The organism is Bacillus sp. LLTC93, assembly GCF_002993125.1.
GTDB lineage: Bacteria > Bacillota > Bacilli > Bacillales > Bacillaceae > Bacillus > Bacillus zhangzhouensis.
Map to the genome: position 1 here is coordinate 230,686 of NZ_PVME01000001.1, position 56,205 is coordinate 286,890.

Genomic DNA, 56,205 nt, shown 5'->3' on the forward strand with positions numbered 1-56,205 from the left:
GGGCAATCGCCATTGAAGTGGGCATGCAAAACTCTGGACTCGGTGCAGCTCTTGCAACCGCACACTTTTCGCCACTCGCAGCCGTACCAAGTGCAATTTTTAGTGTGTGGCATAATTTATCTGGATCTTGGCTTGCGACATATTGGTCAAAACGAGGAAATCAGGAAAATGAAAAGAAAAAAAGCTAGCACCTTAACGGGTGCCAGCTTTTTATGTCGATCATTATCCTTCAAGCAATAGCTGCTCAGGATCTTCAAGCAAGTTTTTAATCGTGACGAGGAATCCAACTGCTTCTTTTCCATCGACAATACGGTGATCGTAAGAAAGAGCTAAATACATCATTGGACGGTTTTCAAAACGTTCCTCATCAATCGCAACAGGACGAAGCTGAATTTTGTGCATTCCTAAAATTCCAACTTGAGGGCTGTTTAAAATTGGTGTCGAAAGCAGAGAACCGAATGTTCCGCCGTTTGTGATCGTGAATGATCCACCTTGTAACTCACTAAGAGACAATTTGTTGTCTCTTGCTTTTTTCGCAAGATGACCAATTTCTTTTTCAATCCCCGCAAATGACAATCTGTCTGCATCACGGACAACTGGTACGACAAGCCCTTCCTTTGCAGCGACAGCGATACCGATGTCGTAGAATTTCTTCAAGACAAGTTCATCACCTTGAATTTCTGCATTAAGAAGCGGATATTTCTTCAGTGCTGCTACAACTGCTTTTGTGAAGAAGGACATAAAGCCAAGTTTCACATCATTTTGTTCAAGGAAGGCATCTTTACGACGCTTTCTTAAATCCATCACAGCTGTCATATCGACTTCATTAAATGTTGTCAGCATTGCAGCCGTTTGTTGAACTTCAACTAAGCGTTTTGCAATCGTTTGTCTGCGGCGTGACATTCTTTCACGCTCGACTGGTTTGCCTGCCTGATCATTTTGCACCGCAGCATTTGCTTGTGGCGCGGCTTTTGGTGCACTTGCAGGTGCTTCATTCTTTTGATAAGAAGCTACATCCTGCTTTCGTACCCTGCCCAGCGGATCTACGGTTGGAATCTCAGATAAGTCTAGCCCCTTCTCTCTTGCTAGTTTTCTAGCTGCAGGAGAAGCGATGGTTCTGCCATTACCAGTTTTCGGCTCTTCTTTTGTTGCTTCTTCTTTTTGTTCAGCTGCCGGTTCTTCTTTCGAAGCTGGTGCAGAATCTTGCTTAGGTGCTGGAGCTGCGGACTCGCTTCCGCCAGCTTCACCTGCTGCAATGGTTCCGATGACTTCTCCAACTTGTACAGTGTCACCAGAATCTTTCAGCACTTCTTTGAGTACGCCAGATTCTTCGGCTGTCAGTTCGACATTGACTTTATCTGTTTCAAGTTCTAACAGGTATTCTCCCTGCTCCACATAATCGCCCGGCTGCTTTAGCCATTGAGCAATCGTTCCTTCCGAGATCGATTCCGCTAATTCAGGTACTTTAATTTCCGCCATTTTTCATTTCCCCCTTAGTTTTTGCGAGTCAAGCTATCAGATACAATTCGTTCTTGTTCTTTTTTATGCACAGTTGGATCACCCTCAGCCGTACTTGAACGTCTTCTTCGGCCGATGTAACGTACTTTTACTTTTTCAGGCGCAATTTCACGTAAATATGGCTCAATGTATCCCCAAGCTCCCATATTTTGTGGCTCTTCTTGCACCCATACGATTTCTTCTAAGTTTGTTAGTTTCGTTAAAATTGCTTTAATATCTTTGGCTGGGAATGGATATAGTTGTTCCACTCTTGCAATATGAAGCCAATCTTTTGGATCTTCCATTTGAGTAAAACGATCACTAATATCGATCGATACCTTCCCGCTAGATAGAACGAGTCGTGATACTTTTTCATGATCATGCACAAGACCTGGCTGTTCAAGAACTGGACGGAACTGTCCATCCGTTAATTCTTGGACTTCAGACAATGTGTTCGGGTTACGAAGCAGACTCTTCGGTGTCATGATGACAAGCGGACGAATCTCTTCACGAAGCAGCATTTTTGCCTGTCTTCTAAGAATGTGGAAGTATTGCGCTGCACTTGTCAGGTTCGCAACTGTCCAGTTATTCTCAGCAGCTGATTGCAGGAAGCGCTCTGTTCTCCCACTTGAATGTTCAGGACCTTGTCCTTCATATCCGTGCGGCAAGAGCATGACTAGACCTGATTTTTGTCCCCATTTTGCGCGGCCTGCTGAAATAAATTGATCGAAATACACTTGAGCCGCATTTGCGAAGTCTCCAAATTGAGCTTCCCAAATCACTAATGTTTCAGGAGAATAGACATTATAACCATATTCAAATCCGATGACAGAGCCTTCCGACAGTGGACTGTTATGGACTGTAAATGATGCATTCGCATCACTCAGTTCATGAAGAGCAATAAATTCATCTCCCGTTTGACTGTCGTGAAGAACAAGGTTTCTTTGAGCAAATGTGCCTCGCTCTGAATCCTGTCCGGTCATTCGAATTGGCGTACCGTCTTTTAATATAGATGCAAATGCTAGTGCTTCACCAAGTGACCATTCCACTTTACGGTCATCTGTAAACACCTTTGCACGTTTTTCAAGGATCCGTTTTAGCTTACCGAATACTTGGAAATCTTTCGGCCAGCTAATTAATTCTTCATTCAGCTTTCTTAATACATCAAATTCTACTGATGTATCAACTGCTGGGAAGCCATTAGATACAGGCTCTGGCAGTTCGATTTCTTGAATCGTATGTTCTTTCTTTGAAGGCACTTTTTTATAGGCTTCTTCTATCTTCGTCGTCACAGCCTGCTCGATTTCTTCTCGTTGTTCTTTTGTCAGAAGACCTTCTGTGACAAGTTTATCTGCAAAGATATTCTTGACCGTTTTATGCTTTCTGACTGCATCATATAGCATTGGCTGAGTTGTAGAAGGCTCATCCATTTCGTTATGACCATATCTGCGGTAACCGATCAAGTCAATTAAGAAATCCTTCTTGAAGCGTTTGCGATATTCTACAGCTAGCTGAACAGCCGCTAAACATGCTTCCGGATCATCTGCATTGACGTGAACAATTGGAATCTCAAAACCTTTTGCAAGGTCACTTGCATATTTCGTCGAACGAGATTCATTGCTTTCCGTTGTGAACCCGATCATGTTGTTTGCAATGATATGGATGGTTCCGCCAACTTGATAGCCTACAAGTTGACTTAAATTTAATGTTTCTGCCACAATTCCTTCTCCAGGAAATGCCGCATCACCATGAATTAAGATGGCTAACGCTTTTTCAACGTCTAGTACTGGATAGCCTTTTTGAGTACGTAATTCCTGAGCGGCACGTGTGCTCCCTTCAATAATTGGGTCAATAAACTCCAAGTGACTTGGGTTATTAGCAAGCGTGACTCTCGCACTCTTTGTATCTTCGTCTTTAATTTGGCGATCAGCTCCAAGATGGTACTTGACATCCCCTGTCCATCCATAGCTAATGCCAATAGAGCCTTCTGATGGAACAAGCTCTTTATTTGGCGCATGCTGAAATTCTGAGAAAATGATCTCATATGGTTTTCCTAAAACATGTGCTAATACATTTAAACGGCCTCTGTGTGCCATTCCAATGTTAATATTTGAAGTCCCTTGTGTAACAGACTCTGATATAATTTCATCAAGTACTGGGACAAGTGCATCTAATCCTTCTATAGAAAAGCGCTTTTGCCCAACAAATGTTTTATGCAGGAACTGCTCAAAATACTCGACTTCTGTTAATCTTTTGAACACAGAAACTAGTTTATCCGCTGGTTTCTTCTTAAATAGTTCACCAGATTCGATAGAGTTTGAGAGCCAGTTTCGTTCTTCGAAGTCATGCACGTGATCAAATTCAAATGAAATGGTACGCTTATACGTATTTCTCAAATGGTTAATGGCTTCTATGCCGTTTGAAATGTGTCTTGGTGCGCTTGCACTAATAATCGATATTGGAATATTCCTGACATCTTCTTCTGTTAAGCCGTATTCCTTTAAAGGAAACAGCTCTTGTAATTCCTTTTCTTTGCGAAGAGGATTGACGGAAGCATTTAAATGGCCATACGTTCTGATGTCTTCTGCCAGTTTAACGACTGATGCTATCTTTTGGATTTGTTCAGAAGTAACTACGTTATTTTCTTTTTTCCCAATTTCCTCCTTCATTTCACTCGGTGGTGCACCAAGTTCATCAAATATGCCTCTTAGATCTTCATCAACACTATTAGGATCTTGGACATATTGATCGTAGAGCTCGAGCACATAGCCGAGGTTCGGACCATGAAATTCTTCCCAACTCAACGGTTGTTTCACATCATTTTGAAACATTTTGAACACTACCCCCAACTTTGATCATCAAGTGATTGAACACTATTTCGATATAACTTCCAGAACACAATGACCAAATTTATGTAATAAAACGCTTCCAATAATATTCTACCACTGTTTTGGATTACTTTCTACATTCTTTGTTCAATTAAAGATAAAAAATTCACAGAAAAACAAAAAATTTAAATCATTCCGAAAAATATTTTGATGAAAGGGGCAAAACCTTATGCCCCAATGCTTTTATGCAGCAGTTTCTTCAGTAATGGATATAAAACATCTGGCAATGTATCGACATCTGGTACAAAAATGCTGAACTTGCCATACATATCTTGAATGGTTTTCATCTGTGCTTCTTCAATCGGCGAATTGGATAAAAACACATTGATCACCTCAATTCCCTTTTTCCTTGCTTCAAGAACCGCTTCATGTGTATCCACAATCCCATTTTGTTCGTAGCTGAACGCAGCTGGCTCTCCGTCTGAGAACACAATGAGAAACTTTTGCTCTTCTCTTCGTTTTAAAATCATTTTCGTCATTTGGCGAATCGCATAGCCGTCCCTGTTATCCTCTTCTGGCTCAAGTGACATAATGGAAGGTCCTGCATCAAATAAAGAATCTTTGAAAGACACGACTGTGTTGAAATAGTTCGGCTGACTTGTTTCTGTTGCATCGTTTGTATCTTCCCAAAACCCAACAATTTGATGTGGTACTTGAACGGATTTTAAGGCTTCATGAAATAGAACAATCCCCTTTTTCGTCTCATCCATCTTGTCAAACATGCTCGCAGAACAGTCAACTAACAAGGTGAAAACAGCATCAATTTGAGAAGACGGTGCCTGTTTTTTATAGAAAAGACGCGGGTTAGACTCTGTAAAATAGCGAATGAGCTTTTTACTCAGACGGCCTGCATGAAGATCCGTTTTTGGCCATGATTTTTTATGTTCAAGAGTTTTTTGAATCATCTGCTTTAAGCGTTTCTGGTAAGGCTCGATCGCCTTTGCATGCTGCTTGTACACATCTATTTGCTCTAGCTCAGGCGGCTCTGGTGATATCATGACTGGAAACGCATATTTGTTCTCTTTTCCATTTTCTTGAGCACCTGCTCCGCTTTCTTCGCCTTCAGCCTCTTCTAATGCTTCAAGCTTTGAATAATCTTTTCGATGTGTTTGTTTTGCAGAGCCTTGAACAGTTCCAAGCGCCTGGTCTCCATCGTCACCTTCTCTTGCTGCATCCTTGCCGAGATCACTCTTACCTCCGTGTTCTAAGTCAAATTGAAGGAAGCTTTTTGATGGCGCTTCAGTTTCTCTATGCCATACTTCCATATATTCTTGGTGGATGTCTTCATCGCCCTCTTTTTCTCGGTCGACTTTGATGTCCTCACTTAATTTAGGTTTTCTTTTTAAGTCATGGAACAGCGGTTCTTTTGCCGCTTTTTCATAGTCCAATTCCGGGAAGAAAAAGTACGTATTCAGCATATCTTTTTCAAGAAGCTCATCAAAACCTTCTGTCAATTCTTTTACAATGGTTGCGATGTCAGATGTTGAACCTGCTTCATATACACGTTCAAGACTTGACTCAATAAACGGAATCATCGGATTGATCCGCTCGTGAAGCGCTGGAATCTCTTCCAGCGGTGAATCAGCTGTCAGCTTTACATACATTGCACAAAAGAGTGCATCCGTTAAAATGGTTCGTTCTTTGTTAATCGTTAATTGCGTCTTAAAGTGACGCCTGTAAAGCTCTCTTCTCCGTTTAAACACCTTTTTTGTTCCTGGGCGGTCGCGTTTAATTTGCTCTTCAATCCGGATATCTTCAAACAGCATAAACAATTGTTTACATACATCAGGAATGGATAATGTGTGGGCGTAGCGGATCATGTCCTCAAATACAGTGAGATCACTATAGACTGTCCCTACTGCACGCAGGAAAACATCACTTTTTAGCCCTGCTGTCATGTCTTCTTGATTACGATCATCCCAAAAATGGCTGATGAAAATTTTCTTTTCAAAAGGTTCATAGTAGGACTGCACACCGTATTCAAGCTCGACATCATCGCTTTTCGCTAACGTTTTAGCTAAATCTGTTAATTCCATAAATAGAAATGAATCGATTCTGCTGTCATTAAATTTGATGAATTTCAAAAGTCAGAACCTCACTCGAATAATGTTTGGGCGATATTTCTTACCGCTGCTTTTTCCCGGTCATCTTCTAGCTTTTCAACAATCCCTCGTTCAATGGCACGAAGCGGCGGGATATATTGCGCAAGATCACATGTATCTAAGAGGGCACGAATGGATGCTGCTTCTTCACTAACCTGTCCATTGTGCGCTTGTGTAATCAAGTCTGATGAGAGCTGTACGAATTGGTCGATTAACCGCTCATCCTTTAAAACAGATTGAGATTGCAGGACCTCTTTCAGGATGCCGCCGCCGATGTAAGGGACATCAATGACAACAAAACGATTTTTCAGTGCTTCATTTAGAGGCACTGTGCCAACATACCCTTCGTTAATTGCCGCAATCACGCCAAAGCCCTCTTCTGCTCTGACTACCTCACCTGTAAATGGGTTTGTCATCATTTTTCGGTAGTCGAGTACACCGTTTAAAATAGGTAGGGTTTCCGGTTTCGCCATGTTGATTTCATCAATATATAAAAGGTGGCCTTTTTTCATCGCTTTTGTAACGGGTCCTTCAACGAATTCAATAGAAGCGATCTGACCATCATTGTGGATGGTTTTATAGCCAATTAAGCTTTCTGCATCAAGATCAACCGAGCAGTTCACGCTGTGCATCGGCTGCTGAAAGAAAGCAGATAAAGTTTCTGCTAGTTTTGTTTTACCTGAGCCAGTTGGCCCTTTTAATAGAACATTTTTTCCTAGTGTTAGTGCAATCATGGCATCTTGAATGATAGAAGTATCCTGTGATTCATAGCCGCCTGTTCCAATGAGCGGACGGAATTCTTCTTCTAGCACTTTTGCTTTTGCTTCGATCATTGCTTGAATTTCTTCTGGGAGTGATTGTTGGTTGAACATATATGATTAATTCCTCTCTTCGATCATTTTCCTCACCAAGTATACTAAAAAAACCTTTATGCACTCAATACATAAAGGTTCGTCTTCTGTTATTTTACCATTTCTTTTGTGATCGCTCCGCAAGCGATGCGCTTTCCAGAGTTTCCAGAAGGGTTACTTAAGTAATCATCTGCTTCTGCATGAATGATAAAGCTTCGCCCATTTTGAGCGATTAATTGATTCGGGCCTCCCTTTAACGTCACATCTAGTACATTGACGACGACATCAATTTGGCCATCTGCTCCTACCTCTAAATTAGGCATGTCTCCAGCATGATGCCCCTTTGGGTTGTCAAACCCATGCTCCCTATGCGTTGGATTAAAATGAGCACCTGCCGTTTCAAAATCTGGCGCTTCACATACACCTGTCTCGTGAATATGGAAGCCATGAGGACCTGGCGGTAACCCTTTCGCTTTCACGTGTAGATCCAGGCCATTTGCTGAAGATTCTCTTACTTCGATGCTTCCTATTTTTTGCCCACTTTCATTAATGAGTGAAGTGGTAATCGGCGCTTGTTTAGGTGCTGCAACTTCATGACTTTCTTCTGTCATTTCTTTTTTTGGCGGTGCATGACATGCTGATACGAGAAAGACTAAACACATCATGAGCGTCCACACTGACTTTTTCATATGACTGCCCCCTTTTGCTATCAGTATGGACAATCTCATGAGAGGGCAAACAAAAAAAGCCGAAAATCGGCTTTTTTAGAAGAAACGTTTTGCACCTAAATAGGCTTTTTTCCAATATGAGTTACTTAAGTTAGAAATACCCACTCCACTGTCACTTGCATGAAGGAAATCTCCTCCACCCAGGTATATTCCCATGTGAGAAGGGCCTGCTTTGTATGTTGTAAAATAAACAAAATCTCCAACTTGAGGTGTGCTGACAGGCGTCATCATATTCCAGTAGCCCGCTGTGCTTAATCTAGATACAGATGAAACCTTGTTAATGAGATAGTAAACAAAGCCGCTGCAATCAAACCCAGCTGGTGTATTACCGCCCCATCTGTAAGGAATTCCTGTTAGCTTTTTACCTTCTTGGATCATCGTCGTGATTTTTGCATTCATTGGAACATCAGGTTTGTTATTGTTGGCCGGAGTTGTTGAACCGTTAGACGTAGAACCATTAGATCCAGTCGAGCCGGAAGCCGTACCATTAATTTTTAACACTTGTCCAATTCTAAGCACATCACTTTTCAAGCTGTTTGCCGTGCGAATGGATTGAACCTGCACCTTAAACTGATTCGCAATTTTCCATAATGAATCACCTGATTTTACGGTATAAGATGTTGTTTTCCCGCTTGAAGACTGGTTACCACTTGAAGGCGGGTTACTTGGTTTAGCAGGGGCTGTTGGCTGACTTGGTTTTGATGCAGCCGTCCCTTTTACTTTCAATACTTGATTCGGATAAATCATATCAGATTTTAACGCATTTAATGTTTTGATTTCACCTATCGTCATATTTAACGAATTCGCAATTTTCCAAAGAGAATCGCCTAATTTGACCTTGTATGTACTAGATGATGATGAACTATTTGGATTCGTCGTCTTATTGCTTGAGTTTGAATTTGTTGACTGACTGCCGCTCGTCTTCGTGCTTCCAGATACTTTCAGTTTTTGACCAGGTCGAATCAGATCACTGTTTAAGCTGTTTAGGCTTTTCAAGCTTACGACTGACATTTTATGATTTTTTGCAATCAGCCATAGTGAATCTCCAAGCTTTACAGTATAGCTCGATGTCGTTGAAGCACTTGAATTCGTTGCTTTTGAGCCTGTTGATGAGCTGGATTTTTTACTTTTTGCACCAGGAATTTTTAAGCTTTGTCCTGCAAAAATCATCGTCGTTTTTAATTGATTAAGAGATTGAAGCTCCGAAATACTTGTATTGTACTGTTCGGCAATCTTCCAAAGTGAGTCACCGTTTTTCACCTTGATCGTCTGCGCTTCTGCCGGTGCAGCAATAACAGCTGAGCCTGCGATCGCTGATACTGTGAGGCCGGTTACTACTTTTTTCTTCATAGATGAATCTCCGCCTTTCATGATTTCGTTCAATAAGACTTATGTACTAGTTTTGAGTTTAGCATTTAATGATTTTGCTTCTCTTGCACTATTTTATCTTTATTTCTATTATATTACTCGACATGAAGACGTTGGGCAATAACAAATAGGTTAGAGCAGCAAACTCAAAATGCTGAAACAACGCCATATCGTTTCTATCGGCTGTTTGCTGTATTTATAAACATTTTTTAAGGAATTTTTAAGTTGACGTTTAGAAATTTGTCAAAACAAGCACTTTGCTAGTTTCATAGTTCTATTCTACATGACAAATTTTTCTGTATCAAATGACTTTTTACTTAATTGGCTGTTTTTTCTCCTCAAATGAAAAAAGCATCCTTCCAGATGAAGAATGCAGCGATTTGTTTTTATTTTCTTATTTCTGGATCTTTCACGGTGAGCGGATAAAGCACGCCTTCTTTAGCAAACGACATCTTTCCCGTTTCTTCTGATACAACGAGAACCAGTGCGTCGGTCATCCCAGAAAGACCGATGGCTGCCCTGTGCCTTGTGCCAAGAGATGGACTGACTTTTTTTGAGGTGAGCGGCAGCACATTTGCAGCGGAAACGAGCGTATTTTCTTTCACTAAAAGAGCACCGTCATGAAGTGGATTTCCTGGATAGAAAATGCTTTCTATTAATGATGCACTAATTTTCGCATGGAGGTTTGTCCCTCTTTGGATAAAATCCTCGACTTCATCCCTCCTTTGAATCACAATAAGCGCGCCGTGCTTTTGTTTAGATAAATGCTCAATCGCTAACGAAAATTGAGCAAATCCCGGCGTGAATTCCTCCATATATGATTGCAAATAAAACGAGGAAGCTTCTGCATGCATTTCATTAAACTGCTCATGCAATGATTCGAGGTCACAAAGAAGGCATTGTTCCGTCTCATCCAGAGAATCGACGATTTTCCTTGCATCCATCATGATTTGCATCAAATGTGATTTCATTTCTAATTTAAACATCGCTTCTTCGTTTGTGCGATTTAACATCTTGACCATTTCCCTCCTTCTTTGGCTTGTGTCATAAAATAACAAATTGTGTACATTCTATTTGTATGGAGGTGAACTCAATATGACCATTCAGAAAATCATTCAATATGCTTGCAGCATTTTAGGTGTTGTCAGTCTTTCTTTTATTTATGCCCAAATGTTTAAAAAAACGAAGCCATCAAAGAAAAATAATCCGACGGAGAATTGATTTTTTTACATAGCATGATATAATTCCTCTCGTTATTTCTGTTCAGAGAGGAACTTATGATGAGAGAAACGAATAGCATTCAAACAAAGTTGGCACAATTTTTAACCATTCTGATCCCGATTTTAATCACACAAGCGGGTCTTTCGCTGATAACGTTTTTAGACACGGTGATGTCTGGAAAGGTGAGCGCAGAAGACCTTGCGGGTGTCGCGATCGGTTCTAGCATTTGGACACCTGTTTATACAGGGCTTGCCGGTATATTAATGGCCGTTACTCCGATTGTGGCCCAGCTGATGGGTGCAGGCCACAAACAAGACGTTCCTCGGGCTGTCTTTCAGGCCATCTATTTATCCTTTCTTTTAAGTGTCGTGGTGATCGTCGTTGGAATGATTAGCGTCCCTTTCATATTAGGTGGACTTGGTCTTGACCCATCCGTTGAAGATATTGCCCGGCATTTTCTCAGCTTTCTTGCTTTTGGGATCATCCCGCTGTTTGGTTATTCAGTGCTGAGGTCATTTATTGATGCATTAGGGAAAACACGTGTGACGATGTTTATTACGTTAACAGCACTTCCTATTAACTTTGTTTTAAATTATTTATTGATTTTTGGGAATTTTGGCTTTCCAAAGCTAGGTGGTGCGGGGGCTGGCCTTGCATCTGCGATAACGTATTGGGCCATTTTCATCATGAGCATTTGTATTGTCATCAAGGCAGAACCATTTGCCTCATTTCGTTTGTTTCAAAAACTGCCTCGGTTCAACATCTCCCGTATGGGGCAAATACTGAAAATCGGTATCCCTATTGGGTTTGCGATCTTTTTTGAAACGAGCATTTTCGCAGCTGTCACGCTTTTAATGGGTCACTTTGATACCGTGACGATCGCCAGTCACCAAGCAGCAATGAACTTTGCTTCTATCTTATACATTTTACCGCTTAGTATATCAATGGCTTTAACGATCGTCGTTGGCTTTGAAGCCGGTGCCATGAGGTATAAAGACGCGCAAAGTTACAGCTATATTGGAATTGGAACTGCTGTTTTGTTCTCATTATGTACGGCAGCACTCATTTTGTTATTTAGACCAGAGATCGCAGGTTTATATACAACTGACTCGGCTGTTTTACAGCTGACACAGCACTTTTTGATTTACGCACTCTTTTTCCAGCTGTCAGATGCGATCGCTGCACCGATTCAAGGGGCTCTTCGCGGGTATAAAGATGTGAACTATACACTCATCGCAGCTTTTGTCTCTTACTGGGTCATCGGGCTTCCTGCCGGCTACCTGATTGGCACATATACCTCATTTGGGGCGTTCGGCTATTGGATCGGTCTCATTACCGGTCTTGCCGCTGGTGCAATCGTCCTCTTTATCCGTCTCAGATTGATTGAAAAACGGCTGATTCAACTTCAACATGCACCCAATCATTAAATACGACACAAAAAAGCAGCTGATCCTTGTCAGCTGCCTTTTTCATTAGTCATTCCATTGATACGTCCAGAAAATTTCTTCGTCCAACCATTTTTGGACGACTGGTTCTTTGTTTTTCAGTTTCTGTTCAATTTCTCTCAGTATGCCTTCTGTTTGCGTTCTGTGCGCTCTCAGTGCATTTAATTTGATATCTGCTACATCTGTAATATTGATCACAATATCTGCATTTCCTAGCACTTCTTCTCTATTTCTCGTAATGGCCATGCAGTATGTGACAGGACGGTCTTCTTTTTTCTTTCGGTAAAGAGCACGGATGACGGCTTCTCCTGTCGCATCATGATCAGGGTGTACACCGTGTCCTGGGTAAAACGTGACAATAAGTGTTGGTTTGACTTCATCGATGATGTTTTCCATCACATCCGCCAAATACTCATCATCTTCAAATTCGAGCGTCTTATCACGTAGTCCAAGCATACGTAAATCCGTAATATCCATTTCTTTGCATGCATTGATTAATTCCTGTTTTCTTAGTTCAGGAAGTGTCTCACGGTTGGCATATGGTGGGCTGCCCATAATTCTGCCCATTTCCCCAAGTGTCCCGCATGCATACGTGACTGGAATTCCGCGTTTTCTGCTTTGTGCGATGAGACCTGCGACCCCATAGGATTCATCATCGGGGTGAGGCAGCATCACTAATACATGTTCGTTCATTACTTGTCACCCTTTCTCCTACACCTGAAATGGTGTTTCACTAATTTGTAATGAGATCGCTAGTTTCCCGTCTGGCAAGTGCCCTGCTAATAGCAGGCGGCCTTGGTCATCAAATACATAGTCGGTCAAGCCTTCTGCGTAAATCCAGCCATCTTCTGTTTTCATTCCAACACGGTACGGACCTTGTCCTTTTATTTTCGCCTGTGAATAGACAACTTTCGCATTGCGGATATACGCCACGACCGTCATATTTTGTTCATTTACATGAGCTGAATAAGAACCAGTTGTCGTTTCAAGATGAACGAAGACTGGACGATTTAAAAACGATTCAAGATGTGCTGTGACATCTTCCGTTTGAATTGGTTTCATGAGTGGTTCCTTCCTTCATTTTGAATTAATTCTCGCAGCTTTTTCGTATGTAAGCTGATCAGCTGCAATTGATGATCATGCCTAACAGCACTTTCTAATATTCTCTCCACAGCGAGCAAATACTTTTGGTGTAATGATTTTCTCGCCCGCGGATGAGTGCGAGCATCCAGTAAATCATCACGTATTGCCTCGTGTAAAGAAGACATATCATCGACATCAAGCTGACGATTTTTCCATAAAGCTCGATAAGCGGCTGCTAGCTCATTGACTGATGTCATGTGATCACCTCTACAGTTTTGGTAACAACTTATTATGACATGATCTGCCTTTTAAGAAAAGCAAACTGCTTGTTCTCTTTAATGAGAATTCGCTGTTTTTTTCATGCGTAATTGTGAGGTGGTAAACAGTAAAATGGCCACCCAAATACAGAGAAACGTCACAATTTTTGCTGCAGATAAGTGTTCATGATACACAAATAGCCCTAAAAACAGTGTAATCGTCGGTGCAATGTATTGCAAAATGCCGACTTGATAAAGAGGAATTCTTTTGGCGCCTTCAGAAAATAAAAGGAGTGGCACAGCTGTAAAAACCCCTGCAAAAAATAAGAGGCCCAGCGATCCGAAACTGTTAGGATTCATGGTCACCACAGGTTCTTTTAAGAAGAATAATAAGTAAACAAGTGCAGCCGGTGCAAGAAGCAGCGTTTCAATCGTTAACCCAATCGCGCTCGTAAACCTCATCCTTTTTTTAATCAGTCCATAGAAACCAAAGCTAAAGGCTAATAAGAAAGCAACGACAGGAAATGAACCGTACTGAACCGTTGAAATGATCACGCCAGCGGCGGCAATGAGGATCGCGATTGTTTGCATTTTATTAAGTCGTTCTTTCAAGAAAAGGATCCCTAATAGAACGGATACAAGCGGATTAATATAGTACCCTAAACTTGCTTCTAGCATGAGATGATGGTTGACTGCCCAAATGTACACATACCAGTTGACCGAGATTAAAATAGCAGATAAAAGTAACGAGAAAAGTGCTTTTCCATCCATCATCAGCCCCTTCACAGTCTGCATTGCTGGTCGGACTTGTTTTAAATAAAGGAGAATACCGCACATAAAAACAAATGACCATAAGATTCTGTGCGCTAAAATTTCGCCTGACGAAATATGTTCCATCAGTTTCCAATATAATGGGAATAGCCCCCATAATGTAAAAGATGCTGCAGTATACAGTACACCTTTTGATTGCTGCTGTTCGTTCAATCTAACCATTCCTTTCTAAACCTATCGTATATTATAGCACGCACTCAGGTGAATGGGCATATACTAATTCAGGGCATTTAGAAAGGATGATTAGCATGTTTGACTGGAACCGATTATTCCCTTTTCAAAAGCAATTTTCAAAAGAAGCTTTAAAGAATTCAGACCCTAAAGACGTTGAGCAGTATGTCAATCAAGTGATGGAAAGTGTATTCGGCTCCAATTATAATGCTCAGTTCCCCTTTCAGGATCCACTGTCTCAACAACAAAAACCGCGAGATACAGACGTCAAAAAAGAAAAAGAGCCGAATGTTGAAGTGTTTGAAACGACTGATCATGTGTTTGTCAAAATTGAACTTGATCGTCCAAACACAGAAAAAGTAAAAATCAAACATACAGCCAATCTGTTGTTTATTGATCATTTTCCTGAAGAAGGCACGCAGAAGAAAATCGTCCTCCCTGCTGCTGTGAAAAGAAAAGGAACAAAGGCTTCATATCAAGATGGTATTTTGGAAATTATGTTTTTAAAGCATGATGATCCTGGGATCTCTGAAATTGATATTCCATTATAAAAAGCCTGCTTTGAAATGGAAGCAGGCTTACTCTTTTTTCTTAATAATATGGTGGATATCCGCCGCCATAAGGTGGTGGAACAGGCGGTGGTGGTGGCGGTGGGTAATATGGACGGGGATAATTAAAAATCGCACTTCCTAGAAATCCGCCAAGCAGTCCGCCGACTAAAGGAGCGCCAAAACCAAAAAACAAAGGGACTCTGGATTCATATGGCGGAATGCCAGGGGCGCCGCCTCGAAAATACGGAGTATGAGGGTACATGCATTTCTCCTCCTTTGTCATGTGCCTAACATCAGCATATTCATCAGGAGTCAAAACGTTTGGGCAAACCTAAAACTAGGCTTGCTCCTTTTTTTCATGAGATCCAGCATATTCCCCTGCCCAGCGCGATACTTCTCCAAACACATCGTTTAATGCATTCCCTTTTTCGGTTAGACAATAGATGACTTTGACAGGTGTCTCAGGAAGTACAGTTCGCTCTATAATTCCTTCTTGCTCGAGCTCTTTTAAACGTTCTGCGAGCATTTTTTGACTGATGGATGGGATAATGTCCGTCAGGTCTTTAAACCGTTTTGGACCATCAAGCAATACATGAATAATGAGACCATTCCACCTTTTGCCAAGAAGTAAAAAAGCTTGAGAAATGTGTGGGCATAATTGGAATTCCATTATTTTCAACCTTTCTTTTCATGATTGTTTGACAAACTAACGGTATACAATTTAAAATATCACTAGTTACAATAAGTAAGTTTCTCACTTTTTTAGTTATTGTACCATACTATTTGCAAAAACGGGAGGAAATATCCATATGGCGACTGATCAAAAAACGATTGACATTTTAAAACAAAGAGCTTCAGTAAAAGAGTATGATACAACTCATGAAATGACAAAAGAAGAGCTAACAGAGCTTCTTGATATTACAACAAAAGCACCATCTGCATGGAACCTTCAGCATTGGCATTTCACTGTTTTCCATAGTGCTGAATCAAAAGCAAAGTTACTTCCAATCGCTTACAACCAAAAGCAAATCTCACAAGCATCTGCTATAATTGCTGTGTTAGGTGATCTTGAAGCCAATAAAAATGGCGAAAAAATCTACAGTGAGCTAGCAGAACAAGGCTTCATTACAGAGGATATTAAAGAAACACTTATGACTCAAATCAATGGCGCTTACCAAAGCGAGCAGTATGCACGTGAAGCAGCGTATTCAAATGCTTCATTAGCTGCTATGCAATTAATGATTGCTGCTAAAGCAATGGGATATGATACATGCGCAATGGGTGGTTTTAGTAAAGAAGCATACATCAAAGAATTCAATGTGAGCGGCCGCTACGAACCAGTCATGCTAATTTCAGTTGGTAAAGCAGCGAAAGAAGCTCATAAAAGCAATCGTTTTGACATCAAAGAAGTATCTGATTTCCTATAAAAAATGGCAGAGCCTCAGCTTCATGCTGGGGCTTTTTTATTTGCTTTAAATATTATTCCTCCATACTTTTTTCAAATCCCCCTCTTTCTGCCTTCACTCTTCTCTCTTTTTTGAGAATGAAAGCGTTATATTAGTATGATATTCTCAAAAATGATTGTTTTTTCTGAAAATGGTCTTGTGATCTAATCTGACAACTGCTATTATTATGAAATTACAAAATATCAGGAGGAAATCATGAATAAAAAATTGATGCTAGTACTACTTATATCGATTCCTTTCATCGGACAGCTTGCACTGCTTCCCTTTGCGAATCGTATTCATCCATTTGTGATTGGGCTGCCCTTTTTCCACTTCTGGCTCTTACTGTGGATTGTTCTCACACCAGTTTGTACATTTATCATTTACCGGATGCAACATTCAAATGGAGGAACTGACTAATGCAAGGAAATTTAACAGCTTTATTGATTACTGCAAGTATTATTTTCATCGTCGTGGTCATCGGATTTGCCGCTGGTCGTGACAAATCGTCAAGACAGTCGGTAGAAGAATGGTCTGTCGGCGGGAGAAAATTCGGCGGGCTACTCGTCTGGTTCCTCGTTGGCGCAGACTTATATACAGCTTATACCTTTTTAGGGCTCACAAGTACAGCTTATACAGCTGGAAGTGTCGCTTTTTTCGCCATCCCTTATTCGGTTCTTGCTTATTTTATTGCTTATTTTTTCTTACCGAAACTTTGGACGGTTGCAAAAAACCACAAGCTTACAACCCTTGCTGATTATGCACGTGAACGATTTGACAGCAAGCTGTTATCCAGTATGATTGCCATTGTTGGTGTACTTATGCTGATTCCTTATATTTGTCTTCAGCTGAGCGGGATTCAAGATACGTTAACTGTCGCTGGAACTAGTTATATTAATGTGAATGCAGTTGTTATTATTTCATTTATTTTAGTCGCACTTTATACATTTTTCAGCGGTATTAAAGGCCCTACATATACAGCCATTATTAAGGATATTCTTGTTTGGGTGATCATGCTCTTTATGGTGGTTTCTCTGCCAATCATTCATTTTAACGGGTGGACACCTATGATGAATACGTTAGCCAAGGAAGCGCCACAGCTTCTGACGATACCTGAAGGCGGTCCTAAAGGCATTTTGTGGTTCATTACTGCTTCAGGCGTTTCTGCCCTTGCTCTTTTTATGTGGGCACACGCGGCAACTGGGGTTTTTACAGCCAAAAGCGCTGATGCCATCCGTAAAAACAGCATATTTTTGCCTCTTTATAACATTGTATTGATTTTGGTCATCTTCCTTGGGTTTATTGCATTTTTAGTCTTACCAGAAGATACAAATCCAAGATTTGCTCTTCTTCATTTAATTCAAACGTCATATGGCGGGGTGATGCAGGGGCTAGCTTATTCAACGATTGCACTGGCTTCTCTCATTCCATGTTCCATCATGGCCATTGGCGCGTCGAATTTATTTGCGAATAATTTATACCGTGATTTAATTCATCCAAATGTGTCACCGAAAAGATTAACGATCATTACACGTTCGATGGTGTTTATTGTCATCGGGCTGGCACTATTATTCGGTATGCTGTTCCCAACTGCACTTGTCACACTCCAGCTGATCGGCGTTTCAGGAATGGTTCAAATTTTCCCAGCGATTGCGATCAGCTTGTTCTGGAAAAAACAATCGAGAGAAGCAACCATTGCTGGGCTGATCATTGGGATCATCGTCACCTTTACAGCCAATATTTCACAAGTGACGTTCGGTCTTTATGAAGGCTTTCTCGGTTTACTAGCAAACGTTGTGGTCATCTTGATATTGAATCCATTCTTCCAAAAGAATGTCACATCCAATTCAGTTACAAATGATCTGTTTGAAAAGGACAACGAAAAAGCAGCAACGATGGCAAACGAAGCGTAAGGATAAGAAAAAGCAGTCCCCTGATGAGGACTGCTTTTTCTTTATTTCATTTCTTTTTTCAAGACTTCAATGGCTTTTTTCATTTGCGTATCATTTTTCTTTAGCTTATCTTGGATGTTTGTCATGAGTACCGTCGTTGTATCCCCTGTGAGAATACCGTCTGCCTTCAGATCATGATCTGTTTGGAAGCTTTTGACGATAGACTGGAATGCTTGATCATACTCACCATTTGCTTTTGCTTTATAGCCAAGTGCTTGGAACATCTTTTGAGCCGCTTTGACTTCATCACCATTATCATGCAGCTGATACGTCTTTTTCGGGCTTAAATATGGCAGCTTCGCATAACTTGGCAGAGATGCTTTTACCTGTGGTTCAATTCCTTTTTTGTGAATCCAAGAACCGTTCGGTGTCAGCCACTTCGCAATGGTTAACTTGACACTAGAACCATCATTATAGCTTTGCGCATTCTGAACAGTTCCTTTACCGAACGTCTTTTCACCCACAATTTGAATGCCTGATGATTGGTGCAGAGCAGCCGCCATGATTTCAGCAGCGCTGGCTGAGCCGCCGTTTACAAGGACAACTGCCGGCTGATGAACTTTACGTTCTTTTTCAGCCTTGTACTCTTCTTTCTTCCCTTTTTCTTCAACTTGCATGATGACTTTCCCTTTATCGATAAAGTCATTACTCATTTCAATCGCTTCTGTCATAATGCCGCCTGGATTATCTCTCAGGTCGATGACAAAGCCTTTTGCCCCTTTTTTCTCGAGGTCATCAATGGCTTTATCTAGCTCTTTCGATGTTGTTTCAGCAAAGGACGTAATTTGGATTTCTCCTATTTTGTCTTTTGTGAGTTTTGCATACACCGTTTCAAGCGGAATGGTGTCTCTTGTGATCGTCACATCAACATTGCCCACTCCTTGGCGGTTAAGGTGCAGCTTGACATCCGTTCCTTTTTTCCCTCTAATAAGAGAAACTGCTTTATTGACCGACATGCCTTTTGTGCTTTTCCCATCCACCTTTAAAATACGATCATGAGGTTTCAACCCGGCTTTTTCAGCAGGAGAGCCTTTAATCGGTGCGACAATTAAAATTTGTCCATCCTTTTCTTCTACTTGTGCACCGATTCCTTCAAATGAGGAAGAAATGGTATTGTTAAATCCTTCGGCTTCCTCCTGATCCATATATGTAGAGTATGGATCATCAAGAGATGCAATCATCCCTTGAATCGCACCATCTACTAGTTTTTGATCATCCGTTTTTTCGTAATACTCATCTTTTACTTTCGTATAAGCAGCCATGAGTTTACTAAACTTCTCATCTTCTGAGACACTGACGACACCTTGTTTTGTGATCACAAATGTAATCGCTGAGGAAAGTGCAGCTGTCACCAGAATGGCTATTACGAACTTGAATTGTTTTTTCAAAAAAACACCACCTTTATCTCCTTTCATTATTATCAAGGACGATTCTCCATCCGTCAACCAAAGGATCAAACTTCTATTTGAAAAGATAAGCCATTTGACCCTGCATTGCATAATCTTTAGAGAGGAACATGATAAGGAAAGAAGGGATTTCATGAGTGATTATGTAGAAATGCTTGCCTATTTTGGCGTATCAAGTGCTCATCCTGGTGGAATTGAGTTAACGAAAACGATGATTGAGCATATAAAACTAACGCCTGATGCGCGTATACTGGATGCCGGATGCGGTACAGGACAAACGGCTGCGTATTTAGGAAATTTAGGTTATCAGGTGGAGGCGATTGATACGCACCCTTTGATGATTGAAAAGGCCAACCTTCGATTCGAGCGAGAAGACCTGCCGATCCGTGCCTTGCAAGCATCCATTGAACACCTGCCATTTCCAGATGCATCTTTCTCTCTACTGATCAGTGAATCTGTTTTAAGTTTCACCGAATTACCTGCTGCACTTGCTGAGATTAAACGGGTGCTTACCCCTGGAAGTCAATTGATCGCAAATGAAGCTGTGTTAAAAGCACCTCTGACACCGGAAGAGCTGGCAGTCGTTCGAGATTTTTATGGCTTCCACTCCCTCTTTTCGCTTGAAGAATGGAAAGAGCAGCTAATAGCGGCAGGCTTTCGTGACATTCGGATTCTCTCATTCGATGAGCACATGGTACAGGAGGAGCCTACAGAAATGGAATTATCTGAACAAATACCGCCTTCTCTTTACGATACGCTGCAAACACACTATGACCTCATTCAAGCGCACCAGGACCATCTAAGTCACATTCTATTTGAATGTACTGTATAAAATGAGCGAATCTCCTATATGTTTTGTCCAAACTCTATGAAGTCTCTCGCATAGGATAAGAGTGAAAAGAGTTTGTCATAAGGAGGAAAAACATGGAGCGCTATCACAAGCTTTGTCAGCAGCACATGGGGAAAGTCGCTAGAATCACTGATCGTAATGGCAGAGTACATGTCGGACGCATTGAGCGTGTGACAAACCGCAAAGTTTATATTCGTCCAGTTGGCGGGTCTCGCGGGGGCTTTGGCTTTGGCTATTGGGGAGGATATTATGGCTGGGGTGCAGCTTATGGCATCGGACTCGGTTTCATTACCGGCTTCGCATTAGCAGGATTGTTCTTTTTTTAAAAGAAGAATAAAAGAAGGCCTCCCGAATAGCTGGGAGGCCTTTTACTTGTTTAGATTTTCTTTACTTTGTTCATGTATTCTTCAAATGTTAAATCGTGATCATGCATCGCTTTGGCTGCTTCTTTTCCAACATAGCGCAAATGCCACGGCTCATATTCGTATTTCGTAATGTCTTCTTTTCCTTTTGGATAACGGATGATAAAGCCATATTGATAGGCGTTTTTAGCCACCCATTTGCCATCAGGTGTTTCACCAAACTTTTCAGAGATCTCAAAGCCGGCACTTTTTGAGGAAATGTCCATGGCTAAACCTGTTTGATGTTCACTTTCGCCTGGTAAAGCGACTGCTTCTTGGGCTTTTTCTTTACCTTTTAATTTGACCTCACTATCAAAAATGACTTTTTGACGGTCATAGGAGCGATAGCCAGATACTGCAGCCAGTTCGAAGTTTTCCTTTTTCGCGCCTTTGAATAACTTCTCAAGTGCTTCCGCTGCTTCTTTACGAATATATCGTTTTTCAATATCCTCTGAAAAAGAGAATTCTACTTTTGGTACAACGAGATCAGAAGGTTTATAGGTTCCTGGTAATGCGTATTCTTTGTTGACAAGTGCTAGCACGTTTGCAGGATTTTGAATGGTTTTCAGTCCACTGACAACCTTGATGTCATTGAAATATTCACTCTTTAACGTCAGCTCTTGATTAGATGAATCTGCCGTATCATTTGAGTTTTGCTGGGATGTTGAACTTGTTGTGTTTTTTTGTTCGTTAGTTTTGCTTGATTCAGATGTACCGCTTTTTTGATCCAGCAACTGGCAGCCTGATAGTGCGGCTGTCAAACCAAGAATCGATGCGATTGAGAGTATTTTATAGCTTTTCTTCATGACATACCTTCCTTTTGCTCTACTAAAAAAATAAAGATGCGCTACATCGTAGCACACCCTTTATACTATTATAAAACTGAATCTAGTGCAATTAAGATCATTTCGTCAAAAGTCGTTTGACGTTCTTCAGCAGTTGTTTCTTCTCCTGTCAGAACATGATCACTTACTGTCAGAATCGATAACGCTTTTCTACCAAATTTTGCAGCAAGCGTATAAAGAGCTGTTGTCTCCATTTCAATCGCTAGAATACCGTATTGATCCATAAGCTCAAGTGGTTTTTCATTGTAAAATTGGTCTGCTGTAAATACATTTCCGACACGAACGGCCACATTTTTTGCTTCTGCTGTGTCGTAGGCTTTCTTGAGTAGACCAAAATCAGCGCAAGGCGCGTAATCAATTGGTCCAAATGCCACACGGTTCATTTGTGAATCTGTTGAAGATGTTTGGGCTAAAATGACATCGCGCACATTGACATCCTTTTTGATCGCTCCGCAAGACCCAACTCGGATTAAGTTTTGAACATCATAGCTTTGAATGAGTTCATTCACATAAATCGAAATAGATGGTACGCCCATTCCAGTGCCTTGTACAGAAACGCGCTTTCCTTTATAGGTTCCAGTAAAACCATACATTCCGCGCACTTCGTTATAGCACTCGACATCTTCTAAATATGTATCTGCAATATATTTCGCACGAAGCGGATCGCCTGGCAGCAATACCGTTTCTGCAATTTGTCCTTTTTCTGCTCCAATATGTACACTCATTTTTTAGCCTCCACTTACGTTTAACATGTGTTTTGTCCTATTTATTATAAACGATTGAGGCCAAAAAAGAAAATACCAGCTGGATCTCAGAGCTGGTATCCTAGATCATCTATTTAACTCATCATCATCAGTCGTTCACTGCGTTTCCATCCGGCCGGAAAGAGCTGATAATAGCACTTCCCCTTTTTCCTATCATCAATCACAACGATATCCCCTGTTGTGATAAACCGCGCATTGTAATCATTAGGGACTGTATCATGTACATTAAATGTCGAGAATGCTTTTTCCAGAACATCAAGGTGTGTTCTGCCGCCAATCTTTGTCCTGTACACAGGCTGATGCCCGCTTACTGCACCATATTCAGGTGTCTGATAAATGGTTAAGTGATATGCTGAAGGTTTCTTTTGAAAAAATCTCAACGTCAATTGCATTCAAATCCCTCCCCTTTTATATAAAATTGGCCGGGATCTATCAATTTCCTTCTTCTATTTTTGTCGAATGCCGGACAATTTTTCGTCAATCTTTTTACATAGAAGAAATAGTGCTAGTCCTATCGCAAAGCCTCCTATGACATCTGTCAAATAATGGACGCCGATATACATCCGGCTGATACCAATCACAAACACGCATAGCCCTGTGATCAGATAGACGGTTTTTTGTCTTTCTTTTAGCCATGGAATCATCTCAACTAATAGATATGCGATAAAAGGATAAATCGTCGCTGCATTCATCGAATGACCACTCGGAAAGCTGTAATAGGTTTCATTGACAAGATGATCAAAGGCTGGACGCTCTCTAGCAAACAGCCCCTTTAGTTCATGATTGATTGTTTTTTCTGTGAGATATAATAGAAAAAGCAGCATGATAGAGTAGTAGCGCTTATACACCAGTAGTACCACACTAAAGATGAGCATGATTGGTACTAGCAGCGCGCTGATGCCAAAGTCCGTCACAGCCAGCATGACATCATTTATAAAAGGGAATCTGATGTTCTCAAACCACAGGATGATCTGGTTGTCCAATGTCTGACATACACCAGATACCATGAGCGCAGCGATGGCGCCAAATAAAATGAAAAGAAATAGGATATACACGTGAAAGAATTCCCCTCCTTCTTTCCTCAGAATCTCTTCAAAGTATAGTGCCTACCACGCCTCTTCTTCAACTATCATTGTTTTTCTCAGCATATATTCAAATGTAATATCAGCCAGCTCAAACGTTTCTAGCTCAGTCGGTATGTACCCTCTTTTGACCAGCTCCATGTAGAAGAATTCCGCAATTTCCTCTGTATCAATCACCAAATCTGCTTCTTTCATTGCTTTCCGCCTCCTTTTTTATGATGTATGAACGATGCCTGTTTTTTATTACAGTTTGTCATAATGGCTCATTCCATACATATAAATGCAGTAAACGAAAAGAAAAGGGGCTTGAGGCAATGAAATGGTTAAGCATATTAGATGGAGAAACGTTTGATCAAGTGATGGGCCGTATCTTGAGGGGATGGTTTTATGTGATTGTATTTTTATGTGTACCTTATTTTTTATTCGTTTTAGGACAAGTCTTTCTTTAACCAAAATGCTCGTTTAAACTTTCCAAAATAAAATCCATCATATCCTTATATTCTGGATCTTCGAAAAATTCGTAGAGAATTTTATAATCATTATAAATATCAAGAAGCTCATCCACTATAGATACAGCGAGGAATTCTAGTGATGCTTCGCTTTCTTGCTTCTCTTCCAACTGTAATAGAGCCGTTTGTACCATGTCTTCCTCTTTTTCTTTTGAGGTTTCTCCCACGTAATGCACAAAAAGAAGCTGATGAACAAACTGGTCCATCTCATATTTCCTTAGGACAAGCGTTAAGTCTTCTTCCTCTGTTTCCAGCCACTCTCCGTCCTTTAGCCTCGTGAGTTCGTAAATCACATCTTCCCAGCCATCTTCAAGGTAGCGCCAAATTTCAGTCCGATGACCAATGATTTTAAATAGCTCTTTTCCGTAATCTTTTACATATACGACATCGCCAATGAGGAACTCATATTCAATGTCCAGCTTTTCTGTATCCACAATCACTCCGTCGTACTCATCGTAAAGCAGGAGTGATGTTTCAAAATAAAGCACCTCATTATGATTGACCTCATACAAATAGTGCTGGTCAATTTGATGGACTTTTGTAATCGTTCCGACTGTGCCGTACATGACAACGACGACAATATCCCCTACTTGATATTTTGGTGCTTTCGCCTTCATTCTGTCTCCCCCTTGCCCGACTTTTGGTCTTAACGTATCGTATGCCGGCGCAAGGAATTCTGCATGGGCAACCACACCATGCAAAACGCCATTTTATTTCTCCATCAAAAAACCGCTTCTTCCATCAGGAACAAGCGGTTATATGTGAGTTATTTTTTTTTGACTTCTACTTCGTATTGTTCAAACGCTTCGTCAAATGTAGTCATCGAGTGTAAATAATCGCCATTCAATTCTAAATAGGCACATAGCTCATGATAATCAGTGGAAGCTTTAGGAAAGCTGTGATCTTCATAAGCAGCATTTGCAAAATGACTGATTTCATCTTTCGGTTTTGGATGTCTGTACTTCATTAAATAATGGTAAAACGACTTCACCTGTTTTTCCCTCCGCGACACTCTATTTTGTTGTTATATTATACAGGAATTTGATGACTTGTATAGGCGGAGGTACAACTTATGATGAAAAATCAAAGTAATTTCGCTTTAATAACCGCTCCATGCTCATTAATTCTTCATATGAAATTTTTTCTGGAAGTTTTGTTTGGTCTACTAAAATTAATTGATCCTCTATCTCTTTTACCGTTTCATCCTTTTGATATGTCATTCCGCAATGCATACAAGAAATGGACGGCGTGTCGATAATTTCAATGGATTGTGTGCCAGTGATCAGCTCCCAATAAACTGTTGTCTGCTCCGCGTTTGCTTTGTTTTCCTCACACCAATCACATGTCAACAAGGTTATTTCTCCTCCTTTACTGTTTCTTCTTTTTTGAGCTGCGCTTGATATTTCTTCTCTTTTAATTGATCCCGTTTTTCACGTTTGTTTTTGAGCGTATCATGCTCAGGATTTGTCTCATATAATTCTCTTCGTTTCATCCGGCTTAAATTTTCAGGCGTAAACGATCTTGCTTCATCTTGAAATAGAGCAGTGACACCAATTGCCGGTTCTTGTTTCTCTTCATAAACTTCATTAAAATACGCATCTGCCTGGCCTGCGACGTAATGCTCTGGCTCTGGGTACGATGTGATGACGCCTTCAAAGTTACGAAGGACGACTTTCTCAGGGCTTTGCGATAATAAATAATTTGGCTGTAAAGCGATTTTTCCTCCGCCTCCTGGGGCATCTACAACAAAGCTTGGCACTGCATAACCGCTCGTATGACCTCTTAAGCCTTCAATGATTTCAAGCCCTTTTGAGACTGGTGTTCTAAAGTGACCAATGCCCTCAGATAAATCACATTGATAAATATAATACGGTCTAACGCGAATCTTCACCAGATCATGCATCAGCTTCTTCATAATCGGGACACTGTCGTTAATACCCGCTAGGATCACAGCCTGATTACCTACAGGGACACCGGCATTGACAAGTCGTTCACACGCTTCCTTTGCTTCTTTTGTGATTTCAATACTTGTATTGAAATGAGTATTCAGCCAAACTGGATGATATTTTTTCAAAATCTCACACAGTTCATCTGTAATTCTTTGTGGAAAGACAACCGGCGCACGGGTACCAATCCGAATGATCTCAACGTGCGGAATGTCTCGTAAGTTTTTCAAAATGTATTCGAGCACTTGATCATTGATTAAGAGCCCATCTCCGCCTGAAATTAAAACATCTCGCACTTCAGGTGTTTCTCTAATATATCCAATCGCAGCATCTAATTGCTTTTTAGGCACGCCCATGCCGATCTGGCCGGAAAAACGCCTTCTCGTACAATAGCGGCAGTACATGGAGCACTGATTTGTCACAAGAAACAGCACACGATCTGGATATCGGTGCGTTAAACCCGGGACGGGTGAATCCTCATCTTCATGAAGCGGGTCTTCCAAATCATATTTTGTTTTATGAAGCTCCTCTGCAATTGGCACAGATTGCATGCGTATCGGACATCTTGGATCGTCTGGATTCATCAGTGAGGCATAGTAGGGTGTAATGTTGAGTGGAATGGTTTTGGTGGAAATCTTCACTCCTTCTTTTTCCTCTTCTGTTAAGTTCACGATTTTTTCTAAATCATCAAGCGTTTTAACGGTATGCGTCAACTGCCAAATCCAGTCGTTCCACTTTTCCTCAGGGACATCTTTCCAAAGTTCAATGTCCTTCCAATGACGCGTTGGTTCATACAGTTTCTGATTCATATCCATTCCCCCTATCAGCATTCACTTTATACTATGCAAGTTATGTGCCAACATGGGAAAATGCCCCTATTGTTTACAAAAGGAGCTTTTTCCTGCAAGTTTCAATCATTAAAGTGCCTACATTTCGGCATCTGCATATTTCTTCAGTTTATATTGCAGCGTTTGTCGAGGGATCTTTAAGGCTACGGCGGTTTGCTTAATATTCCCGTTATGCTTACTTAAAGCTTCTTGAATCAATGTTTGTTCAAATGAAGTAACCTGACTTTTTAATGAGGACTGCGGCGGTTCGTTTTCTCTCTTCTGCGCCCGTAAATGAGCAGGAAGATATGCCGGGGTGATGTCTTCCGCTTCCTTTGGCATCATCAAAACAGCATGCTCAATGGTATGTTTTAATTCTCTGACGTTCCCTGGCCAGTGATGCGCCATAAACAATTGTGTCGTTTCTTCAGATAGGCGGGTGACATTTTTAGAAAACTGGTGATGATAGGTTTGAATGAAATGGCGGGATAGCAGCTTGATATCTTGCTTTCTCGCTCGAAGCGGCGGAATATGGAAAGATGACACATGCAGTCTATAAAATAAGTCTTCTCTTAAAATTTGCTTCTTCACTGCTTCAAATGGGTCTATATTAAGCGCAGTAATAACTCTGACATCCACTTTAATGGCCTTTGCATCACCGATGCGGCGCACAACGCCATCCTCTAACACACGTAATAATTTTGTTTGTAGCGTGAGCGGCATTGCTTGCAGCTCATCAAGAAAAAGTGTGCCCCCATCTGCTAATTCAAAAAGCCCCTTGCGATCAATTGCGCCCGTATAGCTTCCTTTGACAGATCCGAACAATAAACTCTCAAGTAATGATTCTGGAAGCGCTGCACAGTTTTGCGGGATGAACACCTGGTCTTTTCGATCAGATTCATGGACAATGGCTTGTACCAGCACTTCTTTTCCTGTCCCTGTTTCCCCGTAGACAACAACAGACGACGGATAAGCAGCTGCTTTTTTTGCTTTCTCAAGCATCTCTTTTAAAAGCGGATCATTTGTTAAAAATGAAGAAAAATCATGCATTTGGTCTGTCTCAGAAACACCATTCGTTCGTTTTTTTTGATCTAAACGATTCGAAAGCGCCGACAGCTTTGATACATCTTTTGCTACTTCCACTGCGCCTATTAACTTGCTATCTTCAATAATGGGCAATGTGGTGTTGACCGTTTCAATTTTTTCTCCATTTTTATTCAAATACGTTTGTAAAGAATGATAAATGGGATTCCCAGTTCTAAGTACATGCATGAGCGTACTTGTTTTTTCAGTTAATGATGGATACACATCAAGGATATACTTGCCAATCACCTCTTCTTTTTGTAAACAGTCAAATTTAGCGGCATTGTGATTATAAAAGATCGTCACCCCTTGATCATCTACAACATGAATGGCTTCATCGATGGCTTCTAAAATTAATTCAAACCAATCCGCTCTTTCGACAACCTTCCCCATTCTTTCCCCCTCACTTTCAGTGCCGGAAAATCGGCATCTATTGCCCAATTTTCAGCGGCTTGTTCGTGCTCAGTTGGTTTCCCCTATCCTTTTCACGTTTCGCTTTTTCCTATCAATCTCCTGCTTTTTTCATCTATTGCTTAAAAAAAGCATCCCTCTTATGAGGAATGCTTCCGCCCTGATGTTTGATAAAGAGACATATCGAATTCATGTAGCGATTCCATATACAGTGGCACAATTGGCTTCCCTTCTTGAAATAACGTAAATTGGGAAGGAAATAGCCTGATTGGTTGATGATTAAACGCAAATAACTTCATTACCTCAGGAACAATACGGCAAAAGGTATCATGCATAAGCAAATAGACATCTTGTTCCCATTTAAAGAGCCGACGATTTGGCGGGCTGAATACAGGAAATGCTTGAATGATTTCCCCATCATCAAACGTCTGAAGCAGATCATTTGAAATGGTGTAAATCTCCTTTGGATGAAACTGAAAATATTGCATATCACGCTTTGAAGCAAAACGTCTTTTTTTCTGATCTTCAATATAATAAAACGTCCTTCCATTATCTGCGCTGACCACTGTATAATTTGGCACTGCCAGCATCTCATTCATCTCATATTTCATCGCACATAACAAAGGAATACGAATTGCACGCCTTTTCTTTTCATTCACCCAACACCTATCGATTCCATGAAGATTTCCGTGGGCGATCTGACAATAAGCCCCTTCTCTTTCAATCACAGTTCCATCAATTAAATCATACGGCATACTTGAAAACATGTGATGAAAGGATTGAGGTGTTTTATACGTTGTATCAAGCACATCTTTTAATGGAAAAAACGCTGCAAAATAATTCAACCTCATCCAAAAAACAGAGTCTGCATGATGCCAATGTTTCGGGTCATCGTCCCAATATTGCCCGTATTTCTCATAAATAAGCGGAAGCAAGCGCCTTCTGTGCATGACCGAACAATGGTCGACTTGAAAGGACGCATGCTCTAACATTTGATCTGCTTCCCGAACGAAGCTCATGGTTTCCACTAGATGCTTATCAACATGAACGACACGCTGCGAGGAATAAACAATATCTATATGAGGCTTCGATTGAAAAACATCCACCATTTTCTGCAAACGATCTTTACGGTACATTGTATCATCTGTTAAATAACAAATCAGCTCACCTGTTATACGTGTTAAAGCTTCATTAATAAGCGTCGCATAACGTACGGTTTCAAGCCGTTTTGCAGGATGAACCGTGTGCGGATACAGATGAATGCGTTTATCGTCTAAAAAGGGCTGAATCTTTTTCGTTGTTTCTGGCTCTGAGCCATCATCCATAATCAAAAGCTCCCAGTTTTGATACGTTTGTTCCACCATACTCTTTAGCACACGATCAATGAAATCAGGTTTATTGTAGCTTGTTAAAATCACCGATACTTTCATGATCATTATCCTTTTTCGTTAGATTAAAAAGCCCCCCAGCTGACAATGTTCACATAAGGAACACTTACTCTTAGCTGATTTGTCGCATTTTTAAAAACCGCTACTGAATCAAACAATTGCACGACAACCACGTTTTGGAGCACATCTCCATTGACCAAATGAACACGTGGCAGTGGAATGCCAAGCTCAAGCCATGGACGAAGCAATTCTTTGATTTCTGACGCACTTTCTTTCTCACTTTCCTCTAAAAGATGAAGAAGAAATAAAATCAAAATGACTTCAAGTACTCCTTCTGCTTCTAGTAATTCTTCGTTCCAACCATTTAATAATTGTTCAAATCCCATTCAAAATCCCTCTCTCTTCTCATGTAATCTTTACTAGAGTATGAGAATCGCTTCATTTAGCCTCAGCATTTGAAAACATTTTTAAAAATGTGTGAAGTGATTAACTGAAAAAAGAACAAGGAATGAGCATTCTGCTTATACAAAAAAAAGTGAACGGCATATACATAGTGGTGTGTTTGAAGTGATGAAGGAAGGATGGGGAGAAAATGAGCGACAAGCGTGCCGAATTAAAAAAAGAACTATTGAAACTGTTTTTCAGACCGCTTAGTCATGCGTTAACAGTCAATCTCGAAGAAGGAGGAGTACAAGTGGAAGAAAAATTAAACAATTTATTTAGTGAAGTGGCATCTGAGGCATCACCTTCAGATTCTGCTACAACACTCGATGTATCTCAACCAGCAAGATGGATTTTTGCAAGACTTGCACCAGGAACAGTCATTAGCATTGTCACTGACTCAGGAGACCTAATCGGCCCAGTTCAATTTGTATCATTCGATGCTTCAACAGGTGTTGTGTTCGTCACACAAGAAAGCTCCGTGACACCTGCAGGCTCTTCAACGACTCTATTAGATGTAGATAAAGTTGAAAGTGTTACGTTCACATCTTAATGTGAGAGGGTCAACATGAAGCTTCTTTATATCAGCTCTGGTTACGGCGGAATCTACCGAACTTTTGATCAATGGATAGAAGAAAGCTTCATTGATTCACCCTTTTCATATTTGAAGATAGAAAGAGAATCTCTACTTGAGCACATGCACAAAATCCGGACATTTTCTCCGGATTTTGTTTTCATGATGATCGGTGATCATGTTCCTAAAGAAGTACTTCATCAGTTCAAACAAGAAAAGATCCCCATCATTCTATGGATGACAGAAGATCCTTTTTATACAGATGTGTCTGCTACCTGTACACAGGATGCACAAATGATTTTAACCATTGACGAAGGCGTACTGCCTTTTTACAAACAATTAGGTGTTGACCACGTGCACTACTTTCCCATTCCAACCAATACACGTGTATTTCAGAAAAAAATGCCGCAAGCTGAGACATTCACCTATGACATTGCACTCGTTGGTTACCCTTATCCAAACCGCATCAAAGCCATCGATGCACTCTTACACCAGCACAAATGGCGTATTCTCGTTGCAGGCAAGGAATGGCATCGGCATTTGAATAAGTCACGTAGACGGTATCGTGATTTAACACTTGTGACCAACTGGCTGAGCCCTAAGCAAATGGCGGAAATGTATCAACAATCAGCCATTGTCCTTAATCCGCACAGACCAGCTCAATTCGTCTATAACCGAAACAAAGTAATGATTCAAAATATGAGCCTCAACAACAGAGCGTTTGATATCGCTGCAAGTGGAAGCTTTCAATTGACGGATATGAATCCGCCAGATCCTTTTTCAAGCTTCGCTTTTTACACACATGAAGACGATTTGATTGAGCAGACCGAATACTATGTATCAAATGTTGAAAAAAGAAAGGCGATTGCGCTGAATAATTACGAGCAAGTCGTTCACTGGAATACATTTGACACGCTACCATACAGGTTATATGAGATAGTAAAAAGCGCCCTATGACTGGGCGCTTTTCTTGTTGAAATCAATTTTACGGTGTCCCTTCCGCATCGAGGCGAGCCAATAATACTTTCTCTGCCTCTTTCCTATCTGCCTCACTTTTCACAACAAGCGATTGCTTGTGATCCATCATATACGCTCCAACTGATCCTTCTAAAAAGGAATGGATGCATTCTTTTGCATAATGAGCATAAAAAGCATAAACAGCGCCATTTAAACGGCCATACGTATGAGGATGCCCCTGCTTTGGAATGAAAAAATAATGATTGTCCTTATATAAAGTGGCTTCATTGCTTTCATGCAGTGTCCATGTTTCGTTTGGGTTTTCTAGCGCCTCTGTAAAAGAAGCGGTACAGTCATAGCTCCCTTCTACTAGAAGCTCCAAGCAGCTCTCAATATCTGCCGGCTGTCTAAGAGGAGACGACGGATGCAGATACAGGACAATATCAAATGTCTTCCCCTCTCGTTCTAAATAAGCAAGCGCGTGTTTCACAGCTAGTAATGAGGGTGTTTGTTCAGTCACATGTGTACTTGGAAGTTCAATGACATTTGCTCCATAGTGGGACGAAATGATTTGTGTATTCACATCCTCTGAGGATACGATGATTTCATCTAACTCAACCATTTGTAATAGCGGCTGAATGGTCCAATAGATGAGCGGCCGCTCCGCCAATATGCGAATGTGTTCACCATGATGATCTTGCTGGCAGCCAAAAGCTGGTATCATGGCTAAAATACGATTTCCCCTATACATATATTCTCTTCTCCCCTCGCCCGCAGCTCAATGTCCTGCGAAAATGCTTACCCATGATTGAGCTGATCGCAGTACTGAAGTGTTCAGGTCTCTCGCTTTTTCTACTTTTTCTTTTATCTCTCCATATTCTATTAAAACATCAAGCAGATGGTTATAATTTGTTCACCTAATTTATGCATGAAGTGGTTCTTTTCCTCAAACGTCTGCCACTCTTTCACATATGATGCAAAGTAGAGAAATGATAGTTGGGGGATTAGATATGTCCAAACAGATAGAAATGAGTTTGAAGACCTTTTTTCGTGACAAAACGATTTTAGTCACAGGCGGTACGGGTTCAATCGGCCGGCAAATTGTCAAAAAATTAACAGCATGTTCTCCAAAGAAAGTCATTGTATTCAGCAAAGATGACAGCAAACAATACATGATGAAAAATGAGTATGCAGAGCATCCAGAGGTCGTATTTGCTCTTGGTGATGTGCGCGATGCCAGCCGCGTGAGACAGCTTGTCAAAGGTGTTGATATCATCTTTCATGCAGCAGCCTTAAAACAAGTACCCACTTGTGAAGATAATCCGTTTGAGGCGGTTCAAACCAATATCATCGGCGGGCAGCATGTCATTGAAGCAGCGATCGAACACGAAGTCAGTCATGTTGTCAACATTTCAACCGACAAGGCAGTGGCCCCGACGAATGCCATGGGTGCAACAAAATTGATTTCAGAAAAACTATTTTTCCAAGCAAACGAAAGTATTCCCAATCAAAAAACAATGTTTTGCTCTGTACGCTTTGGCAATGTGCTTGGATCAAGAGGCTCCGTCATTCCGATCATGCTCCAGCAGCTGTTAAACGAGAAACCTTTGACCGTGACAGATCCTGCCATGACACGTTTTTTTATGTCCATTGAAGAGGCTGTATCCCTTACACTTGAGGCAGCCATCATGATGAAAGGCGGCGAAACCTTCATTCTCAAGATGGAGTCATTACAGCTTGCAGATCTATTAAAAGCGTTTCATGAATATGCTGGTCAAATAAACGTTGCAGCACCAGATATTCTCGTTATTGGTAAAAGACCTGGAGAAAAACTTCACGAGGAGCTCACATTCCCACATGAGGCAGATGCACTGTTTGAGCATGAACAATTTTATGCGATCTTACCGAGACCACATCTGCACCCTGCCTTTCAAAAAGTCGATTTGACCAATTACACGTCAAATGAAGCACCGCTCATTACAAAAGCGAAGCTATTCCATATCATCGAACAATTACATCACACGCATCATAAAAAATAAAAAATCGTCACACGGAAGCAGATGCTTTCCATGTGACGATTTTTTTACATGAATTATTCAAATAGATGTGTCAAATGGCCGTAGCCCTCTTTTTCCAGATCATCCTTTGGGATAAACTTCAAAGCGGCTGAGTTAATACAATACCGGAGACCATTTGGTCCTGGTCCATCAGGAAAAACATGACCAAGATGAGAATCAGCTGTTTTGCTGCGAACCTCTGTCCGAACCATACCATGACTCGTATCAACCTTCTCCTCTACTTCCTCGCCTTCAATCGGTTTTGTAAAACTTGGCCAGCCGCAATGGGCATCAAACTTATCGAAAGAAGAAAACAATGGCTTGCCTGAAATGATATCCACATAAATGCCTTCTTCTTTGTGGTCCCAAAATTCATTTTGAAATGGCGGCTCAGTGCCATTATTTTGCGTGACCTCGTACTGCATCCGGTTTAATTCTTTGATCCGTTGCTCTTTTTCATTTGCCATTATTTATCACTCCAATGGGATTGAATAAAACCCGCTCTACCCGAACCGACATGATATCGTTCGTAGTGCATGTTGTTCTTTTTATAATAATGCTGATGATATTCCTCTGCAGGATAAAAAGGACCAGCCTCTAAAATTTCTGTGACGATTGGCTTTTGGAAGATCCCGCTTTGACTCAGCTGCTCTTTCGAAGCTTCTGCAAGCTTTCGCTGCTCCTCGTGATGAACATAAATACCTGTACGGTAAGACTCTCCTCTATCACCAAATTGCCCTCCATCATCTGTTGGGTCTATTTGCTGCCAATACAGTTCTAATAGTTTCTCATACGGGAAAACGTCAGGATCAAATGTGATTTGAACCGCTTCTCTATGTCCCGTTGTATTTGTACATACTTCCTCATAGGTCGGATTCACTGTATGTCCGCCAGTATACCCTGATTCAACTTTGATAATGCCTGGCTGTTCATCAAAAGGTTTAACCATACACCAGAAACAGCCTCCAGCAAATGTGGCTAATTCTTGTTTTTCAGACATATTAGTGCCCCCTTCATTTAAAAAATGGTATCATCATATTATAACATGATAAAAAATAATGAAAATGATACGACTTGTGTAGCTAAAATGAAAGAAAGCATTCTGTCGTATCTTAAAATATAATGGGGGTTTAATGATTGGAACAAAGAAAACAAATGATGTATGAAATGGATACTTTACTGAGAACCGTATTTAAGCAGATACGTTATGAAATTAACAGCCTGCTGGATAACGAATTATCTCGGAATGAATTTCTCATTTTAAATCTACTCCGTGAGCACGGTGCAAAAAAAGTAACGGAATTCGCTTCGATTCTTGGGGTGTCAGCAAGCCATATTACAGCAGTGACCGACACACTTGTAGAAAAAGGCTGGATCACTCGTATCCGCTCAAAAGAGGATCGCCGCATCATCAAAATCCACTTAACCGATAAGGGTAAGGAAATTACTGAGCATTTTGAAAAAAAGAAAACAGAATACTTTATGGAACGATTTGAGTCATTTGATGATGAAGAACTCAAAACGATGATCAAATTATTCAAAAAGCTGGATAAAAGTCAAAAGGATTAAGCATAGATTTTAGCGCTCAGGACATGCTACGGATAAAAAGAGGTGGATGAACCATGACAAGCCCTTACCTTTGTCCAAACTGTAAAACCAATAGAACGCGCTTTAATCTGATCGAGCAGCTTTCAGAACCTGTGAAGCTTGATCCGGCGACTGGAGCAATTGTCGAAACATACGAAGGAGATCAACTTTCTCCTTTTCACATGAGATATCAAGGACCTCAAATCAAAGTCCAGTGCGGCGTTTGCGGTTTAATTGAGGATGAAAAAACATTCATTAAGTTGGCTGAATATGATCAATATTCTTCTCCTTCTTAACATGAAGGCCTGACGTTTTCCGTCAGGCTTTTTTCTATGTTTCTTTTGCCTATACAGATCGTCCCTTTCGTGCATACGCTACAAAAAACACCATCATATGAGAAAGAAAGGTTGATGACATGCAGCAGCTCTATGATATGAATGACTTTCCATATCGTCCATCAGCTACCGTCTACCAATACCATCAAAGAAATACTTCTCAAAAAGCCGTTATTCGACTCTTTCACGCTGCACCAGACCTAAGTGAGCTTGCTGTATTTGTGAATCGGCAGCAGGTCGTGGAAACGATGCCTTATGGCCAGCTGACAGCTTATATGGAGTGGGATGAGGGTGTTTATGAGATAGAAGTCTTCAAGCCGGCTACAAAAGAAAGGGTTCTTTATTCTCGCAACATGATCAAAGGAGACGAGACTTACACACTTTGTATCACAGGGGCTCGAACAGGCTTTGCATTGCTAAAAGAGCATCAAGATTCTCTTATCAAGCAAGATGACCTATCAGCACTAACATTTGTCCAGCTGTCTCCTGACCTCCCTCCCATTGATTTATATGAACGGGATCAAGGAATGGTTTCAAAGGAGCTTGGTTATGTGAGTAGCACCCAAACTCACCATTTCTCTCCGAATAAGTATCATTTTGAACTGAAAGCCTCCGGTACACAAAGTGTACTGCTTGATATCCCAAAAGTTCACCTGCAAACAAAGCGTGCATACATTATTTTGCTTCATGGTTTTGCAAACGGAGAGCCCGAGCTCATGGCGAAGGTGGCCTTGTCTCGCCAAATATAAAAAGAGCCTTTCCAAATGGAAAAGGCTCTTTACGAGACATCTTCAGCTTTTTCTTGCTTTTGAAAATCAAAAGCAAGAATCATGATGCCTAAAAATAATGCACAATAGGCAATATTTAAGTAAAACTGATCGATATTTTCTGCTTTTAAATCAGTGGCAGCCGTAATGCCAAAGTACGTAGCAAATAAAAGCGACAGTAAACTGAAATATTGATAGACTCGCTTCATGATTTCACTCCTGACTAGCACGTTCTATTGCTTTGGATGGTAATATGAGAATTCGATTTCATCGTTCTCAAGATCAATTTTGTTCGCTTTGACATACATATCATTCGTCAGTGGCATTTCTGAAAGACGTACTTCAACCGTTTTTTGGTCTGGTTTCACATGAACGAATTCTGGCAGTTCATAAAACTGGCCCATGTAGCTTAAAACAAAACTAATCGGAATGCTCAATTGTCCAATTGAAAAGTCATCCACTTTCAGCAGCACATCTCCATTATCTTCAACAGTTGGCGTAAATGACACGTTTGCATCAATGGTTGAAGAGAAGGCTTTAATCGCGCCTGTTACTTTCACATCTTGATCAATCGCAACATGAAAGTCAGGCATATCGTTTGATCCTTGATTTTTTAAATAATCATTTACAAAGCTGGTCAGCGATTCTTTTGAGCTAGAAATGTTAAAGGCATATTCGCTTTTCGCTTCTTTTTTTGAAGCGGATTGACCACCTGGCAGTAGCATCAAAATGCCGCAGGCAAGAACAATCAGTAGATTGATTGCAAGTAAAATAAAAAATAAGCTTTTCCATTTTTTCATATTTTCACCCTATTCCTTCGGCAGTCCTTCTTTTTTCACTTCTGAGAATAAACGATTTGCCATAAGAGAGTACCCCTTTTGGTTTGGGTGGAAATCATCATCTGCCAGTAATTTTTCATCAGAATCTTCTTCAAATAAATCGGCCACATTGATCATATCAGCGTTGCCGTCTTTTTTCAGTTCTTTTTTGGCGACGGCATTCCAGTCTTTGACGACTTCATCGATATCTCTTAGCTCAGTCAGACTGAACTTAAAGGGATTATACATACTGACATACATGATCTTCGCGTGGTTATTATGTTCTCTCAGTTGAGCAAGAATGGTTTTAAATCGCTCCTCAAAAGGACCTTGCTCTTTTTGAAAAGGAGCAAAAGTCAAATTGAGTACATTTTGACGGACGACATGCATTAAGTCATTTCCGCCGATCGTAAAGAAAATATAATCAGCGTCTTTTAGCCCATCTTGCACCTTTTTCTCTTTTAATCTCTTTAATAAATCTACCGTTCTACTGCCTTTAACGGCATAGTTTTTTAATGTAACAGATTGCACGCCGTCCACCGCTTCTATCTTGTCACGGGTGATGCCTGCATATCCCTTTTTATTTTGATCTCCGATTCCTTCTGTTAAGGAATCTCCAACCGCTGCGATGGTAATATGTTCTTTTACGTTCTGTGTGTCTTCTAGTTTATCCTTTATGCCAGCCTCTTGAGCAGAACATGCAGAAAGAACAAAAGCTAGAGACATCACAATCAAAATCAAACGAGCCTTCAAACGATGATGTCCCTCCTTTTTCTGATTAAAAAAGTGTATCATGTTTTCGCTCATTTGAACATCCTTATGCTAGCTTCGGTTAAGCGTTTTGATGTCCTTGATGATTTCATCATATGGTGTATTTTGTACGCCATCATAATTTTTCATCACTTTCCCTTCTTGATCAACAAGGAAGAACAGTGATTGATGAATGACTTGGTCTTCATCTTCAGGTTTTTTCACAATGGTTTTAAAGCTCTTCATGGCGAATTTTTCAATTGCTGACTGCGAGTAACCAGTGAGGAAATCCCAATTTTTAAAGGACAATGGATATGCTTTGGCAAATTCCTTTAGCTTTTTCGGTGAGTCCACCTCTGGGTCAACGCTAAAGGAAATGATATGCGCATCCAATTTTTCTTCTTTTAACCGTTTTTGCAGCTCTGTCATATGAGCAGTCATAGGCGGACAGATCGTTTCACAGCTTGTGAAAATAAAATCTGCAACCCATACTTTCCCCTTCAAATCATCCAGTGACACCTTTTGACCATCTTGGTTTTGATACTCAAACGGCTGTATTTGATAATTTAACGCATCCTTGATTTGTCCATTTGAACACGATACTAAAAGAAGCACGCTTATCATCATAAGCGCACCAAGCAAGGCTCCCCTTTTTCTATACATGATATGCCCATCCCCTTTTTCAATCAATCGGTATAAAAAGTGAAGCCTATTGCTCCCTTTCCAGTATGGCAGGAAATAACCGGTGTTGTGTAGGCAATATCAACAAGTGCATCAGGTGTGTGATCGAGCAGCGCTGATTTGAGTTTTTCTGCAAGCTCTAATGCATCTGCGTGCGCAATCCCAATTGCCTGAACGGTTTTTCCTTTCACCGCCTGTACATACTGTTTTGTCAGATAGCGGACAAGAGCGGAGTAGCTTCTCACATTCGCTTCTGGCGTGTATACTCCATCTGTTAAGCTGGCAATTGGTTTGATGTGAAGAAGTGAGCCGATCAGCGCCTTTCCTCTTCCAACCCTTCCACCTTTCACGAGATTTTCTAATGTATCAATTGTGACATATAGCTTTGTTTTATGGCGGATTTTCCCCACTTCTTTGATGATGTCTTCACGGCTTGCACCCTTTTTTGCAAGTTCTGCTGCTTTGATGACTTGAAACCCTAATCCATAGGAGATAAAGTTTGAATCAATCACCGTGATGTTTCCATTCACCATTTCCGAAGCGCTTTCAGCCGTTTGGACAGTACCACTCATTCCACCGGTTAAATGAATACTAATGACTTCGCTTCCATCTGCCGTCAGCTTTTCATATAATTCGACGAATTGACCGATTGCAGGTTGAGACGTTTTCGGCAATTCCTCAGCGGCCTCCATTTTATGAATAAATTCATCAGGCTGCAAATTCACCCGATCAATATAATTAACTCCAGAAATGGAGATATTGAGCGGAATCACGTGAATTGAAAGGTCATTGATTTTCTCTTGCGGAAGATCTACAGTTGAATCTGTTACAATTTTAATTTGTTTCACTATCGTCTCATCCTTGCTGTCTTAGTCTTTACTTATGATATTACCTTATTTCCTGTATTCTTGAAAACAACTGCCCTAACGTTTTTGAATTTGTCACATTTTCTTCTTTTCATCAAAAAAATCCTTGCCAACTGAGCAGCCGTCCTTTTAAAACGACCGCTCACTCCTTTTGACAAAGATTTCTATTTACGCATTGTGTTTCAGTGTTGGCTGCTGATAGATCTGTTCATATGTGCTCCACTTGACGTTACGTTTCACGTACTCCCTGAAAGAGTACACATCTCTCTTTCCTTTAGATACATAGACTTTTTTCAAGAAAGCTTCAAGTCTAAAGGTGAGCATGAAACAATACGTCTCATCCCCCTTTAGAACAGGGATTTCTGTTACCTTGATCTGAGCTCCATCCATCCGTCTAAAACATATTGTTTTGAGCAGCACAAACGATCAATCCTCTTTTCCAATGATCTGTTAAGCCTAAATAAATAGGTGGAATAAATCTTGATCTTTATTCACTTCAACATAGTGGAAGCCTTTTTTATTCATCCGCTCAATCAGCGCCGCATAGTCATCTCTTTCTTTCAATTCGATGCCAACAAGTGCTGGACCTTTGCTTCGGTTATTCTTTTTCGTATATTCAAAGCGTGAGATATCATCATTTGGCCCTAACACTTCATCTAAAAATTCCCTGAGAGCTCCTGCTCTTTGCGGAAAATTGACGATAAAGTAATGTTGAAGCCCTTCATAAATCATTGAGCGTTCTTTGATTTCTTGCATTCTGCCAATGTCATTATTTCCCCCGCTGACAATACAGACGACATTTTTGCCTTTAATCTCCTCGCGATGCGCCTCTAATGCCGCAATCGGCAAGGCGCCTGCTGGCTCTGCTACAATCGCACATTGATTATACAGCTCTAAAATGGTTGTACACACTTTCCCTTCTGGTACAAGACTAATTTTATCGACAACGGACTGAAGGGATGTAAACGTCTTTTCACCAATCCGCTGAACCGCTGCCCCGTCTACAAACTTATCAATCGAATCAAGTGTCACGACCTCCCCCTTCTCATGGGAAGCATGCAGTGAAGCTGCGCCAAGTGGCTCGACAGCAATGATTTCGGTTTCTGGTGAAATGTTTTTGATATATGTGCCAACGCCAGATAGCAGTCCGCCACCTCCGACGCTTGCAAATAAAAAATGAGGCTCCACTTCGATATCATTTAATATTTCTACAGCAGTTGTTCCTTGTCCTGCCATCACATCCAAATCATCAAACGGATGGATAAATTCGCGCTTTTCCTTATCTCCGCATTTTACCGCTTCATGATAGGAATCATCAAACGTATCTCCGGTTAAGATAATTTCAACATATTCTTTTCCGAAAAGCTCCACTTGAGATACTTTTTGTCTTGGCGTCGTAGCCGGCATAAAGATTTTCCCGTGGATACCTAAATATTTACAAGAATAGGCAACACCTTGCGCGTGATTTCCAGCACTTGCACAGACAATGCCATTTTCTAGTTTATTTTTTGGCAACTGGCTCATTTTATTAAAAGCGCCTCTTAATTTAAAGGAACGAACTACTTGAAGATCCTCTCTTTTTAAGTAGACATTACATTCATATCGTTCAGAAAGTCGCTCATTTTTTTGAAGCGGTGTATGAATCACTACATCCTTCAAATTTTGATGGGCTTTTAAGATGTCTTTCACTTGAATTAGCGTGTTTTCTTTGAGCAACGGTTTCATGTACAAGATCCTTTCTCTTTAACCTTATTTAATTTGTCATTATAACATGAATATTCAAAAAATAAACCGATAGATCTTGGATCAAACATAAATTTCGTGAACTTTTTCGTTTTTCTATACATTTGTTCTTATTGGGTGTTATAATTAAACCAATTAGAACCATAAAGAAAGGAACCACCCTATGACCTCACGTTCGTTTACTTCTATATATGGAGAGCACCAAGATATGAAGCACGCCATTCATTTGGCAAAACATTTTACGCAAAACGAGCAGCCTGTCTTAATAACGGGAGAAATTGGAACAGGCAAAACATTATTTGCCCAAGAAATGGCAAACGCATCTGTTCCTCGCGCTTCGCTGACACATATTTATTGCCCGACCTTGGATGAAGAGACATTACAGAAAGCATTCACTCAAAAGAAAAATCAAGTTCTTTATTTAGACGAAATTGGCGCATTAAGTATTCCTATGCAGCACCAGCTCATTCGTTTTCTCGAAACTTCACCTGTAACCAAAATCATCGCTTCTTCGTCTTTATCATTAGAGGCACTGAGGGTTTCATCTACTTTTTTACCTGAGCTATTTTATCGTCTCAACGTTCTCCATCTGTCCATTCCATCTTTAGCAGATCGGAAAACAGATATACCTGCTTTAACTACTTCCTTTTTCAAAGAGCTGGGCATACAGCCTGACATTGATACAAGTGTTTGGGAAACCTTGCAGCAGTATCCATTTGAAGGCAATGTTCAAGAGCTCAAAAATATGGTTCATTACGCTGCAGCGATTCTCGAGGGGCAAACGGTTTTCTTACACCACTTACCGCCTTTTGTGTTATTACCTCAACACGCGGCGACTGGAAAAGGGAAAAAAGAAGAGCACAAGCTCACGCTTATGGAGAAACAAGAATTTGTTTTCTTACTTGAAGCCATTAAATCGCTGAATGAAAAAGGAGAAGCAGCAAGCAGACGAATCTTGTCTGAATTAAGCAAACAAGGTGACATTCCGCTGACCCCTCAGCAGGTAAGGAGCCGATTAGATGATCTTGAGAAAAAAGCATACGTGACGAAAGGAAAAGGCAGGGCTGGAACGAAGATTACACTTGAAGGTCTTTCATTCCTGAAGTCGCTTGATGGTTATATACCGGTTCAATAAAGGAGGAAATCTATTGTTTACTGTAAAAGAAGAAATTGCAAACGCCATTACACATGGCATTGGAGTGATTTTATCCATTCCAGCCATTGTTTTTCTCGTGTTATTCGCTGTTCAATACGGCACAGTCACAGACATTATTAGCTTTTCGATATTTGGTGCATCCATGCTGCTGCTTTATTTAAACTCGACCCTGCTTCACAGCATTCGGCACAAAAAAACAAAAGATGTGTTTGAGATTCTCGACCACTCTGCTATTTATGTATTGATTGCTGGTACATATACACCCTTTTTACTTGGACCATTAAAAGGCGCACTCGGCTACACTCTACTTGCGATTGTATGGGCTCTTGCTGCAGGTGGTATTGTCTTTAAAATCTTTTTCGTCAAACGGTTTATCGTTGTATCCACCCTCGTTTATTTATTAATGGGCTGGATGATTATCATCGCCATCAAGCCTCTCTACATTCAATTAACGGGAGCAGGATTCGGCTTATTGCTATTAGGCGGTTTATTGTATTCGGTCGGAACCATCTTTTATATTTGGCGTAAAATCCCTTATCATCATGCGATTTGGCACAGCTTTGTTCTCGGCGGAAGTGCGTCGATGTTTTTCTGCATCCTATTCTATTGTATCAACATCCCAGCGGCATAAAAAAACCAGCATCCGATAGTGGATGCTGGTTTTTCTATGCGCGCTTTTGAGTGTATTCACTGATCACGACAGGTGGTTTAATATGAATATCTACATTGACAGGACGAAGCCTTTTTACGATCTTCCCTGTTAAAAGACGATCCGTTCCGCTTGTTTCAATCGGAACAAGCGGACGATCACATTCTTCAGCAAGCGCCTCTGCAATGGCGCGATATTTTTCTGAAAGCAATACACTCTGCCCAGACACGATTCTTTCTTTTGCTTCTTCTAATAATAACTCATCAGACTGATTGTGACGAATAACCGCCATCTTTTTCAGCCATTGTTTTAAGATGGGGTAGCGAAACAGACTCGGCTTCGCCATGAAAGCAAATGGCTTCTCAAGGTGCCCAATTAATAATGTCGTTATCACCGGATTAAGCTCATGGGTGACATAAATGACCGGTCCATCTGGCAGCTTTTTTTGCTGATGGATGGTCATCACTGATCCTGACTGATCAATACATCCTCTTGCAAACCTTTTCGCATGCTCATGAATGAGCTGCATTCGTTTCGTATAAGAAATGCGTGGATCAGTTAGTTCATGATCGTACAAATGCCTCATACTTTTTAAAAAGGATACAACAACATAAATCGTTAAAAACCAATAACGAAACAACCGTACTCCTCCTACTCATTTATCCTTCTTTTCTGTCATATACGACAAATTCATAATTGTAGGGGTTCTTTTCATCACGATGGCCTTTTTCGCGTGATACAATCGTCCATTCGTCTTCATTGTAATAAGGAAAGTAGCGATCTCCTTCAAACGCATGGTGGATGTGCGTGATATATAGACGATCCGCATATGGCATCATTTCTTCATACAGCTTAGAGCCGCCAATGATAAATAACTCTGTCTCGCTTTCCCCAATTGCCAAAATATCAGCAATTGAATGGACAACCTCGCATCCTTCTGCTTCAAAAGAAGAACTTGTGGTCAACACAATATTTCGGCGGTTAGGCAGCGCTCGTCCAATGGATTCAAATGTTTTTCTGCCCATGACAATCGTATGCCCGCCTGTGACTTTTTTAAAATAAGCTAAATCCGCGGGTAAATGCCACGGCATTTGATTATCTTGACCAATGACTCTGTCTTTACCTGTCGCCACAATCATCGAAATCATACACTGACTTCTCCTTTAATATGCGGATGCGGATCATAGTTCTCGAGCACAAAATCATCAAACGCAAAATCAAAAATGCTCTTTACATCTCTTGTGATGCGAAGCTGCGGAAGCGTGCGCTCCTCGCGCTCTAGCTGCATTTTCACCTGAGGAAGATGATTTTGATAAATATGAGCATCCCCAAGTGTATGAATAAACTCTCCTGGCTCAAGATTTGTCACTTTGGCAATCATCAACGTTAGAAGTGCATATGAAGCAATATTAAAAGGCACGCCTAAAAAGATATCTGCCGATCTTTGATAAAGCTGGCAGGATAATTTACCGTTTGATACGTAAAATTGAAACAAACAATGACAAGGAGGCAGCGCCATTTGATCAATTTCTGCCGGATTCCAAGCACTGACGATGAGTCTTCTCGAATTCGGATTGTTCTCAATATCATGGATCAGCTTGCTGATCTGATCCACGGTCTCTCCATCTCCGCTAGCCCATGATCTCCACTGCGCACCATACACACGACCTAGTTCTCCATTTTCATCTGCCCATTCGTTCCAAATACGGACGCCATTTTCTTGAAGATATTTGACATTTGTATCACCTTTTAAAAACCACAGTAACTCATGAATGATTGATTTTAGGTGTAATTTCTTTGTCGTTAATAAAGGAAATCCTTCCTGTAAATCAAATCTCATTTGGTAACCGAACGTGCTGATTGTGCCTGTTCCCGTTCTGTCACCTTTTTCATCCCCGTGCTGTAATACATGACGGCATAACTCTTTGTATTGTTTCATTTTTTTCATCCTTTATTTATGTTCTTGTTGTAGTTTACCTTATTTCTGCTTTTGTTGAAACCAAAAAAACACGTCTGCTTGATGAGCAGACATGTTTTACATATTATACTTGTTGATTCACTCGATCCTGCTCTTCATCCTTAATATCTTGGTGAGAGTGAGCAATGCGGCTTGCTGCTGCTGCGGCAAGAGCAGCGACAAGATCATCAAGGAAGGTATGCACTTCACCTGGACGACCTTCATCTAATTCCCTGATAATACCAAATTTCTCTTTATCTAAATAACCGAAGTTGGTCAAACCGATTGATCCATATACATTGACAATGGAAAGCGGAATAATCTCGTCAATTCCATATAGCGGCTCATCTGTTTCAACTAAGTGCTGTAAAGGTTCTGGCAAAAGCTTTTTTTCTGCCAGCTGATCAAGGGCAAGCCCTGTTAAAACAGCATGGACAATTTCCCTTTTTTTCAGCACTTTTTCAACATTTTCAATGCAGACACTAAGTGGAAGATTCGGATGATATTTTTCTTGAAGCTTAAGCACAATGTGTGCGATATCTTCAATTTTCACTCCGCGATCGTTTAACATTTGTTTTGTAATGTGCACCATTTCGTTCATTGTATACTTTTTCAATTGGTTGACATCTCCTTCTAGTGGCTCATCCAGCTCGGTGGGGTGTTTTTGTCCCAGTAAATATTACCGAGTTCATGATGCGTCTGGAATCCATCTTCTGCTGTATGGTAATGAAAGTTAAACCAATAACCGCTATGAGGCGGCTGATCTCTTCTCACATGAAAACGGAGCAAATCTTCTCCGGTCTTCCGGTTGTAAATGTGGAAGATTTTTTCGCCATTTCCGCTGGAAGGTTGATCAGTTAAAACAACATCTTGAAATTTTTCGTCATCTTTGAAATTTGTTAAAAAGTCGGTTAACACTTGTTCAATCTTCGGTTGAATCTCTTCTCTGTACTCGTCCTCAATGACAGGTGTGATTTTATGACCAAATTTGAGAAAGGATTGGTTTTCTGCACTTGATAGAACCTCTTGCTTATATTGCTCAAAGGGATCTATCTGCTCTTTGTTGTCCTCTTGCGATAGTTCCCAGCTGCGCATTTCATCTGATGTATCATAAACAGCAGTATAAGGCGTTTTATCAGATGAAGAAAGTTCAGATGGCTTGTCTGTCATCAAAGCCGACGGAGGAGAGATTAAACCAAAAGTTGCAATCGTAAAGAGTGCAACAAGCGTTTTTCTCATCCACATCTTCATGATATCTAAATCCTTCCATAAGTTATCATACTGTTATTCTAGCATATAATGAATTTTCAGTCATTCAATTTGGTCATTGATTTGAGACTTTCTTTTTTATAATAAAACGTTTACAATGGCAGTAATGACGACTAAAATTTGGGAGGAATGGGTATGCTTGAAGGGTTTTTCGTCACGGCTTCCTTGCTGACATTATTTTATTTTGTCTATATGGAGATCACAGATTAAAAGCCCTAATGAGGGCTTTTTTCTTTATCTTCTTCTATTGAGATATGCCCATAATGGAATTGGGCTGTTTTTCGTTTGATGACTTGAAATTGATAGGAGTCTGCTGTAAATCGAGTGCTTTTCCAATGATCTTTTAAAACCACTCTTTTTCTTGCCACTCTTATCGCTTCTTGCATGGCCATTTCGTGGTCAAAGTGGTGCTCTGCCGCATGACGAAGCGGCGCTATACTTGTAGATTCTTGAATCGTTTCCTCAAACATCGGATCAAAATAGACGATATCAAATGAACGATCAGGTAGCTTCTTTAGCTGCTCGATACTGTCTCCGCTTATGACAGATATTCGTTTCATCGCTTCATCTGCCTCGCCTACACCTGTCTCCCATGTGTTTAGCCCTTCTCGCACTAGTAATGCCGTCATGGGATTCTTTTCAATACCGACTACCTTTCCATTTGGACCTGCGGCGCAGCTTGCGGTAATCGCATCTGACCCTAAGCCAAGCGTACAGTCCAAAAAGGAATCACCTTGCTTAAGCTGTGCTGCTTCTATCAATGGATCCTTTTCGCCACGGAGGAGCCGCTTTACCCTAAACATCGCTGAGCTTGGATGGAAGAAAAACTTTTCACCATTTGGCTGATACCATTCGAATCGTTCTTTCCCGACAACGAGTACGTCCCCCCGTTTGATAGCAAGCTGTTTGACGGATTGTTTGCGCCGCTCTACATACTCACCACGCAAATCCTCTGCTAGTGCCTTTGCTATTTCAATCGTTTGTACATTTGCTCTAAAGCTTGTTGTAATGAGCATGCCGTTCCTCCATCATTATCAAGAAAAAATGCCCTGATCTGATCACAGGACATTTCAACACTTGTATTAGCAATGTTTTTCGAATGCAGATAATACATTTTTCATGATGTCTTCCATTTCATGGCCTTCAATTTCCTCACGTGGGATAAAATGAACAAGTTCATTTCCTTTTAGAAGTGCCATAGAAGGAGAAGATGGTTCCTCACCTGTGAAGTATTCTCTCATTTTTGCAGTTGCTTCCCTGTCCTGACCAGCAAAAACCGTCACAATTCGATCTGGTGCTTTTTCCGCCTTCATCACAGCTTGAGTGGCAGCAGGGCGTGCTAAGCCGGCCGCACATCCGCATACAGAATTGACCACAACAAATGTCGTTCCTTCTGCTTCTTGCATCGTTTGTTCTACCTCTTCTTCAGTTGTTAGTTCTTGAAATCCCGCACTTGTAAGCTCTTGGCGCATTGGTACAACGAGCTGACGCATATATTCTTCATATGCCATTGACATAAAAAAGCCCCCTCTAAAATCCTTATGTTGTGAATAAAGGATACTATAGAGAGAGGCAATTTTCAAATGTTCGCTTTCAGATTAAATTTTCATGATTCCGCCTGTATTGGCTGATGTCACAAGTTTTGAGTATCTAGCTAGATAACCAGTTTTCACTTTTGGCTCAAAGCCTTTCCAATTCGCTTTTCTTCTTTCCCATTCTTCTTCTGGAACATCTACGCTTAAAATGCGCTTTTCAATATCTACAACGACATGATCACCATTTTCTACAAAAGCAAGCGGGCCACCCTCAGCTGCCTCTGGAGAGACGTGTCCAATGGACAATCCGCGAGAAGCGCCAGAAAAACGTCCGTCTGTAATTAAAGCAACCTTTGGACCAAGTCCCATTCCGACAATTTGTGAAGTGGGTGCAAGCATTTCAGGCATGCCAGGTCCACCTTTAGGTCCTTCATATCGAATAATGACCACATGTCCTGCTTCTACTTTTCTATTAATGATTCCCTCAAGAGCTTCTTCTTGGGATTCAAATACGATCGCAGGTCCTTCATGACGTGTGATCCCATCTTGAACTCCGCCTGTTTTAATAATAGCCCCATCTGGCGCAAGATTTCCAAATAAAACGGCTAAGCCGCCTTTTTCAGTAAATGGCTTGTCAATTGGATAAATGACGTTATAGTCTTTTACCTCATGCCCCGCAATGTTCTCACCGAGCGTTTTCGCTGTGACGGTCATTGTATCTAAATGAATAGCTCCTTCTTTTTTGGACAATTCATTTAGCGCAGCAGTCACGCCGCCTGCTTCATGTAAATCCTCAATATAAACATCAGAAGCTGGTGCAAGTTTTGATAAATGTGGCACACGCTCTGCTACTTCATTGATACGCTCGAGTGAATATTCAACGCCCGCTTCATTTGCGATCGCCAATGTGTGAAGAACCGTATTGGTTGAACCACCTAGTGCCATATCTAGTGCAAATGCGTTATCAATCGCTTTTTCAGTGACAATATCACGTGGTTTAATATCTTTTTTGATAAGCTCCATCAGTTGTTTTGCTGACTTCTTCGCAAATTCTCTTCGCTCTGGTGATGTCGCCAAAATTGTGCCATTTCCAGGAAGAGCGATGCCAAGTGCCTCTGCTAAACAGTTCATTGAGTTTGCCGTAAACATACCTGAACAAGATCCACATGTTGGACAGCCAAACTGCTCTAACTCATTTAATTCTTCTTCATTAATTTTCCCTGACTGGTATGCACCAACGCCTTCAAATACGGATGAAAGAGAAATTTTTCTGCCATCACTTGTTCTACCTGCTTCCATCGGACCGCCGCTGACAAATACAGTTGGGATGTTCACACGCATTGCTGCCATCATCATGCCTGGTGTGATTTTATCGCAGTTAGGAATACAAACCATTCCATCAAACCAGTGTGCAGACACAACCGTCTCTACTGAGTCAGCAATAATTTCACGGCTTGGTAATGAATATCTCATCCCGATATGCCCCATGGCAATTCCGTCATCGACACCAATCGTATTAAATTCAAATGGCACCCCGCCAGCTTCACGAATGGCTTCTTTCACAATTTTACCGAATTCCTGAAGGTGGACATGCCCTGGGACAATATCAATATAGGAATTACATACGGCAATAAACGGTTTACCGAAATCCTCATCCTTTACCCCCGCTGCTCTTAGTAAGCTTCGGTGAGGTGCTCTGTCAATTCCCTGCTTAATCATATTACTGCGTAGTTCTGCCATCTGTTTAAAAAGCCTCCTATGATACAAGTCTAAGTTGACTGTATGATTTTGAGTTGATTTTATTTTACAAATTTTCTGTTTATTTAGCCACCTATGATTGACTGATGACCAATATGGCTGCTGAAGCAAGCGCTCAGCAAGGATCGTGTCATAAAATCTGACCCCCAATATTCTATATTGGTACTACTATATAGAGTTTTTTCGTTTATTTCAACAATATTCAAAATAATTTTTCTAAAAAAATTTTTCTGTCTATAGAAAAGCGTTATTTAGAAAACAAGCTGCCTTTCATTGGCAGCTTGTTCATCATCCTCATGATTCTGATGCATTTTTTCTACTTTCTGTCATTTGCTTCCACACTGAGCCTTTCGCTTCTTCTCCAAGCTCAATTCGCTCAATCGCCATTTTCACTTGTAGACTGACTTCAAATTCAGGGTCTTGCTCTGCTTCTTTCAATGCTTCAAGTGCCATTTCGTCACCTTCTTCGTAAAGGAACATGGCCGCACGCCAGCGGACAAGCTTACTTGGATCCTTTAATGCTGCGATCATCGCTTCTATAGCACTAGGATCACCAAGATCCGAAATACAGTCTCCAGCTGTTCTGCGGACCGTGACTGTTTTGTCTTCAAGCCCTTTATATAAAATAGGGAGGATGGCAGGATCTTCAATCATTCCAGCGTTCACAACGGCTTGTCTACGAATAGACGTTTTTGGGTCCTGCATTGCTTTCATTAAAACTGGTATATCCTTTTGCTTGGGCTGCATTTGCTCTAAATGGGCAAAACGCTTTTTCCAATCTTCCTCGCGCAGCATCTCTTCTGTGACATCATATGCCTGGCGATTCACCTGTTTATCTACAGCCTCCTGTCCTTCCTTGACTGCCTCTGTTAAACGGACTAAACGCTCGTCATCATAAGCTGCTTGAAGCTCTTCTGTGACTTCCTGACCGATATCAGCAAATTCCCCAAAACGAACGCCGTGTTCTTTCCACACACGTTCAAATACGACATTGTCTGAACTGCTTCTGAGCTTTAAGATGGCTGCTTGGAAGCGTTCAGGCATTCCAAACCGCTCTTCTCTCTCACCGTCCGTCAGCTTGACCTGCATCGGAATTCCATTAAACATTTGGACGAACACTTTGACTTCGCCAAATGTGTCATCGCCTGACTGTGACCCTTGCTGAAGACCTTCTGTTTCTTGTCCAAACGCCTCTCTGACCTGTTGCAAAATACCCTGCCAGTCAAACTTTGCATTGCGCTCGACCGCTAAGAAATCCGCTACATGATAGACCCCTTTTACACCTTCAATATTTAAGATACGCTTGATCATCTCTGGCGCTTCGTCTTTTTGATCCTTTTTGTAGTTGTTGCTTTTACCGCCGGCAAGCGCTTCTGTCAAAATGACCTTCATTGTATTCGGACTTGGCGTCGGTTCTATTGCTGTTATTTTCATCTATACATCCTCCTTACACACATAAAGACCCTACTCATCTGTAAGGCCGCATTCTTCTTTCCACGTCTTGATAAATAAACACATGAATTCATGCCGCTCTTTAGCAAGCTGCTTTCCTGCACGGGTGTTCATCAAGTCTTTTAAGTTGAGTAATTTTTCTTTCATATGCTTCAGCACTGAGCCCTGCTGTGAATCGTGTGTATAGTGGGGCTCACCTTTTGCTCCTGCATACGTAAACACTCTTGCAATGCCACTTGCTCCTATTGCATCCAGCCGATCCGCATCTTGAACAATGGCCCCTTCTAATGTCATTGGCTTATGCTGCATGTGACGATGACGAAAAGACATCGATGTAATGATGTCCATGATATAGCGAATATCTCTTGTGTCGACTTCCCACAAAAGGAGCTGATGCTCAAGCTGATGGGGTGAAAGCTTCCATTCACTTGACAGTTTTTCATCAATTAAATCATGCACAATAGCCGCCATTTCGATGATAAAAAGAGAGCCGCCTTCCTGCTTTGCAATATTGACCGCAAGCAGGCGCACACGATCGATATGAGCTGCATCGTGTCCAGTCGGCTCATCCTTTAGCTTATTTGAAACAAAGGAGGCAGCTGCCTCCAATTGGTTTTGCTGCATGATCGTTACCATCTTATTTGTCCAATAAAGCGATGATCGAGCTTTCTAATTCTTTTGGTGGTGTTTTAGGAGAGAATCGTTCAGTGACTTCTCCGTTTTGATCGACGATAAATTTTGTGAAATTCCATTTCACTGTCTTCGTACCAAGTACACCTTTCGCATGACTTGTTAAGTGTTTGAAAAGCGGATGCGCATTGTCACCATTGACATCTACTTTTGCAAACATTGGGAAGGTCACACCATAATTCAATGAACAAAATTCTTGAATCGCTTCTTCCCCTTCCGGCTCTTGGTTCATAAATTGGTTACACGGAAATCCTAAAATTTCAAGGCCCTTTTCATGATATTGATCATATAACTCTTGTAATTGTTTAAATTGAGGGGTAAGTCCGCATTTGCTCGCTGTGTTCACAATAATGAGCACTTTCCCTTTGTAATCTGCCATTGATTTTTCCTGACCGTTAATGGTCTTGACCTGAATATCATAAATTGACATCTCATAGCCTCCTAGGATTCACTTTTCCCTATCGTAACATGCTTCTTTTAGAAAATCGCTTTTTATGCTTCCTACTAAAAGAGTCCTGTCACACTGCCGTCTTCTAATAAATCCATCTCAAGCGCCGCAGGTTTTTTAGGCAAACCAGGCATGGTAAGAATGCTTCCGGTTAAAGCAACAATAAATCCTGCCCCTACAGATGGTTTTAACTCACGAATTGTAATGGTAAAACCTTTTGGTCTGCCGATTAAAGCTGGATCGTCTGAAAGAGAATATTGCGTTTTTGCCATACAAACCGGCAAGTGAGCCCAGCCGTTCTTCTCGATCGCTGCCAGCTGCTTTCTTGCTTTTGATGTGAGCGTGACACCATCTGCCCCGTAAACCACTTTGGCTACTTTAGATAACTTTTCTTCGATGGAATCTTTCTCCTCATACAAATAGGAAAAGTGGTTCTTATTCTTTTCAATAAGTGTCGTGAGTTCTTCGGCAAGTGCTGTCCCGCCAGCGCCTCCTTCTTCCCATACATTCACGGCTTTGACTGGATGCCCATGCGTTTTGCACCAATCTTCTATCGCTTGAATCTCTTCTTTTGTATCGGTGATAAAGCGGTTCACTGCGACGATGTATGGAAGACCGAAGGCTTGCACTGTTTCAATATGCTTTTCTAAATTATGTATACCTTGTAATACGGCACGTGCATTCTCTTGTTTGAGCTCTGTTTTCTGCATTCCACCATGCATCTTCAATGCTCTAACAGTCGCGACAATCACAACTGCACCTGGTTTGAAATTACCGGCTCTTGTTTTAATGTGCAGAAATTTTTCCGCACCTAGGTCTGCACCAAATCCAGCTTCTGTCACAACATAATCTGCTAGTTTTGCCGCCATTTTTGTTGCAATTAAACTATTGCATCCATGTGCAATATTGGCAAAAGGACCGCCATGAACAAGGGCTGGAGTGCCTTCAATCGTTTGTACAAGGTTCGGTTTGAGCGCATCTTTTAGAAGTAAGGTGAGTACGCCTTCATATCCAAGCGCTCCAACTGTGACCGGCTCACCTTCTTGGTTATAAGCAACAACAATAGAAGAAAGACGTTTTTTTAAATCGTTTAAGTCTTCTGCTAAACAGAGAATCGCCATCATTTCGGAAGCAACCGTGATATCAAATCCATCTTCTCTAGGATACCCATTTAATTGACCGCCAAGCCCCACAACAACCTGTCTTAAAGCACGGTCATTTAAATCAATCACTCGTTTCCACACAATCCGGCGCGTGTCGATGCCAAGTTCATTCCCATGATGGATATGGTTATCAATAAACGCAGATAACGCGTTATGAGCAGATGTAATGGCATGAAAGTCTCCTGTAAAATGGAGATTGATTTCTTCCATTGGCAGTACCTGAGAATAGCCTCCCCCCGCTGCACCGCCTTTAATACCCATTGTAGGACCTAGTGAAGGCTCTCGCATGGCAATGATCGCTTTTTTTCCGATTTTTTCGAAGGCTTGACCAAGGCCAACTGTTACGGTGGACTTCCCCTCACCTGCTGGCGTTGGGTTAATCGAAGTCACAAGAATGACGTTTCCTTCTTTTTGTTCCTTTAAACGATCAAAAATAGTTAAAGATATTTTCGCTTTTGTGAAACCATAGCATTCTAATTCTTCGTCATGTATTTGTAACTTTGCTGCGATGTCTTGAATCGGTCTCAGCTGTGCTTTTTGGGCAATGTCAATATCTGATAAATGCTTAGTGATCATAAATAAATGGCCTCCTTTTTTTACAGAAACAGGTTTCATTTTTGCTCTATTTTTCATTGTAACATAATTGAAACATTGAAATATCGCCAGAAAGTTCCTATAATGAAGTGAAATTAGCTTTGATTCAGGGGGTGGCGAGTTGCCTATTAACATACCAGTTCATCTACCGGCAAAACAAATACTAGAGAGCGAAAACATTTTCGTCATGGATGAGACAAGGGCATTCAAGCAAGATATCCGTCCTTTGAATATCGTGATCTTAAATTTAATGCCAAAAAAAATACAAACTGAAACGCAGCTGCTGAGAATGCTCGGGAATTCTCCTTTGCAAGTGTACTTTACGTTTTTGATTCCAAGTACACATACACCGAAGAATACATCGAGAGAGCATCTAGACGAATTTTATACGACCTTTGAATCGATTCGCCATAAAAAATTTGATGGAATGATCATCACCGGTGCACCAATTGAGCATTTACCTTTTGAAGAAGTTTCCTATTGGAAAGAGCTGCAGGACATCTTGGACTGGAGTAAAACCAATGTGACGTCTACCCTTCATATTTGCTGGGGTGCACAGGCAGGTCTATATCACCATTATGGCATTGACAAAATCAAACTTCCTGAGAAAAAGTTTGGCGTATTTGAGCATCTTGTCAAAGAGAAAAAAGAAAGATTAGTAAGAGGTTTCGATGAAGTATACTATGTCCCACATTCTAGGCATACAGATATTAATACAGAACAATTAAAAAACACGCCGAATCTAAAAGTATTGAGTATATCTGAAGAGGCTGGTGTTTGTTTAATTGTTTCAGATGATGATAAACAAGTATTTTTAACTGGACATCCTGAATACGATACAGACACATTGAAGCAGGAATATGAAAGAGATTTGTTGAAACATGATACAGTCAAAAAACCCGTTCACTATTTTATAGAAGATGGTGACACACTAGTCCCGGTGAATCGCTGGAAAGCCCATGCAACCTTACTGTTTATGAATTGGCTTAATTATTATGTGTATCAAGAAACACCATATGTGTGGGAATAAAATAGACTGAGGTCTGATGATAAATGTTCAAAATGTGTTAAAATACAAATGGCTCTGTCTTCCATTATCAATTTAGTCTGTTTGTTTTTTAAAATTAGTTTAATTCTTTCGTAACGAATGATATGCTCTGACTGTTTATATGTTATCTTTATGTATATGTAGACCTACGAGATTAATAGTTTTCGTACGAAGTTTTGTTGTTGTTGATTACATTTGAGGTGAATATTCTTGAATACCAATAAAAAAATATTAATCTTGACCGCAAATTATGGAAATGGACATATGCAGGTGGCAAAAACACTGTATGATGAATGCAAATCCCAAGGGTTTGAACATGTTGTAGTTTCTAATTTGTATCAAGAATCGAATCCCATTGTGTCAGAAGTGACTCAATATTTATACTTGAAGAGCTTTTCCATTGGGAAACAATTTTATCGCTTGTTTTATTACGGTGTAGATAAAATTTACAATAAACGCAAATTTAACATTTATTTAAAGATGGGAAATAAGCGTCTCGACGAATTAATTCAGCTACACAACCCTGACATCATTATTATTACATTCCCGATGATTGTTGTGCCAGAATACCGAAACAAAACGGGCAAAGTGATTCCGACATTTAATGTCATGACAGATTTCTGTCTTCATAAGATTTGGGTACATGAAAACATTGACCGATACTATGTTGCAACCGATTATGTGAAACAAAAATTAGTGGAAATCGGCACACATCCAAGCGATGTCAAGGTGACAGGCATTCCTATTAGACCACAATTTGAAGCAGACGTGCCAAAATCGATAATTTATAAAAAATATGGATTATCATCAGACAAAAAGGTCCTTCTCATTATGGCCGGTGCTCACGGTGTACTAAAAAATGTGAAGGAATTATGTGAAGCATTACTTCTTGACAGTGAAGTACAAATTGTTGTTGTATGCGGAAAAAACGCAGCGCTGAAACAATCACTTAGCGATCTTGAACAAGCACACCCAGATCAATTGAAGGCGCTTGGATATGTGGAACAA

68 protein-coding genes (2 of these 68 cut by a window edge) are annotated in these 56,205 nt (G+C 40.8%); 20 read left to right on the forward strand and 48 right to left on the reverse strand.

The window, feature by feature from the left end:
* On the forward strand, positions 1-188 hold the 3' end of the coding sequence (locus tag C6W18_RS01150; protein ID WP_105925473.1) for a bile acid:sodium symporter family protein. 763 nt of this gene lie to the left of the window's left edge; the window shows 188 of its 951 coding nt (coding positions 764-951); its start codon lies off the left edge, out of view; its stop codon occupies positions 186-188.
* 34 nt (positions 189-222) lie between these two features.
* Here the strand turns inward: C6W18_RS01150 and odhB are convergent, their stop codons facing one another.
* The 7 genes from odhB to cdaS form a co-directional block, all read right to left on the reverse strand.
* Positions 223-1,479, reverse strand: coding sequence for a 2-oxoglutarate dehydrogenase complex dihydrolipoyllysine-residue succinyltransferase (gene odhB, locus C6W18_RS01155; protein ID WP_105925475.1), 1,257 nt, complete (start codon positions 1,477-1,479; stop codon positions 223-225).
* A gap of 14 nt (positions 1,480-1,493) precedes the next feature.
* Positions 1,494-4,328, reverse strand: a complete 2,835-nt coding sequence (sucA, locus tag C6W18_RS01160) for a 2-oxoglutarate dehydrogenase E1 component (protein ID WP_105925477.1) — start codon at positions 4,326-4,328, stop codon at positions 1,494-1,496.
* A 224-nt stretch (positions 4,329-4,552) separates the two neighbouring features.
* Positions 4,553-6,469: a vWA domain-containing protein gene (locus C6W18_RS01165; RefSeq protein WP_105925479.1), complete on the reverse strand. Its 1,917-nt coding sequence runs from the start codon at positions 6,467-6,469 to the stop codon at positions 4,553-4,555.
* 11 nt (positions 6,470-6,480) lie between these two features.
* Complete coding sequence (locus C6W18_RS01170) at positions 6,481-7,359, reverse strand: ATP-binding protein (RefSeq protein ID WP_105925481.1); 879 nt, start codon at positions 7,357-7,359, stop codon at positions 6,481-6,483.
* Between the two features lie 89 nt (positions 7,360-7,448).
* Positions 7,449-8,027: a superoxide dismutase family protein gene (locus C6W18_RS01175; RefSeq protein ID WP_105925483.1), complete on the reverse strand. Its 579-nt coding sequence runs from the start codon at positions 8,025-8,027 to the stop codon at positions 7,449-7,451.
* Between the two features lie 75 nt (positions 8,028-8,102).
* Positions 8,103-9,416, reverse strand: a complete 1,314-nt coding sequence (locus C6W18_RS01180; RefSeq protein WP_142392782.1) for a C40 family peptidase — start codon at positions 9,414-9,416, stop codon at positions 8,103-8,105.
* A gap of 404 nt (positions 9,417-9,820) precedes the next feature.
* Positions 9,821-10,447 (reverse strand): sporulation-specific diadenylate cyclase CdaS, encoded by a 627-nt coding sequence (gene cdaS / locus C6W18_RS01185; protein ID WP_105925487.1) that lies wholly within the window; start codon positions 10,445-10,447, stop codon positions 9,821-9,823.
* An 82-nt stretch (positions 10,448-10,529) separates the two neighbouring features.
* On the opposite strand from cdaS, the gene C6W18_RS20415 reads away from it, so the two are divergent.
* Positions 10,530-10,655 carry a hypothetical protein gene (locus C6W18_RS20415; protein ID WP_008359993.1) on the forward strand — a complete coding sequence of 42 codons (126 nt, stop codon included), beginning with the start codon at positions 10,530-10,532 and terminating at the stop codon, positions 10,653-10,655.
* Positions 10,656-10,714: 59 nt separating this feature from the next.
* Positions 10,715-12,082, forward strand: a complete 1,368-nt coding sequence (locus tag C6W18_RS01190) for an MATE family efflux transporter (protein WP_105925489.1) — start codon at positions 10,715-10,717, stop codon at positions 12,080-12,082.
* A gap of 45 nt (positions 12,083-12,127) precedes the next feature.
* Here the strand turns inward: C6W18_RS01190 and bshB2 are convergent, their stop codons facing one another.
* The 4 genes from bshB2 to rarD form a co-directional block, all read right to left on the reverse strand.
* Entirely contained in the window at positions 12,128-12,793 is a 666-nt protein-coding gene (bshB2, locus tag C6W18_RS01195; protein WP_105925491.1) for a bacillithiol biosynthesis deacetylase BshB2, read from the reverse strand.
* A gap of 18 nt (positions 12,794-12,811) precedes the next feature.
* On the reverse strand, positions 12,812-13,162 hold the full coding sequence (locus C6W18_RS01200; protein ID WP_008359999.1) for a YojF family protein: 351 nt from the start codon (positions 13,160-13,162) through the stop codon (positions 12,812-12,814).
* Positions 13,159-13,440: a hypothetical protein gene (locus tag C6W18_RS01205; protein ID WP_105925493.1), complete on the reverse strand. Its 282-nt coding sequence runs from the start codon at positions 13,438-13,440 to the stop codon at positions 13,159-13,161. Before C6W18_RS01205 ends, C6W18_RS01200 begins: the two co-directional genes overlap by 4 nt.
* Positions 13,441-13,518: 78 nt before the next feature.
* On the reverse strand, positions 13,519-14,424 hold the full coding sequence (gene rarD / locus C6W18_RS01210; protein WP_105925495.1) for an EamA family transporter RarD: 906 nt from the start codon (positions 14,422-14,424) through the stop codon (positions 13,519-13,521).
* A 95-nt stretch (positions 14,425-14,519) separates the two neighbouring features.
* Here rarD and C6W18_RS01215 point away from each other — a divergent pair, with 95 nt between their 5' ends.
* Positions 14,520-14,993: an Hsp20/alpha crystallin family protein gene (locus tag C6W18_RS01215; protein ID WP_034319206.1), complete on the forward strand. Its 474-nt coding sequence runs from the start codon at positions 14,520-14,522 to the stop codon at positions 14,991-14,993.
* A 40-nt stretch (positions 14,994-15,033) separates the two neighbouring features.
* On the opposite strand, the gene C6W18_RS01220 is transcribed toward C6W18_RS01215, so the two are convergent.
* Together C6W18_RS01220 and C6W18_RS01225 are read right to left on the reverse strand one after the other, a co-directional pair.
* Positions 15,034-15,255 carry a hypothetical protein gene (locus tag C6W18_RS01220; RefSeq protein WP_105925497.1) on the reverse strand — a complete coding sequence of 74 codons (222 nt, stop codon included), beginning with the start codon at positions 15,253-15,255 and terminating at the stop codon, positions 15,034-15,036.
* Between the two features lie 75 nt (positions 15,256-15,330).
* Positions 15,331-15,663 carry a winged helix-turn-helix transcriptional regulator gene (locus C6W18_RS01225; RefSeq protein ID WP_034319203.1) on the reverse strand — a complete coding sequence of 111 codons (333 nt, stop codon included), beginning with the start codon at positions 15,661-15,663 and terminating at the stop codon, positions 15,331-15,333.
* Positions 15,664-15,802: 139 nt separating this feature from the next.
* Between C6W18_RS01225 and C6W18_RS01230 the strand changes: the two genes are divergently transcribed.
* The 3 genes from C6W18_RS01230 (at position 15,803) to C6W18_RS01240 (ending at position 18,351) form a co-directional block, all read left to right on the forward strand.
* The gene (locus C6W18_RS01230) at positions 15,803-16,420 is read left to right on the forward strand and encodes a nitroreductase family protein (RefSeq protein WP_034319200.1); all 618 of its coding nucleotides are present in this window, start codon (positions 15,803-15,805) and stop codon (positions 16,418-16,420) included.
* 234 nt (positions 16,421-16,654) lie between these two features.
* Complete coding sequence (locus C6W18_RS01235; RefSeq protein ID WP_105925499.1) at positions 16,655-16,858, forward strand: DUF3311 domain-containing protein; 204 nt, start codon at positions 16,655-16,657, stop codon at positions 16,856-16,858.
* Complete coding sequence (locus tag C6W18_RS01240) at positions 16,858-18,351, forward strand: sodium:solute symporter family protein (protein WP_105925500.1); 1,494 nt, start codon at positions 16,858-16,860, stop codon at positions 18,349-18,351. Before C6W18_RS01235 ends, C6W18_RS01240 begins: the two co-directional genes overlap by 1 nt.
* A gap of 41 nt (positions 18,352-18,392) precedes the next feature.
* Here C6W18_RS01240 and C6W18_RS01245 read toward each other — a convergent pair whose 3' ends face one another.
* Positions 18,393-19,778 (reverse strand): S41 family peptidase, encoded by a 1,386-nt coding sequence (locus tag C6W18_RS01245; RefSeq protein WP_105926359.1) that lies wholly within the window; start codon positions 19,776-19,778, stop codon positions 18,393-18,395.
* A 151-nt stretch (positions 19,779-19,929) separates the two neighbouring features.
* Between C6W18_RS01245 and C6W18_RS01250 the strand changes: the two genes are divergently transcribed.
* A complete protein-coding gene (locus C6W18_RS01250) occupies positions 19,930-20,628 on the forward strand; it encodes a class I SAM-dependent methyltransferase (RefSeq protein WP_105925502.1) in 699 nt (232 codons plus the stop codon).
* Positions 20,629-20,720: 92 nt separating this feature from the next.
* Positions 20,721-20,972 (forward strand): hypothetical protein, encoded by a 252-nt coding sequence (locus tag C6W18_RS01255; protein WP_034319189.1) that lies wholly within the window; start codon positions 20,721-20,723, stop codon positions 20,970-20,972.
* A gap of 50 nt (positions 20,973-21,022) precedes the next feature.
* Here C6W18_RS01255 and C6W18_RS01260 read toward each other — a convergent pair whose 3' ends face one another.
* From C6W18_RS01260 to C6W18_RS01280, 5 genes are all read right to left on the reverse strand, one after another.
* Complete coding sequence (locus C6W18_RS01260; RefSeq protein WP_034319187.1) at positions 21,023-21,853, reverse strand: M15 family metallopeptidase; 831 nt, start codon at positions 21,851-21,853, stop codon at positions 21,023-21,025.
* 68 nt (positions 21,854-21,921) lie between these two features.
* Positions 21,922-22,617, reverse strand: a complete 696-nt coding sequence (deoD, locus tag C6W18_RS01265) for a purine-nucleoside phosphorylase (protein ID WP_034319185.1) — start codon at positions 22,615-22,617, stop codon at positions 21,922-21,924.
* A gap of 113 nt (positions 22,618-22,730) precedes the next feature.
* Complete coding sequence (locus C6W18_RS01270) at positions 22,731-23,048, reverse strand: hypothetical protein (protein ID WP_105925504.1); 318 nt, start codon at positions 23,046-23,048, stop codon at positions 22,731-22,733.
* Positions 23,049-23,102: 54 nt separating this feature from the next.
* Positions 23,103-23,711: a phosphatase PAP2 family protein gene (locus C6W18_RS01275; RefSeq protein WP_105925506.1), complete on the reverse strand. Its 609-nt coding sequence runs from the start codon at positions 23,709-23,711 to the stop codon at positions 23,103-23,105.
* Between the two features lie 51 nt (positions 23,712-23,762).
* Positions 23,763-23,933 carry a YozD family protein gene (locus C6W18_RS01280; RefSeq protein WP_078061651.1) on the reverse strand — a complete coding sequence of 57 codons (171 nt, stop codon included), beginning with the start codon at positions 23,931-23,933 and terminating at the stop codon, positions 23,763-23,765.
* A 119-nt stretch (positions 23,934-24,052) separates the two neighbouring features.
* Between C6W18_RS01280 and C6W18_RS20420 the strand changes: the two genes are divergently transcribed.
* Positions 24,053-24,187, forward strand: a complete 135-nt coding sequence (locus tag C6W18_RS20420) for a hypothetical protein (protein WP_256498704.1) — start codon at positions 24,053-24,055, stop codon at positions 24,185-24,187.
* On the opposite strand, the gene C6W18_RS01285 is transcribed toward C6W18_RS20420, so the two are convergent.
* The 7 genes from C6W18_RS01285 to cgeC all read right to left on the reverse strand — a co-directional run bounded on the left by C6W18_RS01285 (position 24,184) and on the right by cgeC (position 30,288).
* Positions 24,184-24,864 (reverse strand): hypothetical protein, encoded by a 681-nt coding sequence (locus tag C6W18_RS01285; protein ID WP_034319178.1) that lies wholly within the window; start codon positions 24,862-24,864, stop codon positions 24,184-24,186. The two genes, C6W18_RS20420 and C6W18_RS01285, sit on opposite strands and share 4 nt — an antisense overlap.
* Before the next feature lie 149 nt (positions 24,865-25,013).
* Positions 25,014-25,238: a YozE family protein gene (locus C6W18_RS01290; protein WP_034319175.1), complete on the reverse strand. Its 225-nt coding sequence runs from the start codon at positions 25,236-25,238 to the stop codon at positions 25,014-25,016.
* 79 nt (positions 25,239-25,317) lie between these two features.
* Positions 25,318-25,599, reverse strand: coding sequence for a YokU family protein (locus tag C6W18_RS01295; protein WP_034319172.1), 282 nt, complete (start codon positions 25,597-25,599; stop codon positions 25,318-25,320).
* 2 nt (positions 25,600-25,601) lie between these two features.
* A complete protein-coding gene (kamA, locus tag C6W18_RS01300) occupies positions 25,602-27,002 on the reverse strand; it encodes a lysine 2,3-aminomutase (RefSeq protein WP_034319165.1) in 1,401 nt (466 codons plus the stop codon).
* A gap of 117 nt (positions 27,003-27,119) precedes the next feature.
* Positions 27,120-28,496 (reverse strand): sigma-54 interaction domain-containing protein, encoded by a 1,377-nt coding sequence (locus tag C6W18_RS01305; protein WP_105925507.1) that lies wholly within the window; start codon positions 28,494-28,496, stop codon positions 27,120-27,122.
* Between the two features lie 158 nt (positions 28,497-28,654).
* Positions 28,655-29,950 (reverse strand): glycosyltransferase family A protein, encoded by a 1,296-nt coding sequence (locus tag C6W18_RS01310; protein WP_105925508.1) that lies wholly within the window; start codon positions 29,948-29,950, stop codon positions 28,655-28,657.
* 17 nt (positions 29,951-29,967) lie between these two features.
* Entirely contained in the window at positions 29,968-30,288 is a 321-nt protein-coding gene (gene cgeC, locus C6W18_RS01315) for a spore maturation protein CgeC (protein ID WP_034319157.1), read from the reverse strand.
* 206 nt (positions 30,289-30,494) lie between these two features.
* On the opposite strand from cgeC, the gene C6W18_RS01320 reads away from it, so the two are divergent.
* Both C6W18_RS01320 and C6W18_RS01325 read left to right on the forward strand, forming a co-directional pair.
* Positions 30,495-30,896 carry a hypothetical protein gene (locus C6W18_RS01320; RefSeq protein WP_034319155.1) on the forward strand — a complete coding sequence of 134 codons (402 nt, stop codon included), beginning with the start codon at positions 30,495-30,497 and terminating at the stop codon, positions 30,894-30,896.
* Positions 30,897-30,911: 15 nt separating this feature from the next.
* Positions 30,912-31,874 (forward strand): CgeB family protein, encoded by a 963-nt coding sequence (locus C6W18_RS01325; RefSeq protein WP_105925509.1) that lies wholly within the window; start codon positions 30,912-30,914, stop codon positions 31,872-31,874.
* A gap of 28 nt (positions 31,875-31,902) precedes the next feature.
* Here C6W18_RS01325 and C6W18_RS01330 read toward each other — a convergent pair whose 3' ends face one another.
* Entirely contained in the window at positions 31,903-32,625 is a 723-nt protein-coding gene (locus C6W18_RS01330; protein ID WP_105925510.1) for an acylneuraminate cytidylyltransferase family protein, read from the reverse strand.
* 259 nt (positions 32,626-32,884) lie between these two features.
* Here C6W18_RS01330 and C6W18_RS01335 point away from each other — a divergent pair, with 259 nt between their 5' ends.
* Positions 32,885-33,913, forward strand: a complete 1,029-nt coding sequence (locus C6W18_RS01335; RefSeq protein ID WP_105925512.1) for an SDR family NAD(P)-dependent oxidoreductase — start codon at positions 32,885-32,887, stop codon at positions 33,911-33,913.
* A 53-nt stretch (positions 33,914-33,966) separates the two neighbouring features.
* Here C6W18_RS01335 and msrB read toward each other — a convergent pair whose 3' ends face one another.
* Both msrB and msrA read right to left on the reverse strand, forming a co-directional pair.
* A complete protein-coding gene (gene msrB / locus C6W18_RS01340; RefSeq protein WP_034319143.1) occupies positions 33,967-34,398 on the reverse strand; it encodes a peptide-methionine (R)-S-oxide reductase MsrB in 432 nt (143 codons plus the stop codon).
* Entirely contained in the window at positions 34,398-34,931 is a 534-nt protein-coding gene (msrA, locus tag C6W18_RS01345) for a peptide-methionine (S)-S-oxide reductase MsrA (RefSeq protein WP_034319141.1), read from the reverse strand. Before msrA ends, msrB begins: the two co-directional genes overlap by 1 nt.
* A 137-nt stretch (positions 34,932-35,068) precedes the next feature.
* Between msrA and C6W18_RS01350 the strand changes: the two genes are divergently transcribed.
* The 3 genes from C6W18_RS01350 to C6W18_RS01360 all read left to right on the forward strand — a co-directional run bounded on the left by C6W18_RS01350 (position 35,069) and on the right by C6W18_RS01360 (position 36,602).
* Positions 35,069-35,500, forward strand: coding sequence for a MarR family transcriptional regulator (locus C6W18_RS01350; RefSeq protein WP_034319138.1), 432 nt, complete (start codon positions 35,069-35,071; stop codon positions 35,498-35,500).
* 53 nt (positions 35,501-35,553) lie between these two features.
* The gene (locus C6W18_RS01355) at positions 35,554-35,814 is read left to right on the forward strand and encodes a DNA alkylation repair protein (RefSeq protein WP_105925514.1); all 261 of its coding nucleotides are present in this window, start codon (positions 35,554-35,556) and stop codon (positions 35,812-35,814) included.
* 119 nt (positions 35,815-35,933) lie between these two features.
* The gene (locus C6W18_RS01360; protein ID WP_105925516.1) at positions 35,934-36,602 is read left to right on the forward strand and encodes a DUF4397 domain-containing protein; all 669 of its coding nucleotides are present in this window, start codon (positions 35,934-35,936) and stop codon (positions 36,600-36,602) included.
* A 29-nt stretch (positions 36,603-36,631) separates the two neighbouring features.
* Here the strand turns inward: C6W18_RS01360 and ypmT are convergent, their stop codons facing one another.
* From ypmT to ilvA, 7 genes are all read right to left on the reverse strand, one after another.
* Positions 36,632-36,829: a protein YpmT gene (gene ypmT / locus C6W18_RS01365; protein WP_105925518.1), complete on the reverse strand. Its 198-nt coding sequence runs from the start codon at positions 36,827-36,829 to the stop codon at positions 36,632-36,634.
* A 24-nt stretch (positions 36,830-36,853) separates the two neighbouring features.
* Positions 36,854-37,420 (reverse strand): YpmS family protein, encoded by a 567-nt coding sequence (locus C6W18_RS01370; protein WP_105925520.1) that lies wholly within the window; start codon positions 37,418-37,420, stop codon positions 36,854-36,856.
* A gap of 9 nt (positions 37,421-37,429) precedes the next feature.
* Positions 37,430-38,191 (reverse strand): SGNH/GDSL hydrolase family protein, encoded by a 762-nt coding sequence (locus tag C6W18_RS01375; RefSeq protein ID WP_034319386.1) that lies wholly within the window; start codon positions 38,189-38,191, stop codon positions 37,430-37,432.
* A 69-nt stretch (positions 38,192-38,260) separates the two neighbouring features.
* A complete protein-coding gene (locus C6W18_RS01380; protein WP_105926361.1) occupies positions 38,261-38,851 on the reverse strand; it encodes an SCO family protein in 591 nt (196 codons plus the stop codon).
* Between the two features lie 23 nt (positions 38,852-38,874).
* Entirely contained in the window at positions 38,875-39,717 is an 843-nt protein-coding gene (locus tag C6W18_RS01385) for a DegV family protein (protein ID WP_105925522.1), read from the reverse strand.
* A gap of 186 nt (positions 39,718-39,903) precedes the next feature.
* The gene (locus tag C6W18_RS01390; protein ID WP_034319122.1) at positions 39,904-40,155 is read right to left on the reverse strand and encodes a YpmP family protein; all 252 of its coding nucleotides are present in this window, start codon (positions 40,153-40,155) and stop codon (positions 39,904-39,906) included.
* A 36-nt stretch (positions 40,156-40,191) separates the two neighbouring features.
* A complete protein-coding gene (gene ilvA, locus C6W18_RS01395) occupies positions 40,192-41,460 on the reverse strand; it encodes a threonine ammonia-lyase IlvA (RefSeq protein ID WP_034319380.1) in 1,269 nt (422 codons plus the stop codon).
* 181 nt (positions 41,461-41,641) lie between these two features.
* On the opposite strand from ilvA, the gene C6W18_RS01400 reads away from it, so the two are divergent.
* Together C6W18_RS01400 and trhA are read left to right on the forward strand one after the other, a co-directional pair.
* Complete coding sequence (locus C6W18_RS01400) at positions 41,642-42,613, forward strand: sigma 54-interacting transcriptional regulator (protein WP_034319119.1); 972 nt, start codon at positions 41,642-41,644, stop codon at positions 42,611-42,613.
* A gap of 13 nt (positions 42,614-42,626) precedes the next feature.
* On the forward strand, positions 42,627-43,265 hold the full coding sequence (gene trhA / locus C6W18_RS01405; RefSeq protein WP_034319116.1) for a PAQR family membrane homeostasis protein TrhA: 639 nt from the start codon (positions 42,627-42,629) through the stop codon (positions 43,263-43,265).
* Positions 43,266-43,299: 34 nt separating this feature from the next.
* Here the strand turns inward: trhA and C6W18_RS01410 are convergent, their stop codons facing one another.
* From C6W18_RS01410 to C6W18_RS01465, 12 genes are all read right to left on the reverse strand, one after another.
* Positions 43,300-43,923 carry a lysophospholipid acyltransferase family protein gene (locus C6W18_RS01410; RefSeq protein WP_105925524.1) on the reverse strand — a complete coding sequence of 208 codons (624 nt, stop codon included), beginning with the start codon at positions 43,921-43,923 and terminating at the stop codon, positions 43,300-43,302.
* 19 nt (positions 43,924-43,942) lie between these two features.
* On the reverse strand, positions 43,943-44,431 hold the full coding sequence (locus C6W18_RS01415; RefSeq protein ID WP_105925526.1) for a dihydrofolate reductase: 489 nt from the start codon (positions 44,429-44,431) through the stop codon (positions 43,943-43,945).
* Positions 44,428-45,222: a thymidylate synthase gene (locus tag C6W18_RS01420; protein WP_105925528.1), complete on the reverse strand. Its 795-nt coding sequence runs from the start codon at positions 45,220-45,222 to the stop codon at positions 44,428-44,430. Before C6W18_RS01420 ends, C6W18_RS01415 begins: the two co-directional genes overlap by 4 nt.
* Before the next feature lie 103 nt (positions 45,223-45,325).
* On the reverse strand, positions 45,326-45,856 hold the full coding sequence (locus tag C6W18_RS01425; RefSeq protein ID WP_034319109.1) for a phosphatidylglycerophosphatase A family protein: 531 nt from the start codon (positions 45,854-45,856) through the stop codon (positions 45,326-45,328).
* Positions 45,857-45,873: 17 nt separating this feature from the next.
* Complete coding sequence (locus C6W18_RS01430; protein ID WP_034319107.1) at positions 45,874-46,491, reverse strand: YpjP family protein; 618 nt, start codon at positions 46,489-46,491, stop codon at positions 45,874-45,876.
* Between the two features lie 233 nt (positions 46,492-46,724).
* Positions 46,725-47,525, reverse strand: a complete 801-nt coding sequence (locus C6W18_RS01435) for a class I SAM-dependent methyltransferase (protein ID WP_105925530.1) — start codon at positions 47,523-47,525, stop codon at positions 46,725-46,727.
* Positions 47,526-47,591: 66 nt separating this feature from the next.
* Positions 47,592-48,026 (reverse strand): BrxA/BrxB family bacilliredoxin, encoded by a 435-nt coding sequence (locus C6W18_RS01440; RefSeq protein ID WP_034319103.1) that lies wholly within the window; start codon positions 48,024-48,026, stop codon positions 47,592-47,594.
* An 81-nt stretch (positions 48,027-48,107) separates the two neighbouring features.
* Positions 48,108-49,784: a dihydroxy-acid dehydratase gene (gene ilvD, locus C6W18_RS01445; RefSeq protein WP_034319100.1), complete on the reverse strand. Its 1,677-nt coding sequence runs from the start codon at positions 49,782-49,784 to the stop codon at positions 48,108-48,110.
* Between the two features lie 312 nt (positions 49,785-50,096).
* Positions 50,097-51,236, reverse strand: a complete 1,140-nt coding sequence (locus C6W18_RS01450) for a conserved virulence factor C family protein (RefSeq protein WP_105925532.1) — start codon at positions 51,234-51,236, stop codon at positions 50,097-50,099.
* A gap of 30 nt (positions 51,237-51,266) precedes the next feature.
* Positions 51,267-51,878 carry an HD domain-containing protein gene (locus C6W18_RS01455; RefSeq protein WP_373465684.1) on the reverse strand — a complete coding sequence of 204 codons (612 nt, stop codon included), beginning with the start codon at positions 51,876-51,878 and terminating at the stop codon, positions 51,267-51,269.
* A gap of 13 nt (positions 51,879-51,891) precedes the next feature.
* On the reverse strand, positions 51,892-52,374 hold the full coding sequence (locus C6W18_RS01460; RefSeq protein ID WP_034319091.1) for a glutathione peroxidase: 483 nt from the start codon (positions 52,372-52,374) through the stop codon (positions 51,892-51,894).
* 74 nt (positions 52,375-52,448) lie between these two features.
* Entirely contained in the window at positions 52,449-54,131 is a 1,683-nt protein-coding gene (locus C6W18_RS01465) for a formate--tetrahydrofolate ligase (protein WP_105925536.1), read from the reverse strand.
* Between the two features lie 139 nt (positions 54,132-54,270).
* Between C6W18_RS01465 and metA the strand changes: the two genes are divergently transcribed.
* On the forward strand, positions 54,271-55,179 hold the full coding sequence (metA, locus tag C6W18_RS01470; protein ID WP_105925538.1) for a homoserine O-acetyltransferase MetA: 909 nt from the start codon (positions 54,271-54,273) through the stop codon (positions 55,177-55,179).
* 228 nt (positions 55,180-55,407) lie between these two features.
* Positions 55,408-56,205: the 5' portion of a diglucosyl diacylglycerol synthase gene (locus tag C6W18_RS01475; protein ID WP_105925540.1), read on the forward strand. Its footprint extends 354 nt past the window's final position; the window shows 798 of its 1,152 coding nt (coding positions 1-798); it begins with the start codon at positions 55,408-55,410; its stop codon lies off the right edge, out of view.

Coding starts and splice junctions, on each gene's coding strand:
- kamA (WP_034319165.1), bottom strand. CDS start 27,002: ATGAATCAGAAACTGTATGAACCAACGCGTCATTGGAAGGACATTGAA.
- C6W18_RS01450 (WP_105925532.1), bottom strand. CDS start 51,236: ATGAAAATAACAGCAATAGAACCGACGCCAAGTCCGAATACAATGAAG.
- C6W18_RS01200 (WP_008359999.1), bottom strand. CDS start 13,162: ATGAAACCAATTCAAACGGAAGATGTCACAGCACATCTTGAATCGTTT.
- C6W18_RS20420 (WP_256498704.1), top strand. CDS start 24,053: ATGAAATGGTTAAGCATATTAGATGGAGAAACGTTTGATCAAGTGATG.
- C6W18_RS01465 (WP_105925536.1), bottom strand. CDS start 54,131: ATGATCACTAAGCATTTATCAGATATTGACATTGCCCAAAAAGCACAG.
- C6W18_RS20415 (WP_008359993.1), top strand. CDS start 10,530: ATGACCATTCAGAAAATCATTCAATATGCTTGCAGCATTTTAGGTGTT.
- C6W18_RS01170 (WP_105925481.1), bottom strand. CDS start 7,359: ATGTTCAACCAACAATCACTCCCAGAAGAAATTCAAGCAATGATCGAA.
- C6W18_RS01225 (WP_034319203.1), bottom strand. CDS start 15,663: ATGGAATTCCAATTATGCCCACACATTTCTCAAGCTTTTTTACTTCTT.
- C6W18_RS01310 (WP_105925508.1), bottom strand. CDS start 29,950: ATGATCATGAAAGTATCGGTGATTTTAACAAGCTACAATAAACCTGAT.
- msrB (WP_034319143.1), bottom strand. CDS start 34,398: ATGGCAAATGAAAAAGAGCAACGGATCAAAGAATTAAACCGGATGCAG.
- C6W18_RS01305 (WP_105925507.1), bottom strand. CDS start 28,496: ATGGGGAAGGTTGTCGAAAGAGCGGATTGGTTTGAATTAATTTTAGAA.
- ilvD (WP_034319100.1), bottom strand. CDS start 49,784: ATGGCAGAACTACGCAGTAATATGATTAAGCAGGGAATTGACAGAGCA.
- C6W18_RS01230 (WP_034319200.1), top strand. CDS start 15,803: ATGGCGACTGATCAAAAAACGATTGACATTTTAAAACAAAGAGCTTCA.
- bshB2 (WP_105925491.1), bottom strand. CDS start 12,793: ATGAACGAACATGTATTAGTGATGCTGCCTCACCCCGATGATGAATCC.
- C6W18_RS01380 (WP_105926361.1), bottom strand. CDS start 38,851: ATGTATAGAAAAAGGGGAGCCTTGCTTGGTGCGCTTATGATGATAAGC.
- C6W18_RS01180 (WP_142392782.1), bottom strand. CDS start 9,416: ATGAAGAAAAAAGTAGTAACCGGCCTCACAGTATCAGCGATCGCAGGC.
- C6W18_RS01285 (WP_034319178.1), bottom strand. CDS start 24,864: ATGAAGGCGAAAGCACCAAAATATCAAGTAGGGGATATTGTCGTCGTT.
- C6W18_RS01415 (WP_105925526.1), bottom strand. CDS start 44,431: ATGATTTCGATGATTGTGGCGACAGGTAAAGACAGAGTCATTGGTCAA.
- C6W18_RS01420 (WP_105925528.1), bottom strand. CDS start 45,222: ATGAAACAATACAAAGAGTTATGCCGTCATGTATTACAGCACGGGGAT.
- C6W18_RS01325 (WP_105925509.1), top strand. CDS start 30,912: ATGAAGCTTCTTTATATCAGCTCTGGTTACGGCGGAATCTACCGAACT.
- cdaS (WP_105925487.1), bottom strand. CDS start 10,447: ATGTTAAATCGCACAAACGAAGAAGCGATGTTTAAATTAGAAATGAAA.
- odhB (WP_105925475.1), bottom strand. CDS start 1,479: ATGGCGGAAATTAAAGTACCTGAATTAGCGGAATCGATCTCGGAAGGA.
- C6W18_RS01250 (WP_105925502.1), top strand. CDS start 19,930: ATGAGTGATTATGTAGAAATGCTTGCCTATTTTGGCGTATCAAGTGCT.
- cgeC (WP_034319157.1), bottom strand. CDS start 30,288: ATGGGATTTGAACAATTATTAAATGGTTGGAACGAAGAATTACTAGAA.
- C6W18_RS01190 (WP_105925489.1), top strand. CDS start 10,715: ATGAGAGAAACGAATAGCATTCAAACAAAGTTGGCACAATTTTTAACC.
- C6W18_RS01175 (WP_105925483.1), bottom strand. CDS start 8,027: ATGAAAAAGTCAGTGTGGACGCTCATGATGTGTTTAGTCTTTCTCGTA.
- C6W18_RS01370 (WP_105925520.1), bottom strand. CDS start 37,420: ATGAAAAAATGGAAAAGCTTATTTTTTATTTTACTTGCAATCAATCTA.
- C6W18_RS01280 (WP_078061651.1), bottom strand. CDS start 23,933: ATGAAAGAAGCAGATTTGGTGATTGATACAGAGGAAATTGCGGAATTC.
- deoD (WP_034319185.1), bottom strand. CDS start 22,617: ATGAGTGTACATATTGGAGCAGAAAAAGGACAAATTGCAGAAACGGTA.
- C6W18_RS01240 (WP_105925500.1), top strand. CDS start 16,858: ATGCAAGGAAATTTAACAGCTTTATTGATTACTGCAAGTATTATTTTC.
- C6W18_RS01460 (WP_034319091.1), bottom strand. CDS start 52,374: ATGTCAATTTATGATATTCAGGTCAAGACCATTAACGGTCAGGAAAAA.
- C6W18_RS01235 (WP_105925499.1), top strand. CDS start 16,655: ATGAATAAAAAATTGATGCTAGTACTACTTATATCGATTCCTTTCATC.
- C6W18_RS01440 (WP_034319103.1), bottom strand. CDS start 48,026: ATGTCAATGGCATATGAAGAATATATGCGTCAGCTCGTTGTACCAATG.
- C6W18_RS01260 (WP_034319187.1), bottom strand. CDS start 21,853: ATGAAGAAAAGCTATAAAATACTCTCAATCGCATCGATTCTTGGTTTG.
- C6W18_RS01430 (WP_034319107.1), bottom strand. CDS start 46,491: ATGAAGATGTGGATGAGAAAAACGCTTGTTGCACTCTTTACGATTGCA.
- C6W18_RS01330 (WP_105925510.1), bottom strand. CDS start 32,625: ATGTATAGGGGAAATCGTATTTTAGCCATGATACCAGCTTTTGGCTGC.
- C6W18_RS01355 (WP_105925514.1), top strand. CDS start 35,554: ATGACAAGCCCTTACCTTTGTCCAAACTGTAAAACCAATAGAACGCGC.
- C6W18_RS01205 (WP_105925493.1), bottom strand. CDS start 13,440: ATGACATCAGTCAATGAGCTAGCAGCCGCTTATCGAGCTTTATGGAAA.
- C6W18_RS01455 (WP_373465684.1), bottom strand. CDS start 51,878: ATGCAGCAAAACCAATTGGAGGCAGCTGCCTCCTTTGTTTCAAATAAG.
- C6W18_RS01215 (WP_034319206.1), top strand. CDS start 14,520: ATGTTTGACTGGAACCGATTATTCCCTTTTCAAAAGCAATTTTCAAAA.
- C6W18_RS01435 (WP_105925530.1), bottom strand. CDS start 47,525: ATGCTCATTACAACAAGCTTTAGAGCAAATGTACAAACGATTGAAATA.
- ilvA (WP_034319380.1), bottom strand. CDS start 41,460: ATGAAACCGTTGCTCAAAGAAAACACGCTAATTCAAGTGAAAGACATC.
- C6W18_RS01255 (WP_034319189.1), top strand. CDS start 20,721: ATGGAGCGCTATCACAAGCTTTGTCAGCAGCACATGGGGAAAGTCGCT.
- ypmT (WP_105925518.1), bottom strand. CDS start 36,829: ATGAAGCGAGTCTATCAATATTTCAGTTTACTGTCGCTTTTATTTGCT.
- C6W18_RS01360 (WP_105925516.1), top strand. CDS start 35,934: ATGCAGCAGCTCTATGATATGAATGACTTTCCATATCGTCCATCAGCT.
- msrA (WP_034319141.1), bottom strand. CDS start 34,931: ATGTCTGAAAAACAAGAATTAGCCACATTTGCTGGAGGCTGTTTCTGG.
- C6W18_RS01335 (WP_105925512.1), top strand. CDS start 32,885: ATGTCCAAACAGATAGAAATGAGTTTGAAGACCTTTTTTCGTGACAAA.
- C6W18_RS01270 (WP_105925504.1), bottom strand. CDS start 23,048: ATGCAATTGACGTTGAGATTTTTTCAAAAGAAACCTTCAGCATATCAC.
- C6W18_RS01220 (WP_105925497.1), bottom strand. CDS start 15,255: ATGTACCCTCATACTCCGTATTTTCGAGGCGGCGCCCCTGGCATTCCG.
- C6W18_RS01400 (WP_034319119.1), top strand. CDS start 41,642: ATGACCTCACGTTCGTTTACTTCTATATATGGAGAGCACCAAGATATG.
- sucA (WP_105925477.1), bottom strand. CDS start 4,328: ATGTTTCAAAATGATGTGAAACAACCGTTGAGTTGGGAAGAATTTCAT.
- C6W18_RS01320 (WP_034319155.1), top strand. CDS start 30,495: ATGAGCGACAAGCGTGCCGAATTAAAAAAAGAACTATTGAAACTGTTT.